This window comes from Achromobacter sp. SD115, from assembly GCF_017355315.1.
Classification (GTDB): Bacteria; Pseudomonadota; Gammaproteobacteria; order Burkholderiales; family Burkholderiaceae_B; genus Achromobacter; species Achromobacter xylosoxidans_B.
In genome coordinates this window covers 57,672-114,833 of record NZ_JADIJM010000020.1, presented here as the reverse complement: position 1 = coordinate 114,833, position 57,162 = coordinate 57,672, and the positions used below count along the sequence as shown (strand labels likewise).

51 protein-coding genes (1 of these 51 cut by a window edge) are annotated in these 57,162 nt (G+C 65.7%); 42 read left to right on the top strand and 9 right to left on the bottom strand.

The genetic code is table 11. The features are described 5' to 3' along the window. On the top strand, nt 1-878 hold the end of the coding sequence (locus IPU70_RS24630; RefSeq protein WP_371819074.1) for a YhdP family protein. It extends 2,749 nt beyond the left edge of the window; the window shows 878 of its 3,627 coding nt (coding positions 2,750-3,627); its start codon lies off the left edge, out of view; the stop codon is at nt 876-878. 115 nt (nt 879-993) lie between these two features. Here IPU70_RS24630 and rho read toward each other — a convergent pair whose 3' ends face one another. Both rho and trxA read right to left on the bottom strand, forming a co-directional pair. Beyond that, complete coding sequence (gene rho, locus IPU70_RS24625) at nt 994-2,253, bottom strand: transcription termination factor Rho (protein WP_006218533.1); 1,260 nt, start codon at nt 2,251-2,253, stop codon at nt 994-996. A 117-nt stretch (nt 2,254-2,370) separates the two neighbouring features. Next, complete coding sequence (gene trxA / locus IPU70_RS24620) at nt 2,371-2,697, bottom strand: thioredoxin TrxA (protein WP_006218534.1); 327 nt, start codon at nt 2,695-2,697, stop codon at nt 2,371-2,373. A 326-nt stretch (nt 2,698-3,023) separates the two neighbouring features. Between trxA and IPU70_RS24615 the strand changes: the two genes are divergently transcribed. From IPU70_RS24615 to IPU70_RS24595, 5 genes are all read left to right on the top strand, one after another. Further along, nucleotides 3,024-4,985, top strand: coding sequence for a DNA topoisomerase IV subunit B (locus IPU70_RS24615; protein WP_207471329.1), 1,962 nt, complete (start codon nt 3,024-3,026; stop codon nt 4,983-4,985). Then, complete coding sequence (locus IPU70_RS24610; protein WP_207471327.1) at nt 4,985-5,590, top strand: YcxB family protein; 606 nt, start codon at nt 4,985-4,987, stop codon at nt 5,588-5,590. The genes IPU70_RS24615 and IPU70_RS24610 overlap by 1 nt, the downstream gene beginning before the upstream one ends. Before the next feature lie 35 nt (nt 5,591-5,625). After that, complete coding sequence (parC, locus tag IPU70_RS24605) at nt 5,626-7,962, top strand: DNA topoisomerase IV subunit A (protein ID WP_207471325.1); 2,337 nt, start codon at nt 5,626-5,628, stop codon at nt 7,960-7,962. A gap of 114 nt (nt 7,963-8,076) precedes the next feature. Then, entirely contained in the window at nt 8,077-8,700 is a 624-nt protein-coding gene (locus tag IPU70_RS24600; RefSeq protein ID WP_207471323.1) for a TetR/AcrR family transcriptional regulator, read from the top strand. Then, nucleotides 8,697-9,896: a DUF418 domain-containing protein gene (locus IPU70_RS24595; RefSeq protein WP_207471321.1), complete on the top strand. Its 1,200-nt coding sequence runs from the start codon at nt 8,697-8,699 to the stop codon at nt 9,894-9,896. Before IPU70_RS24600 ends, IPU70_RS24595 begins: the two co-directional genes overlap by 4 nt. Here IPU70_RS24595 and IPU70_RS24590 read toward each other — a convergent pair whose 3' ends face one another. From IPU70_RS24590 to IPU70_RS24575, 4 genes are all read right to left on the bottom strand, one after another. Further along, nucleotides 9,897-12,515 (bottom strand): TRAP transporter fused permease subunit, encoded by a 2,619-nt coding sequence (locus IPU70_RS24590; protein WP_207471318.1) that lies wholly within the window; start codon nt 12,513-12,515, stop codon nt 9,897-9,899. It lies immediately after the preceding gene. Between the two features lie 151 nt (nt 12,516-12,666). Beyond that, nucleotides 12,667-13,671, bottom strand: coding sequence for a TAXI family TRAP transporter solute-binding subunit (locus IPU70_RS24585; protein ID WP_207471316.1), 1,005 nt, complete (start codon nt 13,669-13,671; stop codon nt 12,667-12,669). Between the two features lie 161 nt (nt 13,672-13,832). Continuing rightward, nucleotides 13,833-15,173: an aspartate aminotransferase family protein gene (locus IPU70_RS24580; protein WP_207471314.1), complete on the bottom strand. Its 1,341-nt coding sequence runs from the start codon at nt 15,171-15,173 to the stop codon at nt 13,833-13,835. A 48-nt stretch (nt 15,174-15,221) separates the two neighbouring features. Then, on the bottom strand, nt 15,222-16,154 hold the full coding sequence (locus IPU70_RS24575; protein WP_207471312.1) for a MurR/RpiR family transcriptional regulator: 933 nt from the start codon (nt 16,152-16,154) through the stop codon (nt 15,222-15,224). Nucleotides 16,155-16,414: 260 nt separating this feature from the next. Between IPU70_RS24575 and IPU70_RS24570 the strand changes: the two genes are divergently transcribed. The 6 genes from IPU70_RS24570 (at nt 16,415) to IPU70_RS24545 (ending at nt 21,265) form a co-directional block, all read left to right on the top strand. Continuing rightward, the gene (locus IPU70_RS24570) at nt 16,415-16,963 is read left to right on the top strand and encodes a MarR family winged helix-turn-helix transcriptional regulator (protein WP_013392796.1); all 549 of its coding nucleotides are present in this window, start codon (nt 16,415-16,417) and stop codon (nt 16,961-16,963) included. After that, on the top strand, nt 16,960-17,520 hold the full coding sequence (gene ectA / locus IPU70_RS24565; protein ID WP_207471311.1) for a diaminobutyrate acetyltransferase: 561 nt from the start codon (nt 16,960-16,962) through the stop codon (nt 17,518-17,520). Before IPU70_RS24570 ends, ectA begins: the two co-directional genes overlap by 4 nt. Before the next feature lie 121 nt (nt 17,521-17,641). Then, nucleotides 17,642-18,949, top strand: a complete 1,308-nt coding sequence (gene ectB / locus IPU70_RS24560; RefSeq protein ID WP_207471309.1) for a diaminobutyrate--2-oxoglutarate transaminase — start codon at nt 17,642-17,644, stop codon at nt 18,947-18,949. Next, the gene (locus IPU70_RS24555) at nt 18,946-19,350 is read left to right on the top strand and encodes an ectoine synthase (protein ID WP_013392799.1); all 405 of its coding nucleotides are present in this window, start codon (nt 18,946-18,948) and stop codon (nt 19,348-19,350) included. Before ectB ends, IPU70_RS24555 begins: the two co-directional genes overlap by 4 nt. A gap of 21 nt (nt 19,351-19,371) precedes the next feature. Further along, entirely contained in the window at nt 19,372-20,298 is a 927-nt protein-coding gene (thpD, locus tag IPU70_RS24550) for an ectoine hydroxylase (RefSeq protein ID WP_207471307.1), read from the top strand. A 94-nt stretch (nt 20,299-20,392) separates the two neighbouring features. Continuing rightward, nucleotides 20,393-21,265 carry an MOSC domain-containing protein gene (locus IPU70_RS24545; protein ID WP_207471305.1) on the top strand — a complete coding sequence of 291 codons (873 nt, stop codon included), beginning with the start codon at nt 20,393-20,395 and terminating at the stop codon, nt 21,263-21,265. A gap of 30 nt (nt 21,266-21,295) precedes the next feature. Here IPU70_RS24545 and sugE read toward each other — a convergent pair whose 3' ends face one another. Further along, nucleotides 21,296-21,613, bottom strand: a complete 318-nt coding sequence (gene sugE / locus IPU70_RS24540; protein ID WP_013392803.1) for a quaternary ammonium compound efflux SMR transporter SugE — start codon at nt 21,611-21,613, stop codon at nt 21,296-21,298. Nucleotides 21,614-21,822: 209 nt separating this feature from the next. Here sugE and panD point away from each other — a divergent pair, with 209 nt between their 5' ends. The 14 genes from panD to IPU70_RS24470 all read left to right on the top strand — a co-directional run bounded on the left by panD (nt 21,823) and on the right by IPU70_RS24470 (nt 38,132). Continuing rightward, nucleotides 21,823-22,191, top strand: a complete 369-nt coding sequence (panD, locus tag IPU70_RS24535) for an aspartate 1-decarboxylase (RefSeq protein ID WP_006224022.1) — start codon at nt 21,823-21,825, stop codon at nt 22,189-22,191. A gap of 63 nt (nt 22,192-22,254) precedes the next feature. Beyond that, on the top strand, nt 22,255-23,307 hold the full coding sequence (locus IPU70_RS24530; protein ID WP_207471366.1) for a CDP-6-deoxy-delta-3,4-glucoseen reductase: 1,053 nt from the start codon (nt 22,255-22,257) through the stop codon (nt 23,305-23,307). A 181-nt stretch (nt 23,308-23,488) separates the two neighbouring features. Then, nucleotides 23,489-24,745 (top strand): D-amino acid dehydrogenase, encoded by a 1,257-nt coding sequence (locus tag IPU70_RS24525; protein WP_207471303.1) that lies wholly within the window; start codon nt 23,489-23,491, stop codon nt 24,743-24,745. A gap of 4 nt (nt 24,746-24,749) precedes the next feature. Next, on the top strand, nt 24,750-26,090 hold the full coding sequence (locus IPU70_RS24520) for an extracellular solute-binding protein (protein ID WP_207471301.1): 1,341 nt from the start codon (nt 24,750-24,752) through the stop codon (nt 26,088-26,090). A gap of 190 nt (nt 26,091-26,280) precedes the next feature. Continuing rightward, nucleotides 26,281-27,138 carry a TcpQ domain-containing protein gene (locus IPU70_RS24515; protein WP_207471293.1) on the top strand — a complete coding sequence of 286 codons (858 nt, stop codon included), beginning with the start codon at nt 26,281-26,283 and terminating at the stop codon, nt 27,136-27,138. Continuing rightward, complete coding sequence (locus IPU70_RS24510) at nt 27,135-28,721, top strand: hypothetical protein (protein ID WP_207471291.1); 1,587 nt, start codon at nt 27,135-27,137, stop codon at nt 28,719-28,721. The genes IPU70_RS24515 and IPU70_RS24510 overlap by 4 nt, the downstream gene beginning before the upstream one ends. A gap of 2 nt (nt 28,722-28,723) precedes the next feature. Then, nucleotides 28,724-30,046, top strand: coding sequence for a hypothetical protein (locus tag IPU70_RS24505; RefSeq protein ID WP_242702683.1), 1,323 nt, complete (start codon nt 28,724-28,726; stop codon nt 30,044-30,046). After that, a complete protein-coding gene (locus tag IPU70_RS24500; RefSeq protein ID WP_207471289.1) occupies nt 30,033-30,530 on the top strand; it encodes a hypothetical protein in 498 nt (165 codons plus the stop codon). Before IPU70_RS24505 ends, IPU70_RS24500 begins: the two co-directional genes overlap by 14 nt. Beyond that, a complete protein-coding gene (locus IPU70_RS24495) occupies nt 30,527-32,278 on the top strand; it encodes an ATPase, T2SS/T4P/T4SS family (RefSeq protein WP_207471287.1) in 1,752 nt (583 codons plus the stop codon). Before IPU70_RS24500 ends, IPU70_RS24495 begins: the two co-directional genes overlap by 4 nt. Beyond that, nucleotides 32,271-33,407 carry a general secretion pathway protein gene (locus IPU70_RS24490; protein ID WP_242702682.1) on the top strand — a complete coding sequence of 379 codons (1,137 nt, stop codon included), beginning with the start codon at nt 32,271-32,273 and terminating at the stop codon, nt 33,405-33,407. The genes IPU70_RS24495 and IPU70_RS24490 overlap by 8 nt, the downstream gene beginning before the upstream one ends. A 62-nt stretch (nt 33,408-33,469) precedes the next feature. Further along, entirely contained in the window at nt 33,470-34,090 is a 621-nt protein-coding gene (locus IPU70_RS24485; RefSeq protein ID WP_207471280.1) for a type 4 pilus major pilin, read from the top strand. Further along, a complete protein-coding gene (locus tag IPU70_RS24480) occupies nt 34,087-35,157 on the top strand; it encodes a type II secretion system protein (RefSeq protein WP_207471278.1) in 1,071 nt (356 codons plus the stop codon). Before IPU70_RS24485 ends, IPU70_RS24480 begins: the two co-directional genes overlap by 4 nt. 81 nt (nt 35,158-35,238) lie before the next feature. After that, nucleotides 35,239-37,863, top strand: a complete 2,625-nt coding sequence (gene alaS / locus IPU70_RS24475) for an alanine--tRNA ligase (RefSeq protein ID WP_207471276.1) — start codon at nt 35,239-35,241, stop codon at nt 37,861-37,863. Beyond that, nucleotides 37,863-38,132: a sulfurtransferase TusA family protein gene (locus tag IPU70_RS24470; RefSeq protein ID WP_207471274.1), complete on the top strand. Its 270-nt coding sequence runs from the start codon at nt 37,863-37,865 to the stop codon at nt 38,130-38,132. Before alaS ends, IPU70_RS24470 begins: the two co-directional genes overlap by 1 nt. Nucleotides 38,133-38,207: 75 nt before the next feature. On the opposite strand, the gene IPU70_RS24465 is transcribed toward IPU70_RS24470, so the two are convergent. Next, entirely contained in the window at nt 38,208-38,789 is a 582-nt protein-coding gene (locus tag IPU70_RS24465; protein ID WP_013392818.1) for a hypothetical protein, read from the bottom strand. Nucleotides 38,790-39,211: 422 nt separating this feature from the next. Between IPU70_RS24465 and rpsP the strand changes: the two genes are divergently transcribed. From rpsP to trmD, 3 genes are all read left to right on the top strand, one after another. After that, nucleotides 39,212-39,472 (top strand): 30S ribosomal protein S16, encoded by a 261-nt coding sequence (gene rpsP, locus IPU70_RS24460; RefSeq protein WP_013392819.1) that lies wholly within the window; start codon nt 39,212-39,214, stop codon nt 39,470-39,472. An 88-nt stretch (nt 39,473-39,560) separates the two neighbouring features. Next, entirely contained in the window at nt 39,561-40,178 is a 618-nt protein-coding gene (rimM, locus tag IPU70_RS24455; protein ID WP_207471272.1) for a ribosome maturation factor RimM, read from the top strand. Then, entirely contained in the window at nt 40,178-41,002 is an 825-nt protein-coding gene (gene trmD, locus IPU70_RS24450; protein ID WP_207471270.1) for a tRNA (guanosine(37)-N1)-methyltransferase TrmD, read from the top strand. Before rimM ends, trmD begins: the two co-directional genes overlap by 1 nt. Nucleotides 41,003-41,121: 119 nt before the next feature. On the opposite strand, the gene IPU70_RS24445 is transcribed toward trmD, so the two are convergent. Beyond that, the gene (locus IPU70_RS24445; RefSeq protein WP_207471268.1) at nt 41,122-44,016 is read right to left on the bottom strand and encodes a valine--tRNA ligase; all 2,895 of its coding nucleotides are present in this window, start codon (nt 44,014-44,016) and stop codon (nt 41,122-41,124) included. 341 nt (nt 44,017-44,357) lie between these two features. Between IPU70_RS24445 and ndk the strand changes: the two genes are divergently transcribed. The 13 genes from ndk to hflC all read left to right on the top strand — a co-directional run bounded on the left by ndk (nt 44,358) and on the right by hflC (nt 57,149). Next, entirely contained in the window at nt 44,358-44,783 is a 426-nt protein-coding gene (gene ndk / locus IPU70_RS24440) for a nucleoside-diphosphate kinase (protein ID WP_006393972.1), read from the top strand. A 44-nt stretch (nt 44,784-44,827) separates the two neighbouring features. Further along, nucleotides 44,828-45,982 carry a 23S rRNA (adenine(2503)-C(2))-methyltransferase RlmN gene (gene rlmN / locus IPU70_RS24435; RefSeq protein ID WP_013392823.1) on the top strand — a complete coding sequence of 385 codons (1,155 nt, stop codon included), beginning with the start codon at nt 44,828-44,830 and terminating at the stop codon, nt 45,980-45,982. Then, a complete protein-coding gene (locus IPU70_RS24430; RefSeq protein WP_207471259.1) occupies nt 45,979-46,473 on the top strand; it encodes a RodZ family helix-turn-helix domain-containing protein in 495 nt (164 codons plus the stop codon). Before rlmN ends, IPU70_RS24430 begins: the two co-directional genes overlap by 4 nt. 16 nt (nt 46,474-46,489) lie before the next feature. After that, nucleotides 46,490-47,776: a flavodoxin-dependent (E)-4-hydroxy-3-methylbut-2-enyl-diphosphate synthase gene (ispG, locus tag IPU70_RS24425; RefSeq protein ID WP_207471257.1), complete on the top strand. Its 1,287-nt coding sequence runs from the start codon at nt 46,490-46,492 to the stop codon at nt 47,774-47,776. A gap of 54 nt (nt 47,777-47,830) precedes the next feature. Continuing rightward, the gene (gene hisS / locus IPU70_RS24420; protein ID WP_207471256.1) at nt 47,831-49,117 is read left to right on the top strand and encodes a histidine--tRNA ligase; all 1,287 of its coding nucleotides are present in this window, start codon (nt 47,831-47,833) and stop codon (nt 49,115-49,117) included. 3 nt (nt 49,118-49,120) lie between these two features. Then, a complete protein-coding gene (locus IPU70_RS24415) occupies nt 49,121-49,759 on the top strand; it encodes a tetratricopeptide repeat protein (RefSeq protein ID WP_207471255.1) in 639 nt (212 codons plus the stop codon). Between the two features lie 5 nt (nt 49,760-49,764). Then, nucleotides 49,765-50,922: an outer membrane protein assembly factor BamB gene (gene bamB, locus IPU70_RS24410; RefSeq protein ID WP_207471254.1), complete on the top strand. Its 1,158-nt coding sequence runs from the start codon at nt 49,765-49,767 to the stop codon at nt 50,920-50,922. Nucleotides 50,923-50,947: 25 nt separating this feature from the next. Further along, a complete protein-coding gene (gene der / locus IPU70_RS24405; protein WP_207471253.1) occupies nt 50,948-52,300 on the top strand; it encodes a ribosome biogenesis GTPase Der in 1,353 nt (450 codons plus the stop codon). Between the two features lie 3 nt (nt 52,301-52,303). Next, a complete protein-coding gene (gene hisC / locus IPU70_RS24400; RefSeq protein ID WP_207471245.1) occupies nt 52,304-53,377 on the top strand; it encodes a histidinol-phosphate transaminase in 1,074 nt (357 codons plus the stop codon). Nucleotides 53,378-53,533: 156 nt separating this feature from the next. After that, entirely contained in the window at nt 53,534-53,770 is a 237-nt protein-coding gene (gene hfq / locus IPU70_RS24395) for an RNA chaperone Hfq (RefSeq protein WP_006218585.1), read from the top strand. Nucleotides 53,771-53,854: 84 nt separating this feature from the next. Beyond that, the gene (hflX, locus tag IPU70_RS24390) at nt 53,855-54,961 is read left to right on the top strand and encodes a GTPase HflX (RefSeq protein ID WP_207471244.1); all 1,107 of its coding nucleotides are present in this window, start codon (nt 53,855-53,857) and stop codon (nt 54,959-54,961) included. Beyond that, the gene (hflK, locus tag IPU70_RS24385) at nt 54,927-56,228 is read left to right on the top strand and encodes an FtsH protease activity modulator HflK (RefSeq protein WP_207471239.1); all 1,302 of its coding nucleotides are present in this window, start codon (nt 54,927-54,929) and stop codon (nt 56,226-56,228) included. The genes hflX and hflK overlap by 35 nt, the downstream gene beginning before the upstream one ends. A gap of 18 nt (nt 56,229-56,246) precedes the next feature. Beyond that, on the top strand, nt 56,247-57,149 hold the full coding sequence (hflC, locus tag IPU70_RS24380; RefSeq protein ID WP_207471238.1) for a protease modulator HflC: 903 nt from the start codon (nt 56,247-56,249) through the stop codon (nt 57,147-57,149). Nucleotides 57,150-57,162: the final 13 nt, after the last annotated feature.

The following is a 57,162-nucleotide window of genomic DNA, read 5'->3' as shown; positions in this document are numbered from 1 at the left end:
TGCAAGCCAAGGAGTTCCTGCTGTACGGCAAGAATGTGGGCGAACTCCAGGTGCAGGGCACGAATCTTGAGCGCGGCCGCCAGTGGCGCCTGGACAAGCTGTCCATCGTCAACGACGCGGCCTCGCTCAACGCCACCGGCAATTGGGGCCTGGAAGGCCAGAGCCGCGGCCTGACCGTGGACGCCTCGGTCAAGTTCGAAGACGTGGGCAAGTTCCTCGACCGCATCGGTTTCGAGAAGGTGGTGTCGGGCGGCAAGGGCACGATGCTGGGCAAGGCTACCTGGCGCAATCTGCCGTGGACCCACAAGATCGAGGATCTGACCGGCGAGGTCGACGTCAGCCTGGACAAGGGCCGCTTCATGCACGTGAACTCGCGCACCGCGCGCCTGCTGGAGCTGCTGTCCCTGCAATCGCTGCAGCGCCTGGCGCGCTTGGACGTGAACCCCACCAATCTGCTGCGCGACGGTTTCCCCTTCGACACCATCCGGGGCAAGGTTAAGCTGGCCGACGGCACGGCCTCGACCGAGGGTTACAAGATCAACGGCCCGGTGGCGGCGATCGTGCTGGCGGGCGGTGTCAACATCATCCGCGAACGCTGGGACATGAAGGCCGTGGTGATTCCGAACCTGGACGCCAGCGGTGCGGCCATGGTGACGGCGTTGGCGGTCAATCCGCTGATCGGACTGGGCGCGTTCGTGACGCAGTGGCTGCTGAAGCAGCCGCTGGCGCGGGCCATGACCATGGAATACGCCGTCACCGGCAGTTGGGACGATCCCAAGATCGAGCCGATAGACGCGTCGGGCAAGCCGACGGGCGCCAAGCACACCCCGCGTCCCGCTCCGCAGCCCGGCACGCTGGAGGAGTTCATGGGCAATTGAGCCGCGCAGGCAGCGGCCGGGTCGGCCCCATGAAAAACGCCCTGGGCGCAAGCGCGCTCCAGGGCGTTTTTCATGGGCGGGTCCGCGGCGCAGGCGCCATGGACCGCAGCGCCGTTTACTTCTTCTTCATCATGTCGAAGAATTCGGCGTTGGTCTTGGTGGCGCGCATCTTGTCCAGGATGAACTCCATGGACTGGACTTCGTCCATGTCGTGGATGAACTTGCGCAGCACCCAGACCTTCTGCAGCAGGTCCGGCGCGATCAGCAGCTCTTCGCGGCGCGTGCCGGACTTGTTCAGGTTGATCGACGGGTAGACGCGCTTTTCAGCCAGGCGGCGCTCGAGGTGGACTTCGGAGTTGCCGGTGCCCTTGAATTCTTCATAGATGACTTCATCCATGCGGCTGCCGGTTTCGATCAGCGCCGTGCCCAGGATGGTCAGCGAACCGCCTTCTTCCAGGTTGCGGGCGGCGCCGAAGAAGCGCTTGGGGCGTTGCAGGGCGTTGGCGTCCACGCCGCCGGTCAGCACCTTGCCGGAGGCCGGCACCACGGTGTTGTAGGCGCGGGCCAGACGGGTGATCGAGTCCAGCAGGATCACGACGTCCTTCTTCATTTCGACCAGGCGCTTGGCCTTTTCGATGACCATTTCCGCGACCTGCACGTGGCGGGTGGCGGGTTCGTCGAAGGTCGAGGCCACCACTTCGCCGCGCACCGTGCGCTGCATTTCGGTCACTTCCTCGGGGCGTTCGTCCACCAGCAGGACGATCATGACCGCGTCGGGGTAGTTGGTGGTGATGGCGTGCGCGATGTGCTGCATCATCACCGTCTTGCCGGACTTGGGGCTGGCGACGATCAGGCCGCGCTGGCCCATGCCGATGGGAGCGAAGACGTCAAGAATGCGGCCCGTGAGGTTTTCCTCGCTCTTGATGTCGCGTTCCAGGCGCATGGTCCGGTTCGGATGCAGCGGCGTCAGGTTTTCGAACATGATGCGATGCTTGATCGCTTCAGGCGCCACGCCGTTGACCTTGTCGACCTTGACCAGGGCGAAATAGCGCTCGCCATCCTTGGGCGTGCGCACTTCGCCTTCGATCGAGTCTCCGGTGTGCAGGTTGAAGCGGCGGATCTGCGAGGGCGAGATGTAGATGTCGTCCGTGCTGGCCAGATACGAAGTCTCGGGCGAGCGCAGGAAGCCGAAGCCGTCCGGCAGGACTTCGAGGACGCCGTCGCCGAAGATCTGCTCGCCTTGCTTGGCGCGCCGTTTCATGATGGCGAACATCAATTCCTGCTTGCGCAGGCGGTTGGCGTTCTCGATTTCCAGGCCGGCGGCCATTTCCAGCAGCTGCGAGACGTGCAGCGCCTTCAGTTCGTTGAGGTGCATCGCGGTGGGATTTTGGGGGAGAGTGAAGGAGAGTTCTGGCGGCGCGCCACGGACGGGCACACGCGGTATTGAGTGAGCGCCGCCCCGAGGGCGGCGCTTTCGTTCACGGCACGCGGCTTACAGCGCGCCGTCCAGGAATGCGGTCAGTTGCGACTTCGACAGCGCGCCAACTTTGGTGGCGGCGGCTTGGCCGTCTTTAAAGAGCATAAGGGTAGGAATGCCGCGGATGCCGTACTTGGTGGCGGTACCCTGGTTTTCGTCGACGTTCAGCTTGGCGATCGTCAGGCGACCGGCGTATTCCGTGGCGACTTCTTCCAGGATCGGGGCAATCATCTTGCAGGGGCCACACCAGGCAGCCCAGTAGTCCACCAGCACCGGCTGGCCGGATTTCAACACATCGGCATCGAAGCTGGCGTCACTGACGTTCTTGATTTGGTCGCTCATGATGGTGATTCTCGGTTCGGCAGCAAAAGGCGCGTAAAAAGGGACGCGCCTCGCCGTTGTTCTTGTTTGTGGATGGACTCAAGCATACCACTGTCAATAACAACAGGCATACCACTGTTAATAACAACAGGAGTTGCTGGATTTGTGTAGGATGTTGCGGCGCAGTTGTCGCGATCCGGGCCGTGTGGCCCCGATGCGCTGGCTGTGACTGTCATCATCCTACCGAATTCGGAGCTGCTCAGGTCGTGCTCATCCCACTGGGAGCCGCGCAGAATCTAGGCTTATCCGTAAAATGTCGGTTTTTTTCCACAGATGTTGGGGATAACTTGGCCACTCCACGTTACACCGAGGCGTCCATTCGCGTCCTGAAGGGACTGGAGCCCGTGCGCCAGCGCCCGGGCATGTACACCCGAACCGAAAACCCCCTGCACGTCGTGCAGGAGGTCATTGATAACGCCGCAGACGAGGCCTTGGCCGGCTACGGCAAGCAGATCCAGGTCACGCTGCATATCGACGGCAGCGTTTCCGTCGAGGACGACGGGCGCGGCATTCCCGTCGGCCTGCATCCCGAAGAGCACGCTCCCGTGGTGGAGCTGGTGTTCACGCGCCTGCACGCCGGCGGCAAGTTCGACAAGGCGGGCGGCGGCGCCTATGCCTTCTCCGGCGGCCTGCACGGCGTCGGCGTGTCGGTTACCAACGCCCTGGCCACGCGCCTGGAAGTGGTAGTGTGGCGCGACGGCGCTGTTAATCGCCTGGTCTTCAAGGGCGGCGATGTGGCCGAGCCCCTGGCGCCCTACGACCAGGGCGGCCGCAAGAAGTCCGGCACCCGCGTGCGCGTCTGGCCGGACGCCAAGTATTTCGACAGCCCCAACATTCCGCTGGGCGAGCTGACGCACCTGTTGCGCAGCAAGGCCGTGCTGCTGCCGGGGGTCAAGGTATCCCTGGTCAATGAGAAGACCGGCGACACCAAGACCTGGCAGTACCAGGACGGCCTGCGCGGCTACCTGTCCGAGGCGCTGGCCGGGGCGGAGCTGATGGTGCCGTTCTTCGAAGGCGAGCAGTACGCCGGCGCCGACCACGAGAACTTCGCCGAAGGCGAGGGCGCCCAGTGGGTGGTGGCCTGGACCGAGGACGGCAACGCCGTGCGCGAGTCCTACGTGAACCTGATTCCCACGCCCGCCGGCGGGACCCATGAGTCGGGCCTGCGCGAAGGCCTGTTCGGCGCGGTCAAGGGTTTCGCCGAACTGCACAGCTTGCTGCCCAAGGGCGTCAAGCTGCTGCCCGAAGACGTGTTCGCACGCGCCAGTTTCGTGCTGTCGGCCAAGGTGCTGGACCCGCAGTTCCAGGGGCAGATCAAGGAACGCCTGAACAGCCGCGACGCCGTGCGCCTGGTCGGCGGCTTTTCCAAGAGCGCGCTGGATTTGTGGCTGCACAGCAACGTCGAGTACGGCAAGAAGCTGGCCGAACTGGCCATTCGCCAGGCCCAGGCGCGCCAGCGCTCGGCCCAGAAGGTGGAGAAGCGCAAGAGTTCGGGCGTGGCGGTGCTGCCGGGCAAGCTGACCGATTGCGAATCCAGCGACGCGACCCGCACCGAAGTCTTCCTGGTCGAGGGCGACTCCGCCGGCGGTTCGGCCAAGATGGGCCGCGACAAGGAATTCCAGGCCATCCTGCCGCTGCGCGGCAAGGTGCTCAATTCCTGGGAAGTGGACCGCGACCGGCTCTTCGCCAATAACGAAATCCATGACATTTCCGTCGCCATCGGCGTGGACCCCCACGGCCCCGGCGATACACCGGACCTGTCGGGCCTGCGCTACGGCCGCATCTGCATCCTGTCGGACGCTGACGTCGACGGTTCGCACATCCAGGTGCTGCTGCTGACGCTGTTCTACAAACACTTCCCCAAGCTGGTCGAAGCCGGCAACGTGTTCGTGGCCAAGCCGCCCCTGTTCCGCCTGGACGTGCCGGCGCAGGGCAAGCGTCCGGCGCGCAAGATCTATTGCCTGGACGAAGGCGAACTCGAGGCCGCGCAGGACAAGCTGCGCAAGGAAGGCGTGCGTGAAGGCGCCTGGGCGGTCAGCCGCTTCAAGGGCCTGGGCGAAATGAACCCCGAGCAGCTGTGGGAAACCACCATGAACCCGGACACGCGCCGCCTGCTGCCCGTGGGCTATGGCGACCTGACGCCCGAAGACACCACCCGTATGTTCGACATGCTGATGGGCAAGGGCGAGTCCTCCCAGCGCCGCGCCTGGATCGAAGAGAAGGGCAATCTGGCGGAGCTGGACATTTGATGGCCGCCTCCGCGCCTGGCGCCGCCCGCATGGACGTCCAGATGACGGCTGACGACTACGCCGACTTCGCCGCTTACGTGTACAAGCGGCCGGAGTTGCGCCGCCGTCGTTACCGGTCGCATCTGCGTTTCGCGGTCTTGATGATCGTTGCTTTGCTTGTCTACCTGATCTGGCAGACCTGGGACGGCAATATGCCGAACTGGGGGCGGATCCTGCCCGTGTACTTCCAGGGGCTGGCGGTGGGCCTGGGCATCCTCGCGCTCCTGGCTCTGGCCTACGAGTACGTCCTGCCGGCGCTGGTCAGGATGAACACGCGTCGCATGCTGAAACGGCAACCCGACGAGCTGTTCCTCGGCCGCCATCAGCTCGATTTCGGCCCTGACGGCATCACGGACACCACCGCCACCGCTTCCGGGCGCATGGACTGGTCCGATGTGCGGCGGGTCGAGGAAACGCCGCAACACCTCTATGTCATTCTCGGCACCTTGCAAGGCGTGATCATCCCCAAGCGCGGGCAGGACGCCGCCACGCTGGATGCGGTGCGGACCCAGTTGCGCGCGCATGTCGCCGATGCGCAACTGATGTCGTCCGCACAGGCGCTTTGACGCCGTTTCGATGAAATTGTCTACCTGAATACATCATGACCGACAGCAATCAACCCGGCTTGTTCGACTCCAACCCACCCGGCGGCGATGGCGACGGTGACGGCGACGCCGCCATCACCCTGGCGCGCTACGCGGAGCAGGCCTATCTGGACTACGCCGTTTCGGTGGTGCGCGGCCGCGCCCTGCCTGACGTGGGCGACGGGCAGAAGCCCGTGCAGCGCCGCATCCTGTACGCCATGCAGGCGATGGGGCTGGCCGCTGGCGCCAAGCCCGTGAAGTCCGCGCGCGTCGTGGGCGACGTGCTGGGCAAATACCATCCGCACGGCGACCAGGCCGCCTATGACGCCATGGTGCGCATGGCGCAGGATTTCTCGCTGCGCTATCCGCTGATCGACGGCCAGGGCAACTTCGGATCGCGCGACGGCGACAACGCCGCCGCCATGCGATACACCGAAGCCCGCCTGACGCCCATCGCCAAGCTGCTGCTGGACGAGCTGGACGAAGGCACGGTGGACTTCGTGCCGAACTACGACGGCAGCCAGCAAGAGCCGCAGATGCTGCCGGCGCGCCTGCCCGTGATGCTGCTCAACGGCGCCTCGGGCATCGCGGTCGGCATGGCCACCGAGATTCCGCCGCACAACCTGCGCGAAGTGGCGCAGGCCTGCGTGGCGCTCATCAAGCATCCGCAATTGCCGGACGCCGAGCTGCACGCCTTGATCCCGGGCCCGGACTTCGCGGGCGGCGGGCAGATCATTACGCCGGCCGAGGACATCGCCCAGATCTACGCGGGTGGCCGCGGCTCGCTCAAGGTGCGCGCCCGCTGGCAGTTCGAGGAAATGGCGCGCGGCCAGTGGCAGCTGGTGGTTACCGAACTGCCGCCCGGCACCTCGGGCCAGAAGGTGCTGGAAGAGATCGAGGAAATCACCAACCCCAAGGTCAAGACCGGCAAGAAGAGCCTGACGCCCGAGCAGACCCAGGCCAAGGCCGTGATGTTGAACCTGCTGGACGCGGTGCGCGACGAATCCGGCAAGGACGCCGCCGTGCGCCTGGTCTTCGAACCCAAGACCTCGCGCGTGGACCGCGACGAATTCGTCAACACCCTGCTGGCGCAGACCAGCATGGAAAGCAGCTCGTCCATCAACCTGGTGTGCATCGGCACCGACGGCCGGCCGCGCCAGAAGGGTCTGCGCGACATCCTGGTCGAATGGATTGCGTTCCGCACCAACACCGTGGTGCGTCGCACGCGCTACCGCCTGGACAAGGTCATCGACCGCATCCACGTGCTGGAAGGCCGCATGGTCGTCTACCTGAACGTGGACGAAGTGATCCAGACGATCCGCGAATCCGACGAACCGCGCGCCGCGCTGATGGAACGCTTCAAGCTGTCCGAACGGCAGGCCGAGGACATCCTGGAAATGCGCCTGCGCCAGCTGGCCCGCCTGGAAGGGTTCAAGATCGAACAGGAACTGGCGGACAAGCGCGAGGACCAGGTGCGCCTGCAGGAACTGCTGGACAATCCCGCCTCGCTCAAGCGCCTGCTGATCAAGGAAATCGAGGCCGACGCCAAGCAATACGGCGATGATCGCCGTACGCTGATCGAGACCGCCGAGCGCGCCGTGCTCGAAACCAAGGTGCTGGACGAACCCGTCACCGTGATCGTGTCGCAAAAGGGCTGGCTGCGCGCCCGCCAGGGCCATGGCCACGACGCCTCGCAATTCGGCTTCAAGCAGGGCGACGATATGTACGGCGCCTTCGAGTGCCGCACCACCGATACGCTGATCGCCGTGGGCGACAACGGGCGCGTCTATTCGGTGCCGGTCGGCGGCCTGCCTTCGGCCCGCGGCGACGGCCAACCCGTCACCACCATGATCGACCTGGGCAGCGGCACGCGCATCGTCCACACGATCGCGGCCGCGCCCGACAGCCGCTGGCTGCTGGCCACGCGCGGCGGCTACGGCTTTGCCGCCAAGCTGTCCGACATGGTCAGCCGCCAGCGCGCCGGCAAGCAGTTCATCACCCTGGAAGAGGGCGACGAACTCTTGCGCCCGGTGCCGCTGTTCGCCGGCGCCAAGCAATTGGCGCTGCTCTCGCACAAGGGCAAGTTCCTGGTCTTCGGCCTGGACGAGGTCAAGACCTTGTCCGGCGGCGGCCGCGGCACCATCCTGATGGGGCTGGACGGGACCGACAAGCTGGACCAGACCGTGCCTATCGGCGCGGGCGGCCTGCGCGCTGCCGGCATCTACCGCAACAAGCACACCGAGGACATCCTGGTGGGCGATGCGCTGGCGCCGTACATCGGCAAGCGCGCGCGCAAGGGCCGGGCCCTGGACGTGCGGCCGAAGCAGCCGGTGCTGTCGCCGGTGCTGGGCTAGGCCCCGGCGGGCAGGCAAGAATGCGGCGGGCTTCGGCCCGCCGTTTTTTCGCCTGTTGACCCGCGGCGAGATCCCGGTATTTAATAGATAGACTATTCAGTCTATTAATTAAAGATGCGCAAGATCGACCCCATCAAGCAGCAGGAGCGACGGAATCAGATACTGGCCGCGGCGGCGGACTGCTTTGCCGAGCAAGGCTTCCATTCGACGTCCACGGCGCAGATCTGCGCCCGCGCCGGAATGAGCCCGGGCAACCTGTTCCATTACTACGGCAGCAAGGCCGAAATCGTCGAAGCGCTGATCGCGTCGGACACGGCATCGGCGCGCGAGCTCATGCGGGAAGCGTGCGCCGCGCCGGACGCGCGGCGGGCGCTGGCGGACTGGGTCGGCGCGCAGTTGGCGCTGCATCAGGATCCGGCCTACGTCAGGCTGGGCATGGAAATCCTGGCCGAGGCCGTGCGCAACCCGCGCGTCCATGCGCTGGTGATGGACAACGAGGCGGCGCGCAAGTCCGGCCTGGTGGCGCTGCTGGAAACGGTTTGGGCGCAACGCACGCCGCCGCAGCCCGCAGCCGAGATGGCCGATACGTTGTTGCTGCTGCTGGACGGTGTCTACAGCCGTTCGGTGGTTGATCCCGATTTCGGCGCGGAGGCGGGCAGCCGCCTCCTCGAGCAGGCTTTGTTGCGGTGCCTGCCCGGCGATGCCGAGCCGGGCGCCGCCGTAGGGAGGCAGGCATGAGCGCGCCGGCAACCTACGCGCGACTGGAGCAGGTCGATGCGCTGCGCGGTTTCGCGCTCTTCGGCATCCTGGTGGTCAATATCGGTGTGTTCTCTTCGCCCTTCTACGGCGCGGGCGTCCCGGACCCCAGCTACTCGCAACCGCTGGATCTGGCCGTGCGCTGGTTGATCGCCTGGCTGTTCGAGACCAAGTTCTACCTGCTGTTTTCGTTCCTGTTCGGCTACAGCTTCACCCTGCAGATGAGCGCCGCCGAGCGCAGCCAGGCGGCCTTCGCGCCGCGCTTCCTGCGGCGGCTGGCGGGCCTGGCGCTGCTGGGCTTGGCGCATGCCGTGCTGTTCTATCAGGGCGACATCCTGCTTACCTATGCGTTGCTGGGGTTGGTCCTGCTGCTGTGCCGGCGCATGGAGCCCAGGCGGGCGCTGCGCATTTCACTGTGGATCATCGTGCTGACGGCGTCGCTTTGGGCCATCATGGGCGCGCTGAGCTACCTCGATCCGGTGCCGCCGGAGTACACGGCGCAGTACTACGCGGATGCGCTGGGTGCGATCGAGGCGTACCGGGGCACCATAGGCAGCACCATCGCGCAGCATGTGAAGGAGCTGACTGGGGGAGTGTGGTTCACGGTCCTGTTCGTGCAAGGGCCGTTCGCGTTTGCCATGTTCCTGGCCGGCTACGCGCTGGGCCGCCGGCATGCGCTGGCGGACCCCTGGCGCCAGCCGCGGACACTGTGGCTGTTGTGCGCGCTGGGCCTGGGGCCTGGTCTGGCGGGGTCCGCAGCCTACGCCTTCAGTGCGCTGCCATCGGCGGGCGTGGCCTGGGAATTGCCGGGGCTGGCGGCCGACCTGCTGACCGCGCCGCTGCTCAGCATGTCGTACGCCGCGGCCTTGCTGCTGGCGATGCGCACCCCGTCCGGCGCACGGCTGGCGGGCTGGCTTGCGCCGGCCGGGCGGATGGCGCTGAGCAACTACTTGATGCAGTCGGTCGTCTGCGCCATTCTGTTCACCGCCTGGGGCCTGCGGCTGTTCGCCTCGGTTTCGCCGCTGGCCGCATTCTGCATTGCCGTGGCCATTTTCGCGGCGCAGTTGCCGCTGTCGGCATGGTGGCTGCGACGCCACGCCTACGGCCCGGTGGAATGGTTCCTGCGCGCGCTCACCATCGGCGCATGGCCGGCCTGGCGGCGCGCGCGGGCGGACTGATCAGACCGGCTTGGCGCGCAGCCGGCCGACGGCGGCGCCGCCGTCCCGACGGCCTTGGCGGGTCCACATGCCCGCCAACAGCAGCAGCGCGGGCACGTACACCCAGAAGTCCGACCAGCGCTGCGGGTTGGGCGCCTTCACTTCCACCACGTCCCAGCCTTGTTCCCAGCCCGCGCGCTGGGCGCGGCTGCCGAAGCGCACGCCGCCGATCTGCGTCTGGTCGCCCAGGCTCATCAGCGTCAATCCCGCCTCGGCCAGGCGCTTGCGGCCGGCGTCCTGTCCGCCAGCGTTGTCGGTCAATTCAGGCAGGGCGACGGCGACGGTCTTGGTCAGCTCGTCGCCTTCCAGGTTGATGCCGCGCAGCACCACCGTCAACCGTCCATTGTCGGGCAGCGCGCCCGCGATGGCCTGCATCTCGGACGCGGGCCGGCTCTCATGGCGGGCCGCGAAATGGTCCATGAACCAGTCCGGGCGGAACAGCATGAACGTGACCAGCAGCAGCACGCCGACTTCGGCCAGCGTGCAGCGCACGCGGAACCAGCGCATGGTGGCGGCGGCGAAAGTCAGCGAGGCGATGGTGGCGCCCGTCACCACCAGGGCCAACTCCCAGCCGTAGGTGACGTCGATCAGCAGCAGCATGGGGTTGAACACGAACATGAACGGCAGGATGGCCGTGCGCGCCGCGTAGGTCACGCCCTGGATGCCGGTCTTGATCGGGTCCTCGCCCGAGATGGCGGCGGCCGCGAACGTGGCCAGCCCCACGGGCGGGGTGATGTCGGCCATGATGCCGTAATAGAAGACGAACATGTGCACGGCGATCAGCGGAATGACCAGGCCGCTTTGCGCGCCCAGTTCCACCACCACGGGCGCCATCAGCGTCGCCATCAGGATGTAGTTGGCCGTGGTCGGCATGCCCAGGCCCAGGATCAGGCACACCACCGCCGTGAAGATCAGCATCAGCAGCACGTTGCCCATCGACACCAGTTCGACGAAGGCCGTCATGCGCAGGCCCAGGCCGGTCAGCGTGATGGCGCCGACGATCAGCCCGGCGGTGCCGCAGGCGATGGCGATGCCTATCATGTTGCGGGCGCCGTCCTCGAGCCCGCCAATGGCGTCGCGCCAGCCCTGGCGCCAGGCCGGGGCCGCCGGCTGCTTGCGGAACCAGGCGATCAGCGGACGCTGCGTCACCATCTGGAACAGCATCGCCATCGCAGCCCAGAAGGCGGAGAGGCCGGCCGACAGTTCTTCCACGCTCAGGCACCAGACCAGGATGCCGATAGGGATCAGGAAGTAGAGCCCGGCGCGCACCGTGGGCCACGGCTGCGGACGCACTGGATGGTTGATGTCGATGTCCTGCGGCAGATCGGGGTGGCGCGCCGCGATGCGCAGCAGCCATAGATAGAGCGCAGCCAGGATGGCCAGCAGCACCCAGATGGCCGCGGCGCCGGCCACGGCCTGCACGCCCGTGCCTATCCAGTAGGTCGCGCCCATCACCAGCAAGGTGCCGCTGATGCCCATGCCCCATCCGGCCAGCTTCTGCAGCGGCGTGCGGGCGGGGCCCGAGGCCATCATCGGCTGGATCCCCAGTTTCAGGGCTTCCAGATGGACGATGTAGAACAGCGCGATGTACGAGATCGCGGCCGGCAGGATCGCGTGGCGGATGATGTCGGTATAGGGAATGCCGACATATTCGATCATCAGGAAGGCCGCCGCGCCCATCACGGGCGGCATGATCTGGCCGTTGACGGACGAGGCGGTCTCGATCGCTCCCGCGCGCACGCCGCCGTAGCCGGCCTTCTTCATGAGGGGAATCGTGAAGATGCCGCCCGTCACCACATTGGCCACCGACGAGGCCGACACCAGGCCGTTGACGGCCGAGGACACCACGGCCACCTTGGCCGGCCCGCCGCGCAGGTGACCCAGCAGCGCGAACGACACCTGCATCATGTAGTTGCCGGCGCCGCATTTGTCCAGCATGGAACCCAGCAGCACGAAGATGAAGATGTACGACACCGACACCCCCAGCGCCACGCCATACACGCCTTCGGTCGTCAGCCACATGTGCGACATCAGGCGTTCCAGCGAAGCGCCGCGGTGCGCCAGCACGTCGGGCAGCCAGGGGCCGGCCAGGGCGTAGGCGACGAACACCAGGCCCAGCACCGTCATGGGCAAACCCAGGGCGCGGCGCGTCACTTCCAGTAGCAGCGCCAGACCGATCGCCGCAGTGGCCACGTCCATGGTCGTGGGCTGGCCGGGGCGGCCCGCCAGCTCGTTATAGAAGAGATACAGATAGCTGCCGCAGAAGCCCGCCATCAGCGCCAGCGCCCAGTCGTACCAGGGCATGCGGTCGCGCGCCGAGCGTTTGCTGGCGGGATAGGCCAGATAGCCCAGGAACATGGCGATGCCCAGGTGCAGGGCGCGCGCCTCGGTATCGTTGAAGATGCCCCAACTCAGCGTGAACGGCAGCGGCGATGCGTACCAGAGCTGGAAGAAAGACCAGATCAGCGCGCCCGCCGCCAGCGTGGCGCCCGCCAGGCCGCCGGCATCGCGGCCTCCGCGGTCGGCGTCGGCGACCAGCTGTTCCAGGTCCGGGGCCGGCGTGTGCGGCTCTTTAGTCATGAAATTCCCCTGCGTGTCATGGCGCGCGCCGACGGCGCGGCGCGCGTTGTGTCCTTGCGCGCTTGCGCCGCGCAAGGGGCGGCAGCCTGCGCGCCGGGCTCGGGCCCTGGTCTCGAAGGCGTGCCGTGTCAGCGGCCCTTAGGCCCAGGCCTCAGAGCAGGCCCTTTTCCTTGAAGTACTTCTCGGCGCCCGGATGCAGCGGCGCCGACAGCCCGTTCTTCACCATGTCCGCTGCCTTCAGGTTGGCGAACGCGGGGTGCAGCTTCTTGAAGTCGTCGAAGTTGTCGAACACCGCTTTGACCACGGTGTAGACGGTGGCGTCGGGCACGTCGGCCGAGGTGACGAAGGTGGCCGTCACGCCGTAGGTCTTGGTTTCCGCCGGGTTGTTCGGATACAGCCCGGCCGGAATCGAGGCGTGGGCGTAGTACGGGTACTTCTCGACCAGCTTGTCCACGGCGGGGCCGGTCAGCGACACGAGCTTGGCGCCGCAGCTGGTGGTGGGGTCCTGGATGTTGGCCGAGGGGTGGCCCACGCCATAGAAGAAGCCGTCGATCTTGCCGTCGCACAGCGCCGAGCCGTGTTCATCGGGGCGCAGTTCGGACGCCAGCGCAAAGTCCTTCAGCGTCCAGCCCATGGTGCTCAGCAATTCCTCCATCGAGGCGCGCGTGCCCGAGCCGGGGTTGCCGACGTTGAAGCGCTTGCCCTTCAGGTCTTCGAAGCTCTTGATATTGGCTTCCTTGCGCGTCACAACCGTGAACGGTTCGGGGTGGATGGAGAACACCGAGCGCAGCTTGGTATACGGCCCGGCCTGCTTGAACTGGCCTTCGCCCTTGTAGGCGTTGAAGCCCACGTCGGATTGCACCACGCCCAGGTCCAGCTCGCCGGCCTTGATGGTGTTGGCGTTGAAGACCGAGCCGCCGGTCGATTCGACCGAGCAGCGGATGCCGTGGCTGGAACGGTCCTTGTTGACCAGGCGGCAGATCGCGCCGCCGGCGGCATAGTAGACGCCGGTGACGCCGCCCGTGCCGATACTGACGAACTTCTGTTGGGCGGAGGCCGGAGCCGGCGCCGTGGACAGCAAGGCCGTGGCGAGACCCGCGGCTGCGAGCGTCCAGGCGTTGCGATGGCCCAAGGGGTGTTTGACGGACGTGGTCATGCAAACTCCTTTTGGGGTTTTTTCCCCGTGATATTGCCGGTCTTGGCCGGCGGTTGGCGCGCCCCGCGAGCCGCGGAGCACCCTGTGCGTATCATCACGAGCCCGCGCCAGGCGGGCGGCGCGGCGGGTCGATGTCCGCCGCGCTTGCAGGCAAGCAGGCTCTAGGCCCGCGTCTGCGCAATGGCGGCGTCGATGGCGCCGACCAGACGTTCGGTCAACTGGTCCAGCTCATCGTCGGAAATGATGAAGGGCGGGGCGAGCAGCACGTGGTCGCCCTGGCGGCCGTCGATGGTGCCGCCCATCGGGTAGACCATCAGGCCAAGGGCCATGGCCTCGCGTTTGATGCGCGCATGCAGCGACAGCGCCGGGTCGAAGGTCTGCTTGCTGGCGCGGTCCTGCACCAGCTCCACGCCCATGAAGAGGCCCCGACCGCGGATGTCGCCGACGTGCGGATGTGCGCCCAGCGCGCTGTCCAGCCGCTGGCGCAAGCCTGCACCCTGCGCTTGCACGCGCGCCAGCAGGCCGTCGCGCCGGATCACGTTCTGCACGGCGAGCGAGGCCGCGCAGGCGGTCGCGTGGCCCAGGTAGGTATGGCCGTGCTGGAAGAAGCCGCTGCCTTGCTGCATGGCGTCCACGATGCGCTGTTGCACCATCACCGCGCCGATCGGCTGATAGCCGCCGCCCAGGCCCTTGGCGATGGTGATCAGGTCAGGCCTGATGCCTTCCTGTTCGACCGCGTACAGCGTGCCGGTACGGCCCATGCCGCACATGACCTCGTCGGCGATCAGCAGCACGCCGTGGCGGTCGCAGACTTCGCGGATGCGGCGGAAGTAGCCCGGCACCGCCGTGACGGCGCCGGCGGTGGCGCCGACCACGGGTTCGGCCACGAAAGCCATCACCGTACCCGGACCCAGGCGTTCGAAGGTCTGTTCCAGCTCTTGCGCCAGGCGTTCGCCGTACTGCTCGGGGCTTTCGCCCTCGCGCTGGTCGCGGTAGGCGTAGCAGGGCGAGACGTGCTCGACTTCGATCAGAAGCGGCGCGAACTGCGCGCGGCGCCAGGCGTTGCCGCCCACCGCCAGCGCGCCCAGCGTGTTGCCGTGATAGCTCTGGCGCCGCGCGACGATGTGGCGGCGTTCCGGCTGGCCGATTTCCACGAAGTACTGGCGCGCCATTTTCAGCGCGGCTTCGACGGCTTCCGACCCACCCGAGACGAAGTAGGCATGGGAGACGCCTTCTGGCGCGTCGGCCACCAGCCGCTCTGCCAATTGCTCGGCGACCCCGGTCGTGAAAAAGCTGGTGTGGGCGTAGGCCAGCGCGTCGATCTGCGCGTGCATGGCGGCCTGGACGTCGGGGTGGTTGTGCCCCAGGCAGGAGACCGCCGCGCCGCCCGAACCGTCGAGGTAGGAGCGGCCGGCGCTGTCATAGACCCACACGCCCTGGCCGCGGACCGCGACGGGAGGCGTCTGGCGCAATGAACGATGCATGACATGGGTGTGGCTCATGGGGCAATTCCGCAATGCAAGAGGTTGAAGGCGAATCCGGGCGGGGTGTCAGGCGGGGCGGCGCGGCGGGGCGCTGCTCCAGTAGACGTTGTCGTTGAGCAGGCGTTGTTCCACTTCGGTCAGGCGGTTCAGCACTTCGTCGCCGCCGCGCGCGGTCAGACGCGCGATCAGGTGCTCGGCCAGGCCGAGCAGCCCAGCCGTGGTGTGGAAGAACGAGCCAGGACCTTGGCGCGCCGGGCGGGCCCGCACGCCTTCGCGATCGGGCGGCGCAAAGCGCAGGGTATGGCGGGCGTCGACGGCAAGCGGCGACAAAGGATCGTCGGTCAGCGCGATCAGCGCCACGCCGCGCTGCGCGGCCTGGCGGGCCAGTTGCACGGTGGCGGTGGGATAGGGCGCTTGCGAAATCACGATCAGCGCATCGCCCGTCCCCAGGTTGTCGGCCTGCTCGGCGGGCGCGCCGCCCAGGCCATCTATGAGCATGCTGTTGCGCCGCACCAGCTGGTAGGCATAACGCATCTGGAAGGCAATGCCGAAGGCCGAGCGCGTGCCCAGGAAGCCGACCTGCCTGGCTTCCAGCAGGGTCTGCACTGCGGCGTCGAAGGCGGAGGGCGGATTCAGCGCGCAGACGGAGCTCATGGCTTGGATCTGGTAGTCGGTCAGCACATCGTGCCCAGGCGCGGCGGGTTCGCCCGCTGCGGCCTGCAAGGCGGCGGCGCGGTCGCGCAGCCCCGGCGTGGCTTGTCCCGCCAAGGCCTGCTGGAACGGCAGGCGGAAATCCTCGTAGCTGGAAAATCCGACCGCCCGTGCCAGCCGCAGCATCGTCGCCGGGGCCACGCCCAGGGTCTGAGCCTGGCGCCGCATGGACCACAAGCCGACCTCGGCGGGATGCGCCACGACCCAGTGCGCCGCCCGCTGTAGTTCCGGGGGCAACTGTTCCAGTTTTTCCTGGAGGGTCAGGAGGAGGTCGGACGGCAAGGACATGTACGGCAGCAGGCTTCCATAAAAAACAGATGATAAATCTGAGGCGGATAAAAAAACATATGTTTTTATAAGGATTTTCACCTAGAACGCAAGACTGGGCGGAAGAGGCGCTACGCAGGCAAATCCATGAAATCCGCTGTTATCCTCCGCAAATCAGCGCTTATTTGCTTACATCGTGCAACGGGATTTTTGTTTGACGGGAATGAATCGTGCGCATATCATTCGTGTAGAAATGAATTTGACCGAACCTTCTTTTTCCCATGACTGACGCCGCGAAATCCGATCCCTCACAGCAATACGATTTGCGCATCTTGCGGGCGCTGCGCCGCATCACGCGTTCGATCGCCTTGCATTCGCGCCAGCTGTCCGCCGTCAGCCACATCACGGCGCCGCAGTTGATGTGCCTGCGCACGGTCATGGCCAACGGGCCGATGACGGCCACCGCCATCAGCCGCGAAATGCACGTCAGTCCCAGTACCGTGGTCGGGATCCTGGATCGCCTGGAAGACAAGGGCCTGATCCGCCGCGAACGCGGTCGCGAAGACCGCCGCATCGTATTTGTCACGGCCACCGACGCGGGCCGCGACCTGGCGCAAGGCGCGCCGTCGCCGTTGCAAAAGCACCTGGCCGACGCGCTCAACGCCTTGCCCGAACTTGAACAGGCCACCATCACGCTGTCCCTGGAGCGCATCGTGGCGCTCATGGAGCAGGACGGCCAGGCCGCCGTCGAGACGCATGGCGATGTGTCGTCGCCCATCCTTGAAGTGCCCACGGGCGGGGCACCCCCTGAATCGGGAATCGTTGCATGAAGAAAAACGAACTGGATACCCCAACCCTCTCAAGTGCCGTGGCGCCGGCGGTCAGCGCGCAGACCCATACCATGCGTCTGCCCGACCGCAAAGACGGCGCCGCCATCCACCGCCTCATTTCCGAGTGCCCGCCGCTCGACCTGAATTCCCTCTACGCGTACCTGCTCCTTGTTGAGCACTTCCGCGCCACCTGCGTCCTGGCCGAAAGCGCCGGCGGACGCATCGACGGTTTTATCTCCGCATACGTGATCCCGGACCGGCCCGACACCTTGTTTGTCTGGCAGGTCGCGGTGCACACCCGCGCACGCGGCCATCGAGTGGGCCGCGCCATGCTACGCGAGCTCTTGCGCCGCAAGGGTCTCGAGCATGTCCGCTATCTCGAAACCACGGTGGGGCCTGACAACCAGGCATCGCGCCGCAGCTTTGCCGGCCTGGCCGGCGAACTCGGTGCCCACGTCTCCGAACAGCCGTTCTTCGACCGGCAACTGTTCGGCGGCGCGGACCATGACGACGAGATGTTGTTGAGGATAGGTCCGTTCGCCTTGCCGGCCCCCTAGGGGCGGCGCAAGCCCAGCGGTCTTATCGAATACCGGGATGGTTGGCCGATCCGGATGCGTCCGCGCACCCGGAAGGGTTCTGGCCGTCCGTCCACTTATGAGATGAAAGGGAGGATTAATCATGGACTTGAAGATCTTTGACCGGATGGAGTCGGAGGTACGGGGCTACATCCGGTCGTTCCCCGTGATATTCAGCCAGGCCAGGGGCTCGACCCTGATCGATGAGGACGGCACCGAATACATCGATTTCTTCAGCGGCGCCGGCACGCTGAACTATGGCCACAACAATCCTGTTCTCAAGGAAAAGCTGCTGGAGTACGTCCAGTCGGACGGCGTGGTGCATGGCCTGGACATGGCCACCAGCGCGAAGAAGCGTTTCCTGGAGACGGTGGACCGCGTGCTGCTCAAGCCGCGCAACTGGCAATACACCTTGCAGTTCACCGGCCCGACCGGTACCAACGCGGTCGAAGCCGCGCTGAAGATCGCGCGCCAGGTGAAGGGGCGTCCCAACGTCATCTCGTTCACCCATGGCTTTCACGGCGTGAGCGGCGGTTCGCTGGCGGTGACGGCCAACATGAAGTTCCGCGAGGCGTCCGGCTATGCCCTGGGCAACACCACCTTCATGCCCTACGACGGCTACTTCGGCCCGGACGTGGACACCATGGCCTACCTGGAGCGCATGCTGGAAGATCCCAGCAGCGGCATGGACAAGCCCGCCGCCGTCATCGTGGAAACGGTGCAGGGCGAAGGCGGCGTCAACGTGGCGACCCTGCGCTGGCTGAAGGAACTGGAAAAGCTGTGCAAGCGCCACGACATGCTGCTGATCGTGGATGATATCCAGGTCGGCTGCGGCCGTACCGGCACCTTCTTCAGCTTCGAGGCCGCCGGCATCCGGCCCGACATCATCACCCTGTCGAAATCGCTGTCAGGCTTCGGCCTGCCGATGTCGCTGGTGCTGATGAAGCCCGAGCTGGACATCTGGAAGCCGGGCGCCCATAGCGGCACCTTCCGCGGCAACAACCTGGCTTTCGTCACCGCGACCCAGGCGTTGGAAACCTATTGGGCCAACACCGCCTTCACCGCCGAGATCCAGCGCAAGGAGCGCCAGGTGCGCGACTGGCTGGAGAACCTGGTGCACAGCTATCCCAACGCCGGCCTGTCGGCGCGCGGCCGAGGCCTGATCCAGGGGCTGGTGTGCAATGCCACGCCCGCGCTGGCCAACCGCATCGCGCAGAACGCCTTCAAGAAGGGCGTCGTGATCGAGACCTCGGGCGCGCAGGACGAAGTGCTGAAGCTGCTGCCCGCCCTGACCATCGAGGAAGAACTGCTGAGCAAGGGCCTGGACGTGATCGAAGCCAGCGTCGCGGAAGCGCTCGCCGAAGAAGGGCAGTCGGCCCGCATCCTGAAATTTGGAGGAAAACGTCAATGATCGTACGCAATGTCAAAGATGTGATCGGCACCGCCGACGAAGTCCGCACCGACACCTGGGTCAGCCGCCGCGTGCTGCTGAAGAAGGACGGCATGGGCTTCTCCTTTCACGAGACCACCATCTTCCCGGGCGGCCGCACCCACATCCACTACAAGAACCATCTTGAAGCGGTGTGGTGCATTGAAGGCGACGGTTCCATCGAGACCATCGCCGACGGCAAGAAGTACGACCTGGGACCCGGCGTGGTCTACGCCCTGAACGAAAACGACGAGCACTGGCTGTGCGGCGGCAAGGAGCCGCTGCGCGTCATCTGCGTCTTCAACCCGCCGCTGACCGGCCAGGAAGTGCACGACAAGGAAGGCGTCTACGCCTTGCCCGAGGCCGAGGCCCAAGCGGCCTGACATACATACAAGGAGGTTCGCATGATCTCACCTGCACAGGATCCGTACGCCTCCCGTACGGATCGAAGTTCCGCCATCATTGCCCGCCAGGATCCGGTGGTCTATGAAAACGGCCAGTACGCCAGCGCATTGAATGCCGGCCAGGTCGAGCAATACGAGCGCGACGGTTTCATCCTGCTGGAGAACCTGTTCTCCGACGAAGAAATCCGCGCCTTGTCCACCGAGGTCGAACGCATGACGCGCGACCCCTCGATCGTCCGCCGCGAAGAGTCCATCACCGAGCCGGGCAGCAATGCGGTGCGCTCCATCTTCATGGTGCACGTGCTCAATCCCATCCTGTCGCGCCTGGTGCGCGATCCGCGGCTGGTCAATGTGGCGCGGCAGATCCTGGGTTCCGAGGTGTACATCCACCAGTCGCGCGCCAATATGAAGCCGGGCTTCAAGGGCAAGGAGTTCTACTGGCACTCCGACTTCGAGACTTGGCATGTCGAAGACGGCATGCCGGCGATGCGCGCCCTCAGCTGCTCGGTGCTGTTGACCGACAACAACGAGTGCAACGGTCCCCTGATGCTGGTGCCCGGATCGCACCGGCAGTTCATCTCGTGCGTGGGCGAAACGCCGAATGACCATTACAAGCAGTCGTTGAAGAAGCAGGAATACGGCGTGCCGGATCCGGTCAGCCTGCAGCTGCTGGTGGAGCAGGGCGGCATCCGCTCCATGACGGCCAAGGCCGGCTCGGTGGTGTTCTTCGACTGCAACACGATGCACGGCTCCAATAGCAACATCTCGCCCTGGCCGCGCGCCAACGTGTTCATGGTCTACAACAGCATGGACAACACCTTGAACCCGCCCAAGTATGGGCTGACGCCGCGTCCCGAGCACATCGCGACGCGCAAGGGATTCAAGGCGGTCACGCCGCTGGATACCTTGAAGCTGGTCGGGGGCTGAACCCCCTGTGTAAATGCCCAGGCGCTGCCTGGGCATTTTCTTGTGGGTCTCTGCTATTCTCTGCGCACTCCGCTACATCGAGATCCCGCAAGCCATGTCTGCCCGCATCCTCAGCCTGCACATCTACCCGGTCAAATCCTGCGCGGGCATCGCGCTGGACGAAGCGCCCATCGACCGCGCGGGGCTGGCCCATGACCGCCGCTGGATGCTGATCGGCGCCGATGGCCAGTTCATGACGCAGCGGCAATGGCCCGCGATGGCGCTGATCCGCACGGCGCTTACGGCAGATACGCTGCGCCTGTCCGCGCCGGGCATGCCCGATCTGGACGTGGCCCTGGACGGCTCGGGACTCGAACCAGAGGCGCAGTCCGTGGCCGTCTGGAGCGATACCACTTCCGGCCGGCGCGAAAGCGCGGCGGCTGGGCTGTGGTTTTCCGATTTCCTCAAGACGCCGTGCCGCCTGTACAAGGTGGACGCGGCCGCGCAACGCAATGCCAAGCCCGATTGGGTGTCGCGCTGGCTGGACGCGCATCCCGACCTGGCGGAACCGTTCGCGGGCCAGCACTGTTTCGGCTTTGCCGACGGCTTCCCGCTGCTGGTGGCCAACCAGGCCTCGCTGGACGATCTGAATGCGCGCCTGCAGGCCAAGGGCGTGGCGCCGGTGCCCATGGACCGCTTCCGTCCCAATATCGTCGTGCAGGGCGAATGGGAAGCCTTCGAGGAAGACCACACCGCCATGATCGAGGCTGCGGGGGTGAAGATGGCTTTCGTCAAGCCTTGCACCCGTTGCTCGATTCCCGATATCGACCAGACTACAGCCCAGCAATACGAAGAACCCGGCCGCACGCTGGCGGGCTTCCGCAATCTGGAGATCGGCGTGGTATTCGGCCAGAACGCCATCCTCGACGCGCCCGCGGGCGCGCGCCTGAAGGTGGGCGACGAGGTCGGAATCGAACTGGATTTCTGATCCCGGACCCCGGCGCCCGCTGCCGGGGCCTCAGGCCGAGGACAGCTTCAGGCCCACCAGGCCGAGCACGATGAGGGCTACGCTGGCGATGCGCATCCAGCTGGTGGACTCGCCGAACAGCACGATGCCGGCCACGAAGGCGCCGATCGTGCCTATGCCCACCCATACCGCGTAGGCGGTGCCCAGAGGCAGGGATTTCATCGCCACCGCCAGCAGCCAGACGCTGATGGCCATGCCTCCGGCGGTGATGGCCGAAGGCCAGAAGCGGGTGAATCCGTGGGTATATTTCAGGCCTACGGCCCAGACGATTTCAAACAGGCCTGCGAGTACCAGGATGATCCAGGTCATTACGACTCCTACGCTTGTGTTGCCGGCTTGCCGCCGGCGCGTGGGGCCGTCCCCGGTATCAAACGCACCGGCCTTCCGGCCGCGCGCGGCAACGGGCCGTCCCGCTGCGGCAAAAATTATAGAATACCGGGTTCATACGGCAAAACCGGGTGCCGGGCATCACTCTAGCAACACTTCGCGTTCCGGGACGCGAAACCAGGATATCAATCATGCAACGCATCATGCTGCGGGCAAAACTGCACCGCGTCACGGTCACCGAGGCCGACCTGCACTACGAAGGGTCGTGTGGCATCGACGAAGACTTGCTGGACGCTGCCGGCATGCGCGAGTTCGAACGCATCGAGCTCTACAACGTCACCAACGGTGAACGTTTCGACACCTACATCATCAAGGCGGCCCGCGGCAGCGGCGCCATTTCCTTGAACGGCGCCGCCGCGCGCCGCGCCCAGGTTGGCGACCTGCTGATCATCTGCACCTACGGCCCCATGTCCGAGGCCGATTCGGCCACGCACAAGCCGCAGGTGGTCCTGGTGGATGACGCCAACCGCGTCAAGGAAATCCGCAAGTTCCCGGCCTGAGGCCGGGCCGGGCGGAGCGCTTCGCCGGCGGGGCGCTCCGCCAACCTCTTGAACCGTTTCATCATGAGCTTCCAGGTCATCATCCAACCCAGCCAGCACCAATTCCCCGTCGAACCCGGCCAGACCGTGCTCGATGCCGCGCTGGCCGCTGGCATCGTCCTGCCCTACAGCTGTCGCAATGGCGCCTGCTCGACCTGCAAGGGCCGCGTGGTGTCCGGGGAGTTCGACGCGGGGCAGTACCCCGCACAGATTCTTTCGCCCGAGGAACTGGCCGACGGCTACACGCTGTTTTGCCAGGCCCGGCCTGAATCCGACATGGTGGTCGAATCCACCGAAGTCCGCCTGGCCAGCGACATCCAGATCCGCAAGCTGCCGTCGCGCGTGCAGACGCTGGAACGCGTGGCCCCGGACGTCACGGTGATCAAGCTGCAGCTGCCCGCGTCCGAGCAGTTCCGCTACTACGCCGGCCAGTACATCGAAGTCATCCTGAAGGACGGCCGCCGGCGCAGCTATTCGATGGCTGGCGCGCCGCATACCGGCAGCCCCCTCGAACTGCACATCCGGCACATGCCTGGCGGCGTGTTTACCGACCACGTGTTCGGCGCCGGCGACACGCAGATGAAAGAGCGCGAAATCCTGCGCCTGGAAGGGCCGTTCGGCTCCTTTTTCCTGCGCGAGGACAGTGACAAGCCCGTCGTGCTCCTGGCCAGCGGCACGGGCTTCGCCCCGGTCAAGGCCATCGTCGAGCACATGATCCACCACAACATCAAACGCCCCGTGGCCCTGTATTGGGGTGGACGCCGTCCGCACGACCTCTACATGGACGCGCTGGCGCACTCGTGGGCCGGCATGCTGCCCGATTTCCGCTATGTGCCCGTGGTGTCCAATGCCTTGCAGGAAGACGGTTGGACCGGGCGCACCGGCTTCGTCCACGAAGCCGTCATGCAGGACATCGCCGATCTGTCGGACCATCAGGTCTACGCCTGCGGCACGCCGCTGATGGTGGACGCCGCAAGGCGCGAATTCAGCGCCCAGAACGGGCTGCCGGCGGACGAGTTCTACGCGGACGCCTTCACATCCGAAGCCGACCTGGCCCGGGCCGCGCCCCAGTCTTGAGTAACAGGGCATGAGCGGACAGGGGGGGAACGAGCGGGCCTGGAAAGGTTTGTGACTTCCGCCCCTTTTTATTCCGTAGGCGCGGGCAAAGCGCCAGGGTAAACTGCCGTGGCAGCAGCTTGCCATGGATCGTGGACATAGGGTCGGCGATCCGAGTTGGCACGCAAGGAGCAATGCGGGCATGAAAGTAGCGGTATTGGGTGGCGGCATCATCGGAATCTCCAGCGCCTGGTGGCTGAACCAGGCCGGCCATGACGTCGTGGTCATAGATCGCTGCACCGGTCCCGCCCAGGAAACCAGCCTGGCCAATGGCGCCCAGATCTCGGTTTCCTATGCCGAACCCTGGGCCAACCCGCAAGCCCCGTTCAAGTTGCTCAAATGGATGTTCCAGGATGACGCCCCGCTGCTGTTCCGTCCGCAGCTGGACTGGCGGCAATGGATGTGGGGGCTGTCGTTCCTGCGCGAGTGCCTGCCCAGCCGCCTGGCGCCCAATATCCGCGCCATGGTCCGCATGGCGGAATACAGCCGTGCGACCCTGCGCGGCATGCGCGCGGAACTCGGCATCCAGTACGACCACCTGGAACGCGGCATCCTGAATTTCTACCGCGATCCGCACGAATTTGAAAACTCGCAGCGCGCCGCCGGCCTCATGCGCGATTTCGGCGTGGAGCGCCGCGTGGTCTCGGCCGACGAAGTCATCGCCATCGAGCCCGCGCTGGCGCCGCATCGCCAGACCATCGTCGGCGGCGATTACACGCCCGAGGACGAAAGCGGCGATGTGCACCTGTTCACCGTGGCCCTGGCCGAGCATTGCGCCCGGGCCGGCGTTGAATTCCGCTACAGCACGCGCGCCACGCGCCTGTTGACCGAGGGCGGCACGGTGCAAAGCATCGAAATCATCGAACCCGACGGTCGTTACGGCGTCGTGTCGGCCGATGCCTACGTCGTGGCGATGGGCAGTTTCAGTCCCTATCTGCTGCGGCCGCTGGGCGTGCCTTGCAATGTCTATCCGGCCAAGGGCTATTCCGCGACGTTCCCGGTCATCAAGCCGGACGCCACGCCTACGGTCAGCTTGACGGACAGCAGCCACAAGGTTGTTTTCTCGCGCCTGGGCGACCGGCTGCGCATGGCCGGAACCGCGGAGCTGTCGGGCTATTCCCGCAGCTTGAACACCGGCCGCTGCGAAGCCATGACCCGGCTGGCGCGCGAACTTTTTCCCGACGCGCTCGATTTCGAACGCGTCAGTTACTGGTCGGGCTTGCGCCCCTCCACTCCCTCAAACGTGCCCATCATCGGCCGCAGCCGTATTCCCAACCTGTACGTCAATACAGGACACGGTACGCTCGGTTGGACGATGGGCGTTGGCTCGGGCCGGGCATTGGCCGATCTGCTCAGCGGACGGCAGCCGGAACCGGAGTTTCCTTTTCTTGGTCTGTGAACCTATGAAGAATCTGCAATTGGCGGGCGTTGCCCGCGCGATGTTCGCCAGCCGGCGCGCATGGTTGTTCGGCGCCGCCATGGCGATGGCCGGCGCGGCGAATGCCGCCGCGGTCGACATCCAGGTCTGGCACACGCTGACCGACGCAAACAAGGCCGAGTTCGAAAAACTCGCCAAGCAATACAACAAGGAGCAGGACCAGGTCCGCGTGACGCTGCGCGGCTTCGCCTCGCCCAGCGCACTGGAACAGGAAGCCGTCTCGGCGGTCAAGGCCAAGAAGGGCCCGAACCTGCTGCAGCTGACCGACAATCATTCGCCTGAAGTCGTCGCCCAGCACAAGGCCGTGCTGCCGCTGTACGAACTGCTGGCCAAGTATCCGATCAAGGACCTGAACTGGTTCGTGCCGGCCACCAGCAGCTTTACGCGCGACAGCAAGGGCCGCCTGCTGGCCTTCCCCTGGATGGCCGAAGTGCCGGTGATGTTCTACAACACCGCCGCCTACAAGAAGGCCGGCCTGGATCCCAACAAGCCCGCGCGCACCTGGACCGCCCTGCAAGGCGAACTGCTGAAACTGCGCGACGTGGCCGACATCGACTGCCCCTACGCCTCCAGCGACCAGGTCACGGTCCACCTGGAGAATCTGGCGCCGATCAACAACCAGCAGTTCACCAGCAACAACAACGGGCTGGACGCGGTCACCAAGAAGTCGGCCGCGCCCGCCATGCAGTTCGACACGCTGTACATGCGCCATATCTCGCTGATGGTGAGCTGGAAGCGTTCGCTGCTGTTCATGGCGCATTCGGGCGACAACGCCAGCGACAAGCTGTTCGCCAAGGGCGAATGCGCCGTGCTGACGGCCAACACCGGCGCGTTCGGGCAGTTCCTCAACACCAAGTCGCTGTCCTTCGGCGTGGCGCCGCTGCCTTACTACGACCAGGTGACCAAGGACGGCGGCAAGCCGTTCGTGAGCGGTTCGGCGCTGTGGGCGCTGGAGGGCCATCCCCAGGCCGAAGAGAAGGCCACGGCGCAGTTCCTGGCCTGGCTGTCCAAGCCCGTCATCGCGGCGGAATGGCATCAGCGCACCGGCTACCTGCCGCTGACCGAAGCTGCTTTCCGCGCATCGGACGTGTCGTTCTATGAGCGGATTCCGGGCGTCCAGGCGCTGATTGCTTCAATGCGCGCCAACCCCACGGCGAATAGCCGCGGTTTCCGCATGGCCAACTACGAGCGCATCGAGCCTGTGCTGAACCAGCAGCTCAATGAAGCCTTCGAAGGCAAGGTGCCGCCGGTCGCGGCGCTGAACAACGCCGCCACGCAAGCGCGCAGCATCGCGGCGCAACGCTGATCCAGGCGGGCGACGCATACGTCGCCGTGCCCTGATGCAAGCCCGGTCTCAGGACCGGGCTTTTTTTTGTCTCGCCGCCGCGCGACCAAACCATCCATGCGTACATGCCAGTCTGGCGACGAGCCGGCCGCTCGTCCACCATGCCTCTCATGCGTATCGATTCCGGTGCGCCTTTCGCTCGTGGTGAGGCATGGTTCGTTTCTTCTTCCTGGCGGCAGGGCTGTCCTGCCTGGGGGCCTGCACAGGGGCCGGCAAGAGTCCGGCCGCATCCACATGGGAAGCCTCGCGGCAGGCTGCCCAAGGCTTCCGCTTCGACTGGCAGTTGTCCGGCGATCCCTCCGTTGCGCCCATGCAGGTGTTCGACGACGGCAAGGAAACCTGGCTGCAGTTCGCGCCGGGCCAGGCGCTGCCGGCGATCTTCGGCATCGGCAGCGACGGCGAGCGCGCCTTGCCATACTCGAGGCGCGATCCCTATGTGGTGCTGGCAGGAGGATGGAGCGGCCTGTTGTTTCGCGGCGGACGTCTGACGGCCCGCGCGCAGCGACTGCAGGCGGTCGCCGACGCCAGGGCCGCCGCCGGGGCAGGGGCCAGAGCGCAGAATGAACCCGCGCCCGTGGCGCCGGCTGCCGGGCCTGAGCGCATCGGCCCGGCGCGGCCAGCCGGACTGGCGCCGCCCGCCATCGGCGCGTTGCAAGACGCCGGGCCATTGGCGGGCGCCGTGCCAGCCGTCGGCGTGGCATCGGCGCCGCAGCCGGTTTACCGCGCGGCGCCGCCGGACGCCACGCTGCGGGCCGTTCTTGCGCGCTGGGCGGACCTCGCTGGCTGGACCTTCCAGCCGCAGCACTGGGCCGTGGACGTCGACATACCCTTATCGGCCACGGCCGAGTTCTCTGGCGATTTCAAGTCAGCCGTGCGCGAACTGCTGGGCGCCACCGAACTCGCCGAAAAGCCCCTGCAGCCATGCTTCTACGGCAACCGGGTATTGCGCGTGGTGCCGTTGGCGCAGTCGTGCACGCGCATGGCCGCGCCAGGGGGGGCTGCGGCATGATGCGGATACGGTTCTTGTCTGTCGTCGTCTCCGGCGTGTTGGGCGGTTGTGCGGTGTCGCAGCAGGTTGTGGATCAGCGCCGCGCGGCAAGCGCGCGTCAAGCCAAGGTGGCCGCCAGTCACGAGGCTTTCGTCGAAGGGTTGTCGGACCGCGCCGCGCGCGTCGCGGCCCAGGATGTCGCCACGCCGTGGCTTGCCGGCAAGCCACAGCCCCTGGCGCGGGAAGTGTCGCTGCCGCCCGCATTACGCGAGAACGTGCGGACCACCTTGATGCTGGCCGACGACGCCGACCTGCCTGCGCTGGCGCAGCGCCTGACCGCCGCCACCGGCATCGCAGTGCGGGTGCGGCCGGATGCCTTGCTGCCGCTGGAATTGTTCCTGCCCCGGTTGGCCGTCAACGGCGCCTTGTCCGTTCCGGCGCCGGCCAGCCTGGAGATCCGTGCTGGCGGGCAGCCGCTGGCGGACCTGCTCGACGCGCTGGCCGCGCGCTTCTCGGTGCATTGGCGTTACGAGCACAATGCGCTCGAGTTCTACCGCACCGAGACCCGCGTGTTCGATTTGCGCGCCTTGTCGCTGAGCAGCAAGGTGGATGTGCGCCTTGGCCGGGAGGGCAGCCCGGAGGGCGAAGGCTTTGAAAGCACCTCCAACACATCCTTGTCGGCGGGGCAGCACGACGCGATGGCGATCCTGCGTGCCAACATCGCGCCGTTCCTGACGCGGTCCGGCGTGGTGGCCGAGGCGGTGGAGGGCGCAACCTCCATCGTCGTCACGGACACGCCCGAGGCGCTGGAACGTGTCGCCCGCTACCTCGAGCGGGAGAACAAGGCGTTGACCCGCCGGGTGCGGCTGGTGTTCGAGGAAATCACCGTCGTCGCCAACGATGCCACGTCGGGCGGCATCGACTGGAACGTCGTCTACGCCGCGGCCGGGACGGCAGCGCGGCTGGCGCTGCCCGGCGCGGGGGCGGGCGGGGGCAGCCTGGACGCTTCCATGTCCAGGGGGCCATTCCAGGGCACGCAGGCCATTGTTTCCGCGCTAAGCACGATGGGGGCCGTCGTACGGCACAACAAGGTCCCCATCCTGACCTTGAACCGCCGTCCGGTCACCCATGCGGTAAGAACCACGTTCAGCTACATCGACCGGGTGCAGAGCACGGCGGTCCCCGGTACCACGGCGGGGGGCGCCAACGGCTCGCTGCCGGCGGTATCCATCAGCCAGAAGGAAGAAACGGTAGGTTCGTTCCTGACGCTGTTGCCGGACATCCAGGAGGACGGGCAGATCCTGCTGTCGCTCGCCTATGACAACGCGGTCGCCCAGCCCCTGAAGACCATCACGTTCGGCGAGCGCGGCAACCAGGTGCAGGTGCAGCAGGTCACGATCGACGGCAACGGTACGGTGCAGCAGGTCGAGCTGCGTCCCGGCCAGCCCATCATCGTTTCCGGTTTCGACCGCAGCCAGGACCAGCATGACCGCCAACGGCTCGCGCCGGGGCTGCCGCTCATCGCCGGTGGCCTGGACAGCGCCTCCTCGGAACGCATGACGACCCTGGTGCTGGTGACCGCCCAGGTCGAGGAAGGGTACTAGGCATGGAACGCGTCCCTCCCACCTTCTTGCTTGACGTTCCGGACACAGGCCGTACCTTGGCATTCGGCCTGCGCTGGTTCGCCCTGATCGGCTCCAACATTCCAGCGCTGGCCCGTTCGCGCGGACGCCGCCTGCGGGCCAGCCACTATGTTGTGGGCGGAGCGCCGGCCATGGTGGCAGGCTATGGCCGCATGCGCCCATCCTGGCGGGGCGGTTCGCGGGCGGCGCGGCGCGGACATGGATACATCCAGGCGGCCGCGCAACTGTATGCCCTGCTGTACCCGGATGGCGGCCACAGCCTGATCCGCTTGCCCAGCGGCGGGCATTGGCTGGTGGCGGCGCAGCGCGGCACCGTGCTGTCGCAGACGGACAAGATATATGCCACGATCGACGAGGCCTTGCGCGAGCAGGCGCTGTTGCGGGCCCAGCGGCCCGCGCTGCCGGCGCATGAAGCCGACGAGGCCTGGGCCTTGCTGATGCAGGCGGCAGACCCGGCCGCGCGTCTGCTTGTGGTGTCGTCGCGCTGGGCCGAGCTGCCTTTCGCGTTCCGGCTATTCCTGGCCTGCGCGGGGCTTGCCGCAGTTGCTCCGCAATTGTGGAACAGCCTGATCGTTCCATGGTCCGGCCGCGAACGGCTCGCTCATGCCGATACGCAGGGCCCGGCGCCGCAGCCGGATCCCTATCAGGCCCAGCTGCAAAACACCGTGGTCCACGCTCCCGCCGAAGTCACCCGCCTGCTGGAGGGCTTGGGCAGGTTGCCCATACAGATGCGGGGCTGGGCGCTGAGCCGCGCGCGCTGCCTGGCCGGGGAGCAGGCCTGGAATTGTTCCGCTGTCTACGTAAGAGTCCATCCTCAGGCCGCCAACGACGTCTTGCACGCGTTGCGGCCTGTCGGCTGGCAGGTCTCATTTCAGCCGCTTGAGGAGGCCACGCTGTCTTGGCGCATGGCCTCCTCGCCGATATGGCTGGCGGACCTGGTTCTGCCCACCTCGCTGCAGATCGACACCGGGCTGGTCGCCGCGTTGCAGCGGATGCGGGCGGCTTTTACCTCCGTTGTCCTGGCGGCGGCATTGCCGCTGCCCTTGCCTGCGCAATCGCCATCCGCCGCCGGGCAGGCTGGCGTCACCTACGCGGCGCGGCCAGCCCTCCGCAGCCGTGCCATCACCTTGCGCGGGCCGCTGCGCTCCTTCGCGCTGCTGGACGGCGTGGTCACGGCGGCCAAATGGTCCCGGCTGTCGCTGGACATCCAGGCGCAACCCAGACCCAGCCTCGTCTCCAGCACGCTGGTCGCCGAACTACAGGGAGAAATCTATGAACAGGAATAGGGGCGGCGCCACCCGCCCGAATCTCGCGGCAGGATTCATCGGTCGTCTGCTTGTGTCGGCCGCGCTAGTGCCGGCCGCCCATGGCCAGCCGTCGCCGCAGGCCGCCGAGGAACCGCGGCCGTGGCCAGAAACGGAAACCGTGCGCGCCTTGCTGCGCGCGGACGCGGCGGCCGCCTTGGCGGACTGCCGGGTCCCCGGCCTATGCCGTTCGGGAACCGAATCCGCGACACCGATGACGCCGTCCGCCAAGGCGTCCGACGATATCCGCGTGATGGCGATCTTCGGCCCCGCGCGGCGCCTGAACGCCGACGTCGCGATCAATGGCGCCGTGCTTCGCTACCAGGCTGGCAAAGGCGCGCCCGTCGCGGGAGGCGCTGATGCGCGCGCTTACCAGTTACTGGCCATCGACGACGGCTGCGTGAGGCTGCGTCGCGGCGACATCGAACGCACAGCTTGCGTCGATGCGGGCAGGGGCCAGCCATGACCGTGCATGCCTTGCAGCCCGTCGCGCCGTATCCCGATGTGGCGCTCGCCATGGCGGAGGTCCGGGAGCCGCCCCAGCTTCAAACGCCCGAAGATATCGCCCGCTTGCAGCCGGCGTTCGCGCGGGCGCTCGGACGCGATTTCGATCTCGCGGCGCTCGCTGGCAGGCTGTGCCCCGTGCTGCTCGAAAGCGGCGAGGTCGCCGTGTTTGCGGTAAAGGATTACACGCTGGGCGACCAGATCGACGAAGTCGAGCGCATGGTGCAGGCCCGGGGTTACCGGCAGGCGCAAGTGCCGCGCTATCAACTGCCCGCACCGCTGCTGCTGATGATCGCCCGGGGGCAGTTGGCGGCGCCCGGGCTGGCTGGGCGCGGCAAGGAAAGGCAGGAAGAGCGCGCCTCGGCCTTGGCGGCATTGTTCCTGGACATCGTGCGCTGGGGCGTGGCCCAGGGGGCGAGCGATGTGCACATCAACGTCAACCGGCGGCGCGAAGCTTGCGAGATCCGCTACACCATCGGCGGCGAATACGTCGGTACGGAACGCTTCGCGGGGTTGTCCAACGCGACGCTGCTGGAGGTTCTCGCGGTGGCGTGGATGGAGGTCAGGGGCGGCAATGGCGCGGTGTTCGATCCGGCACTGGAGCAGCAAGGGCGCATCGCGCTGGACCTTGATGGCGTGTCCATCGTGCTGCGCTGGGCTTCGCTGGCCACCGATGCCGGTCCCTCGGTCTGCCTGCGCATATTGCGGCTGGATGCGACCGCCGACGCCGATCTGCTCGCCTTGGGCTATCTGCCGGCGCAGGTCGAAACCCTGGCCCGGGCGCGCGAGCGCGAAGGCGGGGCCATCGTGTTGGCGGGCGTGGTCGGTTCGGGCAAGTCGACCACCATTGCGACGCTGATGCGCGGCATCGCTTCCACCCGCAAGGCCATCACACTGGAAGATCCGGTCGAATACATCATCGACAACGCCCTGCAGAATACGCTGGGGGGCGCGCTGGCCGAATCCGCCTGGCCGGCCTTCGACGCCAAGCTCAAGACCCTCAAGCGCTCGGCGATGAACGATCTGCTCATCGGCGAGATCCGGGACGTCGATACCGGCCGGGCCTTCATGGACCTGGCGGGTTCTGGCGTCAGCCTGTACACCACCACCCACGCCGCTGGCGCCGTGCTGATACCTGAACGCCTGGCGTCGGACGCGATCGGCGTGTCGCGCGATTTTCTGGCCACGCCCGGCATCCTCAAGTTGTTGGTCTACCAGACCCTGCTGCCGCGCCTGTGCAGCCATTGCTCGTTGCCGGTGGACAGCCTGTGGGCGAGATCCGGCGGGGGCGGCAAGCGCCCCGACTGGCAGACATGGTTGAAGCGGATGCAGCAGGAGTACCTGCTGGACTCTGCCGCCCTCAGGGTCAGGAATGTAGCGGGTTGCAGCGCATGCAGGCGTCCGCAATTGCCTGAATTGAACGGCATCGCGGGTCGCAGCGTGGCGGCCGAAATGCTCGAGCCCGAGCGCACCGAAGGCTTTCTTGAGCGCGTGCGCACGCGCGACAACGTAGGGCTGAAGCGCCAGGCCGAGGCCGCCGGGCCGGCCGCCTGGCGCGGCGAGGCCACGCGTGGCGCGCTGGCGCGGGACTGCGCCCTCTACAAAGTCAGCCGCGGAGAAGTTGACCCGCGCGCCTTGCTGCGCCGCTTCGATGTGCCAGCGGCGTTGCCCGGACAGGGCGCCGGATCCAGCGGGGGCTGTCATGGCTAAGTCCATGTTGCTGCATGCTTTCCCCAGCGGCACCTCTGGCCGCTCCCTCTCGCTGCGTCTGGATGCATTGCGCTTTCGAGCGGGACGCGCGGACTACTACGAGTATCTGGCGGACCTGGTGGAAGGCACGCAAGGCCGCAAGAACCTGCGCGACGTTTTCGATGACGATGCGAGCCGTCATGGCGAAGATACCGTGCGCGGGCGGCTGTCGAGGCATTGGGCGGGCAGGTACCTGGAGGCCGGCGGCGATCTGGGCGCGGCCTGGGCGGACACGCTGCCGTCGAGTGAGTGCGTGCTGCTCAGCTGCGTGCAGGAAGAAGGCGGTGATCTGTCCGCCGCGTTGCGGGATGTGGCGCGGGCCGTACGGTTGGCGTCGGATGCGTGGCTGGCGCTGATATCGGCCGCGGCGGCGGGCGTCGCGGCGGCAGCCGTGGCATTCGCCTTGCTATGTGCCGTGCCATTTTTCAGCGTGCCGCGCTTGCAGCAGGTGTTCCAGGCCGTACCCACGGAGGAGTACGGCCGCCTGACCCGCGCGCTGTTCACGCTGGCCCGCGGGTTGAGGCAATGGCTGGCCTTGTGGCTGGTGCTGTCGCTGGGCCTTGTCCTGCTGAGCTTGTGGTCGCTGCCGCGCTACACGGGAGCCCTGCGGCCGCGGCTGGACCGCTGGCTGCTCTGGCGGCTCTACCGGGATTTCCACGCCATCCGCTTTCTTGCGCTGCTGGCCGTGCTGGTCAGGCAGCACGGCGCGGCCGACACCCGTTTGCGGCGCGCCCTGGCCGTGCAGGCCCGCGATGCCGCGCCCTGGATGCATGGGCATCTGCTGGACATGCTGGGGCGGATAGACGGCGGCCAGACCGGTCCGGAGATCTTCGGCACGGGCCTGCTGGACGCGGACACATGGTGGTACATGGCCGACATGATGGATGCCCTGGGCATGGAGGCCGGACTGGCGCAGGTGCGGCTGCGCGTCGAATCGCGCCTGTTGGCGCGGGTGCGCCGCCAGGCATCGGTGTTGCGCTGGGCGTTGCTGCTCTCGTCCGTGGGCGCCGTACTGGGCATCACGCTCTGGCATTACGGCGTGATCGATGAACTGCGCCAGGCCCTGACCAATTTCTATGCCAGCCAATAGGGGCTGCATCAGGCACGCGGCGCCAATCGGCCCGCGCGCTATATCTCACGAGGAAAGCAACCATGCACTACGTACACGCAATCCCGTTCCGCGCCAGCCGGCAGCGCGGCTTTTCGTTGATGGAGGTCTCCATCGTCACCGCCATTGTCCTGTTGATTGCGATCGTCGGCATTCCGGCCATCGGCGCCTACGTCGTTGAGAACAAGGTGCCCAAGGTGGGCGAGGAATTGCAGCGTTTCATTGCCAGCATGAAGACCAATGCGCAGGGGGGCGGGGTCACTCCGTATGCAGGGTTGGACACCGGCGCCATGGCCAACGCCTTGCGGGAGTCCAGCGTGCTGGCCGTCGATGGGTCCGGGGGCGCGGCGCGCATCGCCCATGGCCTGGGCGGCAGCGGCGTGGGAGGCAATGGGGTGGTCGAGGTCGCTGCCGCCTCGTTCGGCAGCGCGGGGCAGGGTTCCGCGTTTTCCATCAAGCTGACCAACGTCAGCCAGGCTGCCTGCCCGTCGCTGGCCTCGGTGCTGCAGCGGATGTCCGAGACCATTTCGATCGGTGGAGGGGGCGGTGGACTCAGGCTCGTGAAGGACGCGTTTGCGACACCCAGCGTGCCTTACCGCGCGGCCTTGGCCCAGGCCCAGTGCAGCCCGGGCGACGTCAACACCTTCGTGTTCGTCGCAAAATGAGCCCGCCCGTCTGGTGCATGACGGCTCCATCGGGGGGCGCCGCGGCTTGGCTGCGTCAGCGCGGGTTCTCATTGCCCGGACTGGTGGTGGCGTTGGCCTTGAGCGCCATGGCGGCCATTTGGGCGTCCGGCCAGGCGGTGCAGCGGGTCGAAGACGCAGCAGCCCGTGCCTCCGGCGTATGGTTGACGCAGATCCGCCTGGCGCTAACCGAGGTGTTGGCTCGGCATTCCGCCATTCTTGCCAAGGGAGATTTGCCACGTAGCGAACAGGGGGTTCCATTGTTCGCGGACCCGCTTGCGCCCACCGTGGGCGAATTGCGCGGCCTGGGGCTGCTGCCGGCTGATTTTCCCGAGCGGTCCTCCATGGGTTTCTCGGCGCAGATCCAGATCGTCAGGTCGCGGGCGTGCCCGGGCGAACGCTGTCGGATGGATGGATTGGTCTACAGCGCCACGCCCTTGTTGAAAACGGGGACGCAATTCATTGACTTGACCGGCATCGCTGCCGTTATCGATGCGGCCGGCGGCTATGGCGGGGCGGTGTGGCCGGCGTCGCCGGGTCTGGTGCGCGGCGCGGCGTTCAGTTTCGCCAATCCGGCGGCGTCCGGGGGGCCGGTCTACGCGCCAGGCACGCTCGCCCTGTGGGCGGGAGCGGACGGTGGCGGTCCGGATCTGGACCGCTACATCAGGATCCGGGATACGCGCGATCCGCAGCTGCAGGGGGAACTGAGCGTCGCGTCCTCGGCGCGGGTGGGATCGCATCTTACCGTCGGCGCGCGCGCCAGCGTGGGACAGCCATGCAGTGTCGCCACCGGCGCCATGGCCACCTCGGAGCAGGGAGAGCTGCTGACATGCCAGTCCCAGGCCTGGGGGCCCGCAAGCGGCGGCTTCGGCGGGGCGTACAGCTTCAACAACCCATTGGGTTGCTACCATTACACCGGCACGTCCACTGCGAATCCCCGGACTGGCGAGTGCTCGTGCCCCGCCGGCTACAAGGCCGTGATTGTTTCAGCGGGCGGGAAATGGACCGAGACGGAAGGCTGGACCACCGGCTATGTCTGCGTGCGCTGAGGCTGCTGCGAGGCCGGTTTTCCTGGGATCCCCGCCAACCCTCTATAATCAAAAATTCGCCTAAATTCTGCTTCGCCCACGATGAAATCCTCCGAGATTCGCCAGCAGTTTCTGCAATTCTTCAAGTCCAAGGGACACACCATTGTTCCTTCGTCGTCGCTCGTCCCCGGCAACGACCCGACCTTGCTCTTCACCAATTCGGGCATGGTCCAGTTCAAGGACGTCTTCACGGGCAAGGAATCGCGGTCCTATACGCGTGCCACCTCGTCGCAGCGCAGCGTGCGCGCCGGCGGCAAGCACAATGACCTGGAGAACGTGGGCTATACCGCCCGCCACCATACGTTCTTCGAAATGCTGGGCAATTTCAGCTTTGGCGACTACTTCAAGCGCGACGCCATCCAGTACGCCTGGGAATTGCTGACCCAGGTCTACAAGCTGCCCGCCGAGAAGCTCTGGGTCACGGTCTACCAGGAAGACGACGAAGCCTACGACATCTGGGCCAAGGAAGTCGGCGTGCCGACCGAGCGCATCATCCGCATCGGCGACAACAAGGGCGCGCGCTACGCGTCGGACAACTTCTGGCAGATGGCGGATACCGGTCCTTGCGGCCCGTGCTCGGAAATCTTCTATGACCATGGCCCCGAGATCTGGGGCGGCCCCCCGGGATCGCCCGAGGAAGACGGCGACCGCTACATCGAGATCTGGAACCTGGTGTTCATGCAGTTCGAACGCGATGCCGCCGGCAACATGCCGCGCCTGCCGCGTCCCTGTGTCGATACCGGGATGGGCCTGGAACGCATCGCCGCCGTGCTGCAAGATGTGCATTCCAACTACGAAATCGATCTGTTCCAGCATCTGATCGCCGCCGCCGCGCGCGAAACGGGCATCAAGAACCTGGAAGACAATTCGCTCAAGGTCATCGCCGACCACATCCGCGCCTGCTCGTTCCTGATCGTCGACGGCGTGATTCCCAGCAACGAAGGCCGCGGCTACGTGCTGCGCCGCATCGTCCGCCGCGCGCTGCGCCACGGCTACAAGCTGGGCCAGACCAAGCCGTTCTTTCACCGCCTGGTGCCCGATCTGGTCGCCGAAATGGGCGAAGCCTATCCGGAGCTGGCCGCCACCGCCGAGCGCGTGGCCCAGGTGCTCAAGCAGGAAGAAGAACGCTTCGGCGAAACGCTGGAGCACGGCATGCGTATCCTCGACACCGCCCTGGCCAATGTGCCCAAGGGCGGCCAACTGGATGGCATGACCCTGTTCACGCTGTACGACACCTACGGGTTCCCGGTGGACCTGACGGCCGACATCTGCCGCGAACGCGAAGTGGACGTGGACATGGCCGGCTTCGAGGTCGCCATGGAACGCCAGCGCGACCAGGCGCGCGCCGCCGGCAAGTTCAAGATGGCCGAGGGCCTGAGCTACGAAGGCGCGGACACGCGCTTCGAAGGCTACGAAAAACTGGAACTGGATGGCGTCAAGGTCACGGCCCTGTACGTGGACGGCACGCAGGTCCAGCAGGTCCAGGCCGGCCAGAGCGCGGTCGTCGTGCTGGATGCCACCCCGTTCTACGCGGAGTCGGGCGGCCAGGTCGGCGATACCGGCCTGCTGGAAGCCGACGGCGTGCGTTTCGCCGTGGCCGACACCCTGAAGATCCAGGCCGGGGTCTTCGGCCACCACGGCGAGCTCGAGTCCGGCACGCTGTCGGTGGGCGATACGCTGCTTGCGCGCGTCGACGCGGTCCGCCGCGCCCGCACCGTGCGCAACCACTCGGCCACTCACCTGATGCACAAGGCGCTGCGCCAGGTGCTGGGCGCGCACGTGCAGCAGCGCGGCTCGCTGGTGGATCCCGACAAGACTCGCTTCGACTTCGCCCAGGATGCGCCGCTGACCGCCGAGCAGATCGCTCGCGTCGAAGCCATCGTCAACGCCGAGATCCTGGCCAACCAGCCCACCGTGGCGCAGGTCATGGCCTACGACGACGCCGTCAAGGGCGGCGCCATGGCGCTGTTCGGGGAAAAATACGGCGACACGGTCCGCGTGCTCGACATCGGCTTCTCGCGCGAACTCTGCGGCGGAACCCACGTCAGCCGCACGGGCGACATCGGCCTGTTCAAGATCGTGTCCGAAGGCGGCGTGGCCGCTGGCGTGCGTCGCATCGAGGCCATCACTGGCGACAACGCGCTGGCCTGGGTGCAGAACCAGAACGCCTTGCTGACCCAGGTTGCGGGCATGCTGCGCAGCACGCCGGCGGACCTGCCGGCGCGCATCGCGCAGGTGCAGGAACAGGTCAAGAGCCTCGAGAAGGACCTGGAACAGTCCCGCAACAAGCTTGCCGCCAGCGCCGGCAATGATCTGGCGACCAGCGCCGCAGTTGACGTCAAGGGCATCAAGGTCCTGGCCGCCAGCATTGGCGACGTGGACCCCAAGGCATTGCGCGGCATGGTCGACAACCTGAAAGACCGCCTGAAACCGGCAGTCGTGTTGCTGGCCACGGGTTCGGCCGACGGCAAGATCAGTGTGGTGGGCGGCGTTACCGCCGACCTGACCGGCCGCGTCAAGGCGGGCGACCTGGTCGGCTTCGTGGCTGCCCAGGTGGGTGGCAAGGGCGGCGGCCGTCCCGACATGGCCATGGGCGGCGGCACGGACTTGGCAGCCTTGCCCGCGGCGATCGCCAGCGTGCAGCAATGGGTGGACGAGCGTCTGTGATGAACGGGGCGGATACCAGCCTTGATGGCGGCGCGCAGGCGCCATCCTTCGAGCACGAAGTCGATGCCAGCGGTCTGACCTGCCCCTTGCCTATCCTGCGCGCCAAGAAGGCGTTGGCGCAGATGGCCAGCGGTGAGGTGCTGCGGGTCATCACCACGGACCGCAATGCGATCCGCGACTTCCAGGCGTTCGCCCGCCAGACCGGCAATGTGCTGGTGGCGCAACAAGAGGTCGATGGCCGCGGGGTGCATTTCTTGCGGCGGCGCTGACCGGTTGCCGGTAGTACGCGCCACGTAGAAGGGCCCGCCGCAAGGCGGGCCCTTTCGCATGGGCGGAGCCCCTGCTTATTTGCGGATGGCCGCCGCGACTGCCCGGGTAATGGTGAAATCCACCAGGTCGCCTTCCTTCAACTGCTGCAGGCGTGCCTGCAGGGCCGGATCCTGGACCTGGATGGTGCGCATGCCGCCTTGCGGGCCCTTCAGCGTCACCAGGTTGGCGCTCTTGTTGATGTGCCAGATCTCGGCGGTGATGGTGGTCTGGCGTCCGGCTGCGCCACCAGGCATGGCTCCCTTGGCGCTGCGGGTCGCCGCGGTTTCGGTCTTGACCTCCGGAATGCCGGATCCGGCCGGGCGCACGTCCACCGCCACCGACTCGTAGTAGTCGAGCGTCAGCGTATCGCCCGGCTTGATCTGTTGGAAGTTGCGGATATCGGGGCCAGCCTGGATGTCCACGCTATTGCCGTTTTCGCCCTGCAGCGTGATGGTCCGGGTGGCCGGGTCCACTGCGGTGACCTTGCCGGAGGCGGTCGTCAGGGCGGCTCCCATGACACGGGCCGAGGCTGCAAGCGGCATGGCCAAGGCGCCCGCCAGCAAGCCCGCCAGGGCCAGGCGCGCGACAGGGGTGAAGACTGATTTCTGATTCTTCATGGTGGTGCACCCTCCGGTGAGAGGAAGTTGGGGGAAAACCGCTGAAAAAAGCAGAGGCAGGCGGCAGATCGGCCGCCATCAGGGGGATGGTTTGAAGCAGGTGCGGTGGCGGCGCCATGGACAGGCGGCAGGTGGGATCGAAGCGCGGGGTCTTGCGTAGGTCGACATAAAACCGATCTCCTCAATCGGGTTATTTCTTCACACGCACTGAGTTCTGACGCACTAAGACAGGCACGAGAGGGGCGGGGCGGCTACACTTCGAACTGCGGCGCGGGCCCCGGCCCGTGTTTGTAGAATACCCGGATGTGGTGTTTTAGGATACAAAACGCGCCGCTACGCACAATTCGGCACTGCCATTTGCCAGCAGGCTTGTTTAAGTGCTAGAATTTCCCGTTTTTCACAACTAATTCAAGGGATTACCTATGGTGGTGATTCGCCTGGCCCGCGGTGGGTCCAAGAAGCGTCCGTTTTACAACCTGGTGGCCACCGATTCGCGTAACCGTCGCGACGGCCGTTTCATCGAGCGCGTGGGTTTCTACAACCCCGTAGCCAGCGAAGGCACGGAAAACCTGCGCATTGCGCTGGATCGCGTGCAGCACTGGACCGGCAACGGCGCCCAGCTGTCGCCTGCTGTCGAGCGTCTGGTCAAAGAGTACTCGGCCAAGGTTTCCGCCGCGGCTTAATTGCCTGCGTCGCATACCGAGCCCTGAGCTTTACTGCGCTTAAAAGCTGCCATTCATAGCTGCTTCATAGTTACCAAGAGCACGATACATGCCTGATGCCGCAACCTCCAACGCGGCGCCGACGGATTTGATCGAGCTGGGCCGCATCAGTGCAGCCTACGGTGTGAAAGGCTGGGTCAAGGTGCAGCCACATTCGGCCAATGCCGAAGTGCTGCTCTCAGCATCTCAATGGTGGTTGACTCGCCCTGTGCCTGAACTGGCGCGGGGCGTTGTCGCGTCTGCGCCTGTCGCATACAAGGTCGTGCAAGCCCGTTCGCAAGGAGCCACCGTGGTGGCTCAGCTGGCGGGCATTGCGGATCGCGATCAGGCCGAAGCCCTGCGCGGTTGTTCCGTGCAGGCGCCGCGGGGATCCTTTCCCGCGCCCGAGGAAGACGAATACTACTGGGTCGATCTCATCGGTTGCGCGCTGTACACCAGCGCCAACGGCGAACCTGCGCTGCTGGGCGTGGTCGACGAGGTCCTCGACAACGGCGCTCACGCCGTTCTGAGGGTCTTGCGCCAACAGGCTGGGGCTGAAGGTCCCGAGCCCATCCTGAACGCCAAGGGCCGGCCCGCCGAAATGCTTGTTCCGTTCGTGCGCGCGCACATACACGCCGTCGATTTGTCAGCTCGCCGCATAGACAGCGACTGGCCGGCGGATATTTGATGCGTATAGACGTCGTTACGCTCTTTCCCGAAATGTTCGGGGTAGTGCGGGACCTGGGTGTCACCGGCCGGGCGCATGCCCAGGGCCGGTGGTCCCTGCATGCCTGGAATCCTCGCGATTTCACGCACGACGTGCACCGTACCGTGGACGACCGCCCCTATGGCGGTGGCCCCGGAATGGTGATGATGGCGGGGCCTCTGGAAGCCGCCGTCAATGCTGCCCAGGACGCGCGCGCAGCGCTTGGCCTGGGCCGCGCCCCTGTCGCGCTGTTGGCTCCGGTCGGCCGGCGCTACGATCAGGCGGGCGCCGAATCCCTGGCTGCAAGCGAGGGTCTCATCCTCATTTGCGGCCGCTACGAAGGCGTGGACCAGCGTTTCATTGCGCGCTGCGTCACGCAGGAAATCTCGCTGGGCGACTTCGTGTTGTCGGGCGGGGAAATTGCCGCGCTCGCCGTGATCGACGCAGCCGTGCGCCTGTTGCCCGGCGTGCTCAACGACGGTGAATCCGCGCTGCAGGATTCCTTCAACGACGCGTTGTCCGGCCTGCTGGACAGTCCACACTACACGCGCCCCGAGGTCTACCAAGGCGAACCCGTGCCGGCGCCTCTGCTTAGCGGGCATCACGCGAACATCGCCCGCTGGCGGCGCGAGCGTTCGTTGGATCTGACCGTTGCCCGGCGTCCCGAACTGATCGAAGCTGCTCGCGCAAAAGGGATGTTGACCCTGGCCGACGAGCGCTTTCTGGCCGAGTTGGCGGGTACTCCGCTGCCGGAGCCGGTCAAGCGGCGCCGGCCATCCCGGCCCAAGCTGCCCAAGGCCTCCTGAAACTTCTTCAACTGCAGGTTTGCCGGCGATCCCTGCGCCGCGCATGTCTTGCCGCGGCAGACAAACAAAAACCCCGGAACAAAAGTCCGGGGTTTTTGCTTCCAGCGCAGCGATAGGGCTTAGTTGCCCAGCTTGGCGCGCTGTTCGCGCACCTTTTCGAGCGTCTCGCCGAACTGCGCCATGCGTGCTTTCTCCTGCTCGACCACGGCAGCCGGCGCGCGCTCGACGAAGCTGGCGTTCGACAGCTTGCCGTTGGCCTTGGCGATTTCGCCTTCCAGGCGCGCGATTTCCTTGTCCAGGCGCACGCGCTCCGCCGCTACGTCGATTTCGACGTGCAGCATCAGGCGGCTGTTGCCCACGACCTGGACCGGCGCGCCGGCGTCGGGCAGGGCGTCCAGCACCTCGACCTGGCTCAGCTTGGCCAGCGCGGCCAGGTACGGCGCGTTGCGGCTGAGGGTGGGGGCATCGCCCTGGGCGCACAGCGGCACCTTCTGGGCGGGCGACAGATTCATCTCGCCGCGCAGCGCGCGCACGGCTTCGACCTGGGCCTTCAGTTCGGCGACATCGGCTTCGGCGGCGGTGTCGACCGCGGCGGGATTGGCCTGCGGGTAGGGCTGGACGCTGACGCTGTCGGCGACGCCTTCCTTGCGCTTGCCGGCCACCACCGACACCTTTTGCCAGAGCTCTTCCGTGATGAACGGAATGATCGGGTGTGCCAGGCGCAGCACGCCTTCCAGCACGCGGATCAGCGTGCGGCGCGTACCCAGCTGCTGGGCCGGCGTGCCGGTCTGGATCTGCACCTTGGCCAGTTCCAGATACCAGTCGCAGTATTCATCCCACACGTAGCGGTAGAGCGAATTGGCGATGTTGTCGAAGCGGTAGTCGGCAAAGCCGCGCGCCACGTCCGCCTCCAGCGCCTGCAGTTGGCTGACGATCCAGCGGTCCACGAAGGACGTTTCGCCGGTTTCCGGACCGGTCAGGTCGTGGCCTTCGGTGTTCATCAGCACGAAGCGCGTGGCGTTCCACAGCTTGTTGCAGAAGTTGCGGTAGCCTTCGCAGCGCTTCAGGTCGAAGTTGATGTTGCGGCCCAGCGTAGCGTAGGCGGCCATCGTGAAGCGCAGCGCGTCGGTGCCGAAGGCGGGGATGCCGTCCGGGTACTGGCGGCGCGTGGCCTTTTCGATGGCGCCTGCCTGTTTCGGATTCATCAGGCCGTAGGTGCGCTTGGTCACCAGGCCGTCCAGGTCGATGCCGTCGATCAGATCGACTGGATCCAGCGTATTGCCCTTGGACTTACTCATCTTCTGGCCGTCGGCATCGCGGATCAGGCCGTGCACGTAGACGTGCTTGAACGGGATGTGGCCGGTCAGGTGGGTGGTCAGCATCACCATGCGGGCGACCCAGAAGAAGATGATGTCAAAGCCCGTGACCAGCACGCTGGACGGCAGATAGCGCTGCAGGTCGGGAGTGTTTTCCGGCCAGCCCAGCGTGGTGAAGGGCACCAGGCCCGACGAGAACCAGGTATCCAGCACGTCCGGGTCGCGCTTGAGCTCGCCGGTCACGCCGGCCGCGCGGGCCTGGGCATTGGCTTCGGCTTCGTCGTGCGCCACGAAGATCTGGCCGTCCTCGGAGTACCAGGCGGGAATCTGGTGGCCCCACCAGAGCTGGCGCGAAATGCACCAGTCCTGGATGTTGTTGAGCCACTGGTTGTAGATGGTGGTCCAGTTGTCCGGGTAGAACTGGATGCGGCCGTCGGCCACCACTTCCAGCGCGACCTCGGTAATGCTCTTGCCCGGGTTCAGCGTGCCTTCGGGAGCGGGCTTGCTCATCGCCACGAACCATTGGTCCGTCAGCATCGGTTCCAGCACGACGCCGGTGCGGTCGCCCTTGGGCTGCATCATCTTGTGCGGCTCGACCTTGACCAGATAGTCTTCGGCCTCCAGCTGCGCCACCACGGCCTTGCGCGCCTGGTAGCGTTCCATGCCCTGGAATTGCTTGGGGCCGTTCTCGTTGACGTGGGCGTCCAGCGTGAAGATCACGATCAGGGGCAGATCGTGGCGCATCGCGCAGGCGTAGTCGTTGAAGTCGTGGGCGCCGGTGATCTTTACGCAGCCCGTGCCGAATTCGGGGTCGACGAAATCGTCCGCAATGATGGGGATGTTGCGGTCGCACAGCGGCAGTTCCACTTCCTTGCCGACCAGGTGCTTGTAGCGCGGGTCTTCGGGGTGGACGCACAGAGCGCCGTCGGCCAGCATCGTTTCCGGGCGGGTGGTCGCGATGGTCAGGCCGCGCAGCGTGACGGTCTGGCCGTCCTTGTCGACGATGGTTTGCGGGCCGTCGACGAAGGGGTAGAGGATGTGCCACATGTGGCCGTCGGTTTCCTCGGACACCACTTCCAGGTCGGACACAGCCGTCAGCAGCTTCGGGTCCCAGTTGACCAGGCGCTTGCCGCGATAGATCAGTCCCTGTTTATGCAGGCGCACGAAAGTTTCCACCACGCCACGCGACATGCGCTCGTCCATGGTGAAATATTCGCGCGGCCAGTCGGCCGAGGCGCCCAGGCGGCGGACTTGTTCGGTAATGGCATTGCCGGATTTTTCCTTCCACTCCCATACCTTTTCCACGAATTTCTCGCGGCCCAGGTCATGGCGGGAAACCTTCTGGGCGTCCAGTTGTCTCTCAACCACGATCTGTGTGGCGATGCCGGCGTGGTCGGTGCCAGGGATGAATACGGTGTCGTCGCCCCGCATGCGGTGGTAGCGCACCAGGCCGTCCATGATGGTCTGGTTGAAGGCGTGGCCCATGTGCAGGGTACCCGTCACGTTGGGCGGCGGGAACTGAATGACGTAGGGCTGGCTTTCGGTCCCCGTTTTTACGTGCTGGCCCGCCTTGAAATATCCGCGCTTGTCCCACTCGGCGTACCAGCGGGATTCCAGTGCGGAGGGTTCGAAGCTCTTGGAGAGTTCCTGGGCGTCGCTCGCGGCATTCGCGGCGTTCGGGGGGGCAGCTTGAGTCATTGCAGGGTTCCGGCAAACAGGGGCGCCCGGGCTAGGGAAGCGGGCGGCAAACCGCACATTTTAAGATGTAATGCGGTCTTCTCAGCGTGTTAGAATACCGGGTTACTGTAAACCTTTTAGAAGTCCCTGAATTCATTGAGGATTCCGGGCTAGTCCGACAGGTAGGCAGTGTCGAATCCCTGTCCTGGACCCGTGGTTCGGGACGGCCCGAAACATGCATTCGTTTCGGACCGCCCGTGCGCCGACAGCGCGATGACGCTTCAAGGGTGACACCGACAAGCGCAGAGCCACGCCAGGCAATTCATCAGAAACCAAGTCAGAAATCAGTTTTCGGAGTTCTTATGTCCATTCAACGCACCCTCTCGATCATCAAGCCCGACGCCGTCGCCAAGAACGTCATCGGCCAGATCGTCGGCCGTTTCGAGCAAGCTGGCCTGAAGGTCATCGCTGCCCGCCTGGCCCAGCTGTCGCGCGCCGACGCCGAACGTTTCTACGCCGTGCACAAGGAACGCCCCTTCTTCAAGGACCTGGTCGACTTCATGATCTCGGGTCCCGTGTTCGTGCAAGTCCTGGAAGGCGAAGACGCCATCCTGAAGAACCGCGACCTGATGGGCGCCACGGACCCCAAGAAGGCGGCTCCCGGCACCATCCGCGCCGACTTCGCCGACAGCATCGACGCCAACGCCGTGCACGGCTCGGACGCTCCGGAAACGGCCGCTGTCGAAGTCGCTTTCTTCTTCCCCGAAATCAACATCCACAGCCGTTGATTTTCGCGGAACTTCTGTTCTAGCTTTTTAGTGTTACCCAGGTCATGGAAACCGTCGAACGAATCAATCTGCTGGGGCTAGACGGCTCCGCCCTGTCCGAACTGGTCGGAAAGTGGGGCGGCAAGCCGTTTCGGGCTCGCCAGTTGCAGCGCTGGATGCACCAGCGCGGCGCCGATTCGTTCGACGCCATGACCGACCTGGCCCGCGATTTCCGCGGCCAGCTTGCGCAGCATTGCCGCATCGAGGCTTTGCCCGTCAACATCGAGCAGCGCTCGACCGACGGCACCCGCAAGTGGCTGTTCGACGTGGGGCAGGGCAATGCCATCGAGACCGTCTTCATTCCCGAGGACGACCGCGGCACGCTATGCATTTCCAGCCAGGCTGGCTGCGTGGTGAACTGCCGCTTCTGCTCCACCGGGCACCAAGGCTTCAACCGCAACCTGAAGACCAGCGAGATCATCGGCCAGCTGTGGTGGGCCAAGCGCGTGCTGGAGGCCGACATCGGCACCGCCCGCCTGGAAAGCGCCCGCGCCACCGAAGACACCCGCGTCATCAGCAACGTGGTGATGATGGGCATGGGCGAACCCCTGCTCAACTACGACCAGGTTCTGCCCGCCTTGCGCCTCATGCTGGACGACAATGCCTACGGCCTGTCGCGCCGTCGCGTCACCGTATCCACCTCCGGCGTGGTCCCCATGATGGACCGGCTGTCGCAGGACTGTCCCGTGGCGCTGGCCGTTTCGCTGCACGCACCGAACGATGCCCTGCGCGACGAGCTGGTGCCGCTGAACAAGAAGTACCCGTTGAAGGAACTGCTGGCTGCTTGCGAACGCTACCTGGCGTTCGCCCCGCGCGACTTCATCACTTTTGAATATTGCATGCTGGACGGCATCAACGACACCGACCAGCACGCCAAGGAACTGATCCAAATTGCACGCCAGCTGCGCTGCAAGCTCAATCTGATCCCGTTCAACCCCTTTCCCGAGTCCGGCCTGAAGCGCTCGAACTCGGCGCGGGTGAAGGTGTTTGCCCAGCGTCTGATGGACGCCGGCATCATCACCACCGTGCGCAAGACCCGGGGCGACGATATCGATGCGGCCTGTGGCCAACTGGCCGGAGAAGTGCGCGACCGTACCCGGATCACCGAACGGAACGCCGCACAGCGCCAGACCATACCAATTAAACAGGTGCACGCATGACGCAGGATTTCGCTTCTGCAGTTTCAGAAACGCCCGCAGGCGCTGTGGGTGGCATCGGCTCGGCATTGCGCGCGCTGCGCCAGTCCAAGGGCTGGTCGCTCGACGAAGTGTCCAGCCGCATCAAGTTTTCCACGAAGCAGATCGAAGCCCTTGAAAACGAGCAGTGGGCAAACCTGCCCACCGGCGTTTCGCTGCGAGGCCTGGTGCGCAACTATGCGCGCCTGTTGGGCGCGGATTCGCAGGCCATCGTCGATTCGCTGGATCCCAAGGCGCGCGTCACCGGTCCGGTGAAGCTCAGCCCGGGCGCCCTGCATTCGGCGCACTCCATTCCCCAGTCTGGCGCCGACGACGAGCGCTCGTCGTCGACCTCCTGGGGCTGGCTCATCGCCATCGTGCTGGTGCTGGTCGCCGGCGTGGCGTATGCCTTCTGGCAAGGCTGGTTGCCGCAGCACTGGCTGCCGTCCGACTGGCTGCCGAAGTCGACCAAGTAACAACCCGGTTCCACCGATGCAAGAATCTTCTCTGCCTTGCCAGGATGCCCCGCCTCCCTCCGTGGGGGCGGCTGAGCGCCGCGCCACGCGTTCGGTGGCGGTGAAGTGGGGCGATCGCGTCGTGAGGATCGGCGGCGACGCTCCGGTCGTGGTCCAGTCCATGACCAACACCGATACGGCGGACGCCATCGCCACCGCGATTCAGGTCAAGGAGCTGGCTCAGGCCGGCTCCGAGCTTGTGCGCATCACCGTGAATACCCCGGAAGCCGCGCGCGAAGTCATCGCCATCCGTGAACAACTCGACCGCATGGGCGTGAACGTGCCGCTGGTCGGAGATTTCCACTACAACGGCCACAAGCTGCTGACGCAGTTTCCCGATTGCGCGCAAGCGCTGTCCAAGTACCGGATCAACCCGGGTAACATGGGCGGGGGCAAGCGGCGCGACGACAATTTCGCGCAGATGATCGAGGTGGCCTGCCGCTACGACAAGCCGGTGCGCATCGGCGTGAACTGGGGCAGCCTGGACCACGAGCTGATGGCCCGCAAGATGGACGAGAACAAGCTGCGCGCCCAGCCCTGGGAAGCGCAAGCCGTGATGCGCGACGCGCTGGTCGTGTCCGCCATCAGCAATGCGCAGCGCGCCGAAGAACTCGGCCTGCGGCGCGACGCCATCATCCTGTCCTGCAAGGTCAGCCATGTGCAAGACCTGATCGCCGTGTATCGCGACCTGTCCGCGCGCTGCGACTACCCGCTGCATCTGGGCCTGACCGAAGCCGGCATGGGCAGCAAGGGCATCGTGGCGTCCACCGCCGCGCTGGCTGTGCTGATGCAGCAAGGCATCGGCGACACCATCCGCATTTCGCTCACGCCCGAACCCGGCGGCGACCGCAGCCGCGAGGCCATCGTGGCGCAGGAAATCCTGCAGACCATGGGCTTGCGCGCGTTCACGCCCATGGTCGTCGCCTGCCCGGGCTGCGGCCGTACCAGCAGCACGTTCTTCCAGGAACTGGCCGACAGCATCCAGACCTACCTGCGCCGCCAGATGCCGCTTTGGCGCGCCCAGTATCCCGGCGTCGAAAGCATGAACGTCGCGGTCATGGGCTGTGTGGTCAATGGGCCGGGCGAAAGCCGTCATGCCGATATCGGCATCAGCCTGCCGGGCACCGGCGAAGTACCCGCCGCGCCGGTGTTCGTGGACGGCGAACGCACCGTCACGCTCAAGGGCGACCATATCGCCGAAGAGTTCCAGGCCATCGTTGAAGACTACGTCGCGCGCCGCTATGGCGCGCCTGCCTCTCATTAAAGTAAGGGTGTGGCCGCTAGCGCGCTTGCCGGCGCGCGATGCGGCATGATCAAGATGACTCAAGCTTTCCAGAAAGTCGCCGCCGTACGCGGCATGAATGATCTGTTGCCGGGGGCGAGCGCCCGCTGGGAACAATTCGAGGAAATCGTGCGCGGTTGGCTGCGCAGCTACGGCTATCGCAATGTGCGTACGCCCGTGCTTGAGCATACGCGCCTGTTCGCGCGCGGCATCGGCGAAGTCACCGACATCGTCGAAAAAGAGATGTACACCTTCGCCGACGGGCCCGACGACGAACTGCTGACCATGCGTCCTGAAATGACGGCTGGCATCGTGCGCGCGTCCATCGAACACAATCTGCTCTACGACCGCCCGCAGCGTGTCTATTCCATCGGTCCCGTGTTCCGCCGCGAGCGCCCGCAACGCGGCCGCTATCGCCAGTTCCATCAGATCGACGTCGAGGCCCTGGGCTTCGCCGGTCCCGACGTGGACGCCGAGCTCATCGTCATGCTGGCGCGCTTGTGGAAGCTGCTGGGACTGACCGACGTGCGCCTGGAACTGAATTCGCTGGGTCAGCCGGCCGAACGCGCCGCCCACCGCGCGGCGCTGATCGAGCACCTGGAAAAGCACCGCGACATCCTGGACGAAGATGGCCAGCGCCGCATGTACAGCAATCCCTTGCGCGTCCTGGACACCAAGAACCCCGCCATGCAGGAAATGGCTGACAGCGCGCCGCGTCTGTTCGACTTCCTCGGCGAGGAATCGCGCGCGCACTTCGATGGCATGTGCCAGCGCCTGACCGACGCCGGTATCGAGTACCGCCTGAATCCGCGCCTGGTGCGCGGGCTGGACTACTACAACCTGACCGTGTTCGAGTGGGTCACCGACCGCCTCGGCGCCCAGGGTACCGTGTGCGGCGGAGGCCGCTACGATGGCCTGATCGAACTGCTGGGTGGCAAGTCCGCACCCGCGGTGGGCTTCGCGATCGGCATGGAGCGCCTGCTGGATCTCTGGGAGCAGAGCGTGCAGGTCGAACAGCTGGCCGAGTGCGACGTCTATGTCGTGCACCAGGGCGAAGAGGCGCAACGCCTGGCTGCCCGGGTTGGCGAAGACCTGCGCGATGCCGGCCTGTCGGTCGTCGTGCATGCGGGTTCCGCAGGCTTCAAGTCGCAATTCAAGCGCGCCGACGCCAGCGGCGCCCGGGTTGCGGTTATTCTTGGCGCCGACGAAGTGGCCGCGCAGACGGCCAGCGTGAAGTTCCTGCGCGCCGACGCGCAGGGCGAAACAGCCCAACAGCAAGTCCCTTTGGCGGGATTGGCCGAAGTATTGAATAACAAGGGTTAATGCATGGCATACGATCTGGAAGAACAGGAAAAACTCGACGCGATCAAGGCGTGGTGGGCGCGCTACGGCACGCTGGTTGTCACGCTGGTGACGGCGGTTGCGCTGGCCTGGGGCGGCTGGTGGGGCTGGAAGGCCTATCAATCGCACCGCGCCAACCAGGCCATGGGTTACTTCGAAGCGCTGGAAGACGCGGCCCGCCTGGGCGGCGCTGATTCCTCGGTGCGCATCAAGACCGCCGCAGCCACGCTGCGCGAGCAATATCCGTCCACCGGCTACGCCACGCGCGGCGCCCTGGTGGCAGCCCAGGCGCTGCAGGCCCAGAAGGACGACGCAGGCGCCCGCGAGCAGCTGGAATGGCTGGCCGCCCAGGGCAAGAACCCGGCCATGCAGGCCGTGGCGCGTTTGCGCCTGGCCGGCATGATGCTGGACCAGAAACAATACGATGCCGCCTTGGCGCAACTGAACAATCCGCCGGCCGCCTTCGCCGCCTTGTTCGCGGATCGCCGCGGCGATATCCTCGCCGCGCAAGGCAAGCGCGAGGAAGCGCGCGCTGCGTGGCAAAGCGCCATCGATGGCCTGGGTACGGCCAATCCTCTGACCCAGGTTGTGCAACTGAAACTGGATGCCTTGAGCGGAGCGTGACTGTAATGCGTAAATTTGCACCTGGTCGTACGTGGCGTGGCGCCGTTTGCCTGGCGGGTTTGCTCGCCCTGGGCGGATGCGGCATGTTTTCCCATGACGACAGCCGCTACGATCCCGCACCCCTGACCGAATACAAGGCCGGCATGTCCGTACGCCAGGTCTGGAGCGTGTCGGTCGGCAGCGGCTCGGGACTGGGCTTTGCGCCCACCGTGTTGGGCGACGCCATCTATGCCGCCACGCCTGACGGTTCGGTCGGCAAGTTCGACCTGCAGAGCGGCCGCGCCATCTGGAAGGCCAGCGTCGACGGCAAGTTGTCCGCCGGCGCCGGCAGCGATGGCACCACCACCGCGGTGGCCTCGCCCAACGGCGACGTCATCGCCTTCGACGACACCGGCAAAGTGAAGTGGAAAGTCCGCGCCACCAGCGACGTGACCATCCCGCCCGTGGTGGGCTATGGCATCGTCGTGGTTCGCAGCGGCGACTACCGCATCCAGGCCTTCGACGCCAACAGCGGCGAGCGCGTCTGGAACGTGCAACGCCCGGGCCCTTCGCTGGCCCTGCGCAGCGTATCGCAGATGGTCCTGGCCGAAGGCCTGGTCATTACCGGCCTGCCGGGCGGCAAGTTGATGGCCATCGCGTCCAACAGTGGTAACGTGCAATGGGAAGGCACCGTGGCGACGCCGCGCGGCGCCAGCGACCTGGAGCGTCTGACCGACGTGGTCGGCGCCCCTCGTATCGCGGGCAACCTGCTTTGCGGCGTAGCCTATCAGGGACGTATCGTTTGCTTCGACGTCACGGCCGGCGGCCGTCCGCTGTGGGCCAAGGACTTCTCCAGCGTCAGCGGCCTGTCGCTGGACGAGCGTTTCGCCTATGCGGCGGACCAGAACAGCGTGGTCAACGCGTTTGCGCTGGATAATGGCGGCAATGTCTGGAAGCAGGCAGCGCTGAAGAACCGCCAGGTCACCGCTCCGGCTATGCTGGGTGGCGCGCTGGCAGTGGGCGACCTGGATGGCTATGTGCATTTCCTGTCGCGCAGCGACGGCAGCCTGATGGCCCGCCTGTCGGTAGGTGGAGGCCCGGTGATTTCGCCGCCGCAGACCACTTCCCAGGGAGTGCTGATCCAGACGGGCAATGGCAACCTCGTCCTGATCGGCGCCAACTAAAACCTATAGAACAAAGCCTTACACCGTGTCTTTCAAGCCTGTCGTCGCCCTGGTCGGCCGTCCCAACGTTGGGAAGTCGACCCTATTCAACCGCCTGACGCGATCGCGCGCCGCGCTGGTGGCCGATTATTCCGGCCTGACCCGCGATCGCCACTACGGCGAGGGCAGGGTAGGCGAGATCCCCTTCATCGTCATCGATACCGGTGGTTTCGAACCCGTCGCCAAGGATGGCATTCTGCTGGAGATGGCCCGCCAGACCCGGCAGGCCATCGCCGAGGCCGACGTCGTGGTGTTCCTGGTGGATGCCCGCGCGGGCATCAATGCCCATGACCACGAAATCGCCCAGCTACTGCGCAAATCCGGCCAGCAGCGCGTGCTGCTGGCGGTGAACAAGGCGGAAGGCATGGGCGCCGGCTCGGCCATCTCCGAGTTCCATGAACTCGGATTGGGCCAGCCCTATCCCATCTCGGCTGCGCACGGCGACGGTATCGTCGACCTGATCGAACTGGCCCTGCAGGACCTGGCCGAGCCGCCCGCGGAAGAAGAGTCGCCCGAAGAGGGCGAGCACGACCATCGCATCAAGCTGGCCATTGTCGGCCGTCCCAACGTGGGCAAGTCCACGCTCATCAACACCTTGATGGGCGAAGAGCGCGTGATCGCGTTCGACATGCCGGGCACGACCCGCGACGCGATCGAAATCGACTTCGAGCGCGATGGCCGCCGCTACACGCTGATCGACACCGCAGGCCTGCGCAAGCGCGGCAAGGTGTTCGAGGCGGTCGAAAAGTTCTCCGTCATCAAGACGCTGCAGGCCATCGAGGCCAGCAACGTCGTGCTGCTGATGCTGGACGCGCAAACCGAAATCTCCGAGCAGGACGCCCACATTGCCGGCTTCGTGCTGGAAACGGGGCGCGCCGTGGTCGTGGCCATCAACAAGTGGGATGGCCTGGACGGCGAAGCCAAGGAACGCATCGAACGCGAGTTCCAGCGCAAGCTGCGTTTCCTGTCTTTCGCGCGCATGCATACCATTTCGGCCCTGCGCGGGCAGGGCGTGAAGCCCCTGCTCAAGTCCATCAACGCGGCACATGCCGCGGCGTTCGCGAAGCTGTCCACGCCCAAGCTGACGCGCGAGCTGCAGACTGCGGTCGAGCAGCAGCAGCCGCCCCGCAAGGGCATATTCCGTCCGAAGATGCGCTATGCGCACCAGGGCGGGCAGAACCCGCCGCTGGTCGTCATCCACGGCAACGCGCTGGACGCCATTCCGGATTCGTACCGTCGCTATCTGGAAACGCGCTTCCGCAATGCGTTCGACCTGGCCGGCACGCCGCTGCGCATCGAATTCAAGTCTTCGCACAACCCCTACGCGCAGGAAAGCTGATCCATGAGCCGCTTCTGGAGTCCCGTGGTCGGGACGCTCAGTCCGTATGTGCCGGGCGAGCAGCCCAAGCTTCAGAATCTGGTCAAGTTGAACACCAACGAGCATCCCTACGGCCCGTCGCCCAGGGTGCTCGACGCGATCCGCTCGGCCTGCGATGACACGCTGAAGCTCTATCCGGACCCTGCGTCCGACCGTCTGCGGCAGGCCATCGCCGGCACGGTCGGCGTGCAGCCCGGCCAGGTCTTCGTGGGCAACGGTTCCGACGAGGTGCTGGCGCATGTGTTCCTGGCGTTGTTGAAGCATGAGCGTCCGTTGCGCTTTCCGGACATCACCTACAGCTTCTATCCGGTCTACTGCGGCCTGTACGGCATCCAGTACGAAACGGTGCCGCTGACGTCCGACTTCCGCATCGATGTCGAGGACTATCTGCCTGGCCGCATGGGGCAGGCGGGCGCCATCATCTTCCCGAATCCCAATGCGCCCACCGGCCGCGCCCTCAGCGTGGCGGAGGTCGAGCGCATCGTCGCCGGCAACCCCGACGCGGTCGTCGTGGTGGATGAGGCCTATGTGGATTTTGGCGGAGAGTCCGTCATTCCTTTGGTGGACCGCTACGACAATCTGCTGGTCGTGCAAACGCTGTCCAAATCGCGTTCGCTGGCAGGCTTGCGCGTCGGTTTCGCCGTGGGCAGCGCCGAGCTCATCGATGGACTGGAGCGTGTAAAGAACAGTTTCAACTCCTACCCCATCGACCGCCTTGCATCGGCGGGCGCGGTGGCGGCCCTGGAGGACGTGGAGTACTTTGAGCGAACGCGCCAGGCCGTGATCGAAACCCGGTCGCGAATGACGGCAGGCCTGGAATCCCTGGGCTTCGAGGTGCTGCCTTCGGCTGCGAATTTCGTGTTCGCGCGGCACCCCTCCAAGGATGCCGCGGGCCTGGCCGCCAGCTTGCGCGAACGCAGCATCATCGTGCGCCATTTCCGCCATGAACGCATCGACCAGTTTCTGCGCATTACCGTGGGCACCGATGAGCAGTGCGAACTGCTGCTGAAGGCGCTTGCGGAGGTCTTGCAGGCTTGAGCGGCGGCAGCTTTCCCATCGGAAAACTCTGGTGTCACTTTTGCTTCCCGGCCAAGTAGCACGGGCCGGGAAAACCCTGTAGAGTACAAGTTTCGGCGTACCCCACCAGTACAGAAGTACGCCACCACTCAATAACAAACAAATGGAGCCTGGCCAATGAGCAATAAAGGGCAAACTCTGCAAGATCCGTTCCTGAACACGCTGCGCAAGGACCATGTGCCCGTGTCGATCTACCTGGTGAACGGCATCAAGCTTCAAGGGCAAATCGAATCCTTCGACCAATACGTGGTGCTGCTGCGCAATACGGTCACGCAAATGGTCTACAAGCATGCCATTTCGACCGTCGTTCCCGCGCGTGCCGTGAACTTTCAGGTGGAAGTCCCTGCTGAGTAATCTCGCTCCAGCTTTACCTTTTATTGCCCGCCGGACGGTACTCGTCGGCGGGCATTTTCGCTTTGGCTCCAATATGGTGCATGTATGCGCGCTTTGATTATCAGCGTGGATCTGGGAGATCCGGACTTCGCGGCCCATGCCGAGGAATTCGCCATGCTGGCCAAGGGCGCTGGCGCGGAAGTCGTCGGCACCTTGACGGCTCGGCGCGACCGGCCCGACGCCAAGTTCTTCATCGGTTCAGGTAAGGCCGATGAGGGCGTGGCGATGGCTCAGGCCTTGCTGGCCGACATCGTCCTTTTCGACCAGCCGCTGTCCCCCGCCCAGCAACGCAACCTGGAACGCGCGTTCAACCTGCGCGTGGTGGATCGGGTTGCCCTCATCCTCGACATCTTCGCGCTGCGCGCGAAGAGCCACGAAGGCAAGCTGCAGGTCGAACTGGCGCAACTGCAGCATTTGGCCACGCGCTTGACCCGCATGTGGAGTCACCTGGAACGGCAGCGCGGCGGTATCGGCATGCGCGGGCCGGGCGAGGCCCAGCTCGAAATGGACCGGCGCATCATCGGCGCCAAGGTCAAGGTGCTGCGCGAGCGGCTGGACCGGGTCGAGCGCCAGCGTGTGACCCAACGCCGCGCGCGCGCCCGTGGCGGCGCATTGTCGGTGTCGCTGGTCGGCTATACCAACGCCGGCAAGTCCACCTTGTTCAATGCCTTGACGCGCGCCGACAGCTACGCCGCTGACCAGCTGTTCGCCACCCTGGATACGACCACGCGCCGCATCTGGATCGAAGGGGCGGGTTCGGTGGTGGTGTCCGACACGGTCGGGTTCATCCGCGACCTGCCTCACGGCCTGATCGCGGCATTCCGCGCCACCCTGGAAGAAACCGTGCATGCGGACCTGCTGCTGCACGTGGTAGATGCCGCCAGCCCGCAGCGCGACGAGCAGATTTTCGAGGTGAACAAGGTCCTGGCCGAAATCGGCGCGGCTTCGATTCCCACCATTCTGGTCTACAACAAGATCGATCTGGCCGGATTGGATCCGCGGGTGGAACGCGATGCACATGGTACGATTGCGCGAGTATTTGTAAGCGCCACCGAGCGCGCCGGTTTGGATGCGTTGCGCGGGGCAATTGCGGAAACCGGACAGATTGTGGGAAACAATGCCGCGAATTATCAAACTCTTCAATCTGAATGACCCCGGCTGGGGTCGTGGGAACAACAATGGCTCCGAGCCGCCGCCCAAACGGCCCCAAGGCAGCGGAGACGGCCCTCCCGACCTGGACGAGGTCTGGCGCGATTTCAACAATCGCATCGGATCGCTGTTCGGGCGCAAAGGCGGGGGCGGCAATAACCGCCCTGGCAACCGTGGCGGCATGACGCCGCCATCGCCGCGTGGTGCGCGCATCGGCCTGGGGGTGATCGCCCTGGTCGCGGCCGGTATCTGGCTGGCCAGCGGTTTCTACATCGTGCAAGAAGGCCAGGTCGCGGTTGTGACACAGTTCGGCAAGTACAAGTCGACGTCGCAAGCCGGTTTCCAATGGCGCATGCCGTATCCCATCCAGAGCCACGAAATGGTCAACGTGTCGCAGCTGCGCACGTTCGAGGTCGGCTTCCGCGGCGGTGCGCGCAACAAGGTTCTGCCCGAAGCGCTGATGCTCACGACGGACGAGAACATCGTCGATATGCAGTTCGTCGTCCAGTATCGCCTGCGTGCCGACGGCGCGCCCGATTACCTCTTCATGACGCGCGATCCCGATGAATCGGTCCGTCAGGCGTCGGAGACGGCCATGCGCGAAGTCGTGGGCAAGCAGTCGATGGACTTCGTGCTCTACGAGGGCCGCACCACGGTGGCCACGCAAGTGCAGACCCTGATGCAGCAGATCCTGGACCGCTACCAGACTGGCGTGCAGGTCAGCACCGTCGCCATCCAGAACGTGCAGCCGCCCGAACAGGTGCAGGCCGCGTTCGACGACGCCGTCAAGGCAGGCCAGGACCGTGAGCGCCAGATCAACGAAGGCCAGGCTTACGCCAATCAGGTCGTGCCGCTGGCCAGCGGCCAGGCATCCCGCATGACCGAACAGGCCGAAGGCTACAAGGCCAAGGTCGTCGGCGATGCCCAGGGTAATACTTCGCGCTTCACCAGCATCCTTGGCGAATACGAGAAGTCGCCGGCGGTCATGCGCCAGCGTATGTATCTGGAGAGCATGCAGGAGATCTTCACGCGCGCCAGCAAGGTCATGGTCGACACCAAGAGCAACAACAACATGTTGTATCTGCCCCTGGACAAGATCATGCATCTGGCCGCTCAGGACGCCAGCAAGTCCGGTGTCGCCGGTTCGGGTTCGCCCACGCTGGCTAGCCCGCCCGCCCAGTCGCCGGCGCGCGGCAGCGCCGCGCCGGTGCCTCAGTCTTCCGGCAGCAGCAATAGCAACACGCTGCCCCGCGACCGTACGTCGCGCTAACCCGGAGGAGTCCTGATCATGCAACGTCTCATGCCTATCCTGGTCGGCCTGCTCATCGTGCTGGCCGCCCTTTCTTCCTGCGTCTTCGTCGTGCGCGAGCGCGACTACGCCCTGGTGTTCTCGCTGGGTGAAGTGCGCAGGACCATCAACGAACCCGGCCTTTACTTCAAGGCGCCGCCTCCGTTCCAGAATGTCGTGACGCTCGACAAGCGCATTCTGACCATCGAAACCAACGAAGCCGAACGCATCCAGACTTCCGAAAAGAAGAACCTGCTGATCGATTCGTACGTCAAGTGGCGCATTGCGGATCCTCGCCAGTACTACGTGTCCACTGGCGGCAATGAACGCGTCGCGCAGGAGCGCCTGCAGGCGCTGATCCGCGACGCGCTGAACGCCTCGGTCAACGTGCGCACGGTGCGCGACGTGGTTTCGACCGAACGCGACAAGATCATGGCCGAGATCCTGACCAACGTCGCCAAGCGCGCCGAACCCCTGGGCGTGCAGATTGTCGACGTGCGCCTGCGCCGCATCGAGTTCGCGCCGGAGATTTCGGAATCGGTGTATCGCCGCATGGAAGCGGAGCGTACGCGCGTCGCCAACGAGCTGCGTTCCATCGGTGCCGCCGAAGGCGAAAAGATCCGCGCCGAAGCCGATCGCCAGCGTGAAGTGATCGTGGCCCAGGCCTATGCCAAGGCCCAGGGCATCATGGGTGAGGGCGATGCCGCGGCCGCCGCGATCTATTCGCAGGCCTATGGCAAGAACCCGCAGTTCTACACGTACTACAAGAGCCTGGAAGCCTACCGCGCTTCGTTCTCGAAGCCGGGCGACGTGCTGGTCGTTGACCCCAGCTCCAGCTTCTTCCAGTTCATGAAGGACCCCACTGGCGACGCGCTGGCGCCGGTCACCGTGCCGGCCAAGTGATGCGCCTGCGGTA

Bases quoted from the DNA above. Each gene is read 5' to 3' on its own strand.
- panD (WP_006224022.1), top strand. From the start codon at position 21,823: ATGCAACGCATCATGCTGCGGGCAAAACTGCACCGCGTCACGGTCACC.
- thpD (WP_207471307.1), top strand. From the start codon at position 19,372: ATGATCTCACCTGCACAGGATCCGTACGCCTCCCGTACGGATCGAAGT.
- rlmN (WP_013392823.1), top strand. From the start codon at position 44,828: ATGGAAACCGTCGAACGAATCAATCTGCTGGGGCTAGACGGCTCCGCC.
- alaS (WP_207471276.1), top strand. From the start codon at position 35,239: ATGAAATCCTCCGAGATTCGCCAGCAGTTTCTGCAATTCTTCAAGTCC.
- IPU70_RS24500 (WP_207471289.1), top strand. From the start codon at position 30,033: ATGAACAGGAATAGGGGCGGCGCCACCCGCCCGAATCTCGCGGCAGGA.
- rimM (WP_207471272.1), top strand. From the start codon at position 39,561: ATGCCTGATGCCGCAACCTCCAACGCGGCGCCGACGGATTTGATCGAG.
- rho (WP_006218533.1), bottom strand. From the start codon at position 2,253: ATGCACCTCAACGAACTGAAGGCGCTGCACGTCTCGCAGCTGCTGGAA.
- IPU70_RS24530 (WP_207471366.1), top strand. From the start codon at position 22,255: ATGAGCTTCCAGGTCATCATCCAACCCAGCCAGCACCAATTCCCCGTC.
- IPU70_RS24585 (WP_207471316.1), bottom strand. From the start codon at position 13,671: ATGACCACGTCCGTCAAACACCCCTTGGGCCATCGCAACGCCTGGACG.
- IPU70_RS24570 (WP_013392796.1), top strand. From the start codon at position 16,415: ATGACTGACGCCGCGAAATCCGATCCCTCACAGCAATACGATTTGCGC.
- IPU70_RS24510 (WP_207471291.1), top strand. From the start codon at position 27,135: ATGATGCGGATACGGTTCTTGTCTGTCGTCGTCTCCGGCGTGTTGGGC.
- hfq (WP_006218585.1), top strand. From the start codon at position 53,534: ATGAGCAATAAAGGGCAAACTCTGCAAGATCCGTTCCTGAACACGCTG.
- rpsP (WP_013392819.1), top strand. From the start codon at position 39,212: ATGGTGGTGATTCGCCTGGCCCGCGGTGGGTCCAAGAAGCGTCCGTTT.
- trmD (WP_207471270.1), top strand. From the start codon at position 40,178: ATGCGTATAGACGTCGTTACGCTCTTTCCCGAAATGTTCGGGGTAGTG.
- IPU70_RS24580 (WP_207471314.1), bottom strand. From the start codon at position 15,173: ATGAGCCACACCCATGTCATGCATCGTTCATTGCGCCAGACGCCTCCC.
- IPU70_RS24575 (WP_207471312.1), bottom strand. From the start codon at position 16,154: ATGTCCTTGCCGTCCGACCTCCTCCTGACCCTCCAGGAAAAACTGGAA.
- trxA (WP_006218534.1), bottom strand. From the start codon at position 2,697: ATGAGCGACCAAATCAAGAACGTCAGTGACGCCAGCTTCGATGCCGAT.
- hisC (WP_207471245.1), top strand. From the start codon at position 52,304: ATGAGCCGCTTCTGGAGTCCCGTGGTCGGGACGCTCAGTCCGTATGTG.
- IPU70_RS24525 (WP_207471303.1), top strand. From the start codon at position 23,489: ATGAAAGTAGCGGTATTGGGTGGCGGCATCATCGGAATCTCCAGCGCC.
- IPU70_RS24430 (WP_207471259.1), top strand. From the start codon at position 45,979: ATGACGCAGGATTTCGCTTCTGCAGTTTCAGAAACGCCCGCAGGCGCT.
- IPU70_RS24515 (WP_207471293.1), top strand. From the start codon at position 26,281: ATGGTTCGTTTCTTCTTCCTGGCGGCAGGGCTGTCCTGCCTGGGGGCC.
- IPU70_RS24520 (WP_207471301.1), top strand. From the start codon at position 24,750: ATGAAGAATCTGCAATTGGCGGGCGTTGCCCGCGCGATGTTCGCCAGC.
- sugE (WP_013392803.1), bottom strand. From the start codon at position 21,613: ATGACCTGGATCATCCTGGTACTCGCAGGCCTGTTTGAAATCGTCTGG.
- IPU70_RS24415 (WP_207471255.1), top strand. From the start codon at position 49,121: ATGGCATACGATCTGGAAGAACAGGAAAAACTCGACGCGATCAAGGCG.
- hflC (WP_207471238.1), top strand. From the start codon at position 56,247: ATGCAACGTCTCATGCCTATCCTGGTCGGCCTGCTCATCGTGCTGGCC.
- IPU70_RS24470 (WP_207471274.1), top strand. From the start codon at position 37,863: ATGAACGGGGCGGATACCAGCCTTGATGGCGGCGCGCAGGCGCCATCC.
- hflK (WP_207471239.1), top strand. From the start codon at position 54,927: ATGCCGCGAATTATCAAACTCTTCAATCTGAATGACCCCGGCTGGGGT.
- IPU70_RS24480 (WP_207471278.1), top strand. From the start codon at position 34,087: ATGAGCCCGCCCGTCTGGTGCATGACGGCTCCATCGGGGGGCGCCGCG.
- IPU70_RS24555 (WP_013392799.1), top strand. From the start codon at position 18,946: ATGATCGTACGCAATGTCAAAGATGTGATCGGCACCGCCGACGAAGTC.
- IPU70_RS24465 (WP_013392818.1), bottom strand. From the start codon at position 38,789: ATGAAGAATCAGAAATCAGTCTTCACCCCTGTCGCGCGCCTGGCCCTG.
- IPU70_RS24485 (WP_207471280.1), top strand. From the start codon at position 33,470: ATGCACTACGTACACGCAATCCCGTTCCGCGCCAGCCGGCAGCGCGGC.
- ectA (WP_207471311.1), top strand. From the start codon at position 16,960: ATGAAGAAAAACGAACTGGATACCCCAACCCTCTCAAGTGCCGTGGCG.
- IPU70_RS24445 (WP_207471268.1), bottom strand. From the start codon at position 44,016: ATGACTCAAGCTGCCCCCCCGAACGCCGCGAATGCCGCGAGCGACGCC.
- ndk (WP_006393972.1), top strand. From the start codon at position 44,358: ATGTCCATTCAACGCACCCTCTCGATCATCAAGCCCGACGCCGTCGCC.
- IPU70_RS24495 (WP_207471287.1), top strand. From the start codon at position 30,527: ATGACCGTGCATGCCTTGCAGCCCGTCGCGCCGTATCCCGATGTGGCG.
- ectB (WP_207471309.1), top strand. From the start codon at position 17,642: ATGGACTTGAAGATCTTTGACCGGATGGAGTCGGAGGTACGGGGCTAC.
- IPU70_RS24545 (WP_207471305.1), top strand. From the start codon at position 20,393: ATGTCTGCCCGCATCCTCAGCCTGCACATCTACCCGGTCAAATCCTGC.
- IPU70_RS24590 (WP_207471318.1), bottom strand. From the start codon at position 12,515: ATGACTAAAGAGCCGCACACGCCGGCCCCGGACCTGGAACAGCTGGTC.
- IPU70_RS24505 (WP_242702683.1), top strand. From the start codon at position 28,724: ATGGAACGCGTCCCTCCCACCTTCTTGCTTGACGTTCCGGACACAGGC.
- hisS (WP_207471256.1), top strand. From the start codon at position 47,831: ATGACTCAAGCTTTCCAGAAAGTCGCCGCCGTACGCGGCATGAATGAT.
- ispG (WP_207471257.1), top strand. From the start codon at position 46,490: ATGCAAGAATCTTCTCTGCCTTGCCAGGATGCCCCGCCTCCCTCCGTG.
- IPU70_RS24490 (WP_242702682.1), top strand. From the start codon at position 32,271: ATGGCTAAGTCCATGTTGCTGCATGCTTTCCCCAGCGGCACCTCTGGC.
- IPU70_RS24600 (WP_207471323.1), top strand. From the start codon at position 8,077: ATGCGCAAGATCGACCCCATCAAGCAGCAGGAGCGACGGAATCAGATA.
- parC (WP_207471325.1), top strand. From the start codon at position 5,626: ATGACCGACAGCAATCAACCCGGCTTGTTCGACTCCAACCCACCCGGC.
- IPU70_RS24595 (WP_207471321.1), top strand. From the start codon at position 8,697: ATGAGCGCGCCGGCAACCTACGCGCGACTGGAGCAGGTCGATGCGCTG.
- hflX (WP_207471244.1), top strand. From the start codon at position 53,855: ATGCGCGCTTTGATTATCAGCGTGGATCTGGGAGATCCGGACTTCGCG.
- IPU70_RS24610 (WP_207471327.1), top strand. From the start codon at position 4,985: ATGGCCGCCTCCGCGCCTGGCGCCGCCCGCATGGACGTCCAGATGACG.
- bamB (WP_207471254.1), top strand. From the start codon at position 49,765: ATGCGTAAATTTGCACCTGGTCGTACGTGGCGTGGCGCCGTTTGCCTG.